Source organism: Rhodococcus sp. LB1 (assembly GCF_001583455.1).
Classification (GTDB): domain Bacteria; phylum Actinomycetota; class Actinomycetes; order Mycobacteriales; family Mycobacteriaceae; genus Rhodococcus_F; species Rhodococcus_F opacus.
In genome coordinates, this window is sequence record NZ_LTCZ01000045.1 from 1 (window position 1) to 43,131 (window position 43,131).

The 43,131-nt window shown below is 68.7% G+C and carries 42 protein-coding genes; 23 read left to right on the plus strand and 19 right to left on the minus strand.

What is annotated here, in order from left to right:
• Positions 1–1,001: glutamate-5-semialdehyde dehydrogenase (locus tag AZG88_RS08500; protein ID WP_061697448.1), on the minus strand; the 1,001-nt coding region annotated here is incomplete at its 3' end.
• A gap of 90 nt (positions 1,002–1,091) precedes the next feature.
• Here AZG88_RS08500 and AZG88_RS08505 point away from each other — a divergent pair.
• The 9 genes from AZG88_RS08505 (at position 1,092) to AZG88_RS08545 (ending at position 11,106) form a co-directional block, all read left to right on the plus strand.
• Positions 1,092–2,192 carry an NADH:flavin oxidoreductase/NADH oxidase gene (locus AZG88_RS08505; RefSeq protein WP_025432938.1) on the plus strand — a complete coding sequence of 367 codons (1,101 nt, stop codon included), beginning with the start codon at positions 1,092–1,094 and terminating at the stop codon, positions 2,190–2,192.
• Positions 2,193–2,435: 243 nt separating this feature from the next.
• Positions 2,436–3,905: an MFS transporter gene (locus tag AZG88_RS08510; protein WP_005261289.1), complete on the plus strand. Its 1,470-nt coding sequence runs from the start codon at positions 2,436–2,438 to the stop codon at positions 3,903–3,905.
• Between the two features lie 9 nt (positions 3,906–3,914).
• A complete protein-coding gene (locus AZG88_RS08515; protein WP_061697449.1) occupies positions 3,915–4,781 on the plus strand; it encodes a ribokinase in 867 nt (288 codons plus the stop codon).
• A gap of 58 nt (positions 4,782–4,839) precedes the next feature.
• Positions 4,840–6,939, plus strand: a complete 2,100-nt coding sequence (locus tag AZG88_RS08520) for a RecQ family ATP-dependent DNA helicase (protein ID WP_061697450.1) — start codon at positions 4,840–4,842, stop codon at positions 6,937–6,939.
• Positions 6,940–7,090: 151 nt separating this feature from the next.
• On the plus strand, positions 7,091–7,603 hold the full coding sequence (gene ectA / locus AZG88_RS08525; RefSeq protein ID WP_009474013.1) for a diaminobutyrate acetyltransferase: 513 nt from the start codon (positions 7,091–7,093) through the stop codon (positions 7,601–7,603).
• Positions 7,604–7,630: 27 nt separating this feature from the next.
• Complete coding sequence (gene ectB, locus AZG88_RS08530) at positions 7,631–8,893, plus strand: diaminobutyrate--2-oxoglutarate transaminase (protein ID WP_005248059.1); 1,263 nt, start codon at positions 7,631–7,633, stop codon at positions 8,891–8,893.
• A 19-nt stretch (positions 8,894–8,912) separates the two neighbouring features.
• Positions 8,913–9,311, plus strand: a complete 399-nt coding sequence (locus tag AZG88_RS08535; protein ID WP_005248060.1) for an ectoine synthase — start codon at positions 8,913–8,915, stop codon at positions 9,309–9,311.
• A gap of 10 nt (positions 9,312–9,321) precedes the next feature.
• Positions 9,322–10,257, plus strand: coding sequence for a D-isomer specific 2-hydroxyacid dehydrogenase family protein (locus AZG88_RS08540; RefSeq protein ID WP_061045307.1), 936 nt, complete (start codon positions 9,322–9,324; stop codon positions 10,255–10,257).
• Positions 10,258–10,278: 21 nt separating this feature from the next.
• Complete coding sequence (locus AZG88_RS08545) at positions 10,279–11,106, plus strand: NAD-dependent protein deacetylase (protein WP_025432942.1); 828 nt, start codon at positions 10,279–10,281, stop codon at positions 11,104–11,106.
• A gap of 3 nt (positions 11,107–11,109) precedes the next feature.
• Here the strand turns inward: AZG88_RS08545 and proB are convergent, their stop codons facing one another.
• From proB to AZG88_RS08600, 11 genes are all read right to left on the minus strand, one after another.
• A complete protein-coding gene (proB, locus tag AZG88_RS08550) occupies positions 11,110–12,210 on the minus strand; it encodes a glutamate 5-kinase (protein ID WP_005261297.1) in 1,101 nt (366 codons plus the stop codon).
• Positions 12,207–13,667 (minus strand): GTPase ObgE, encoded by a 1,461-nt coding sequence (gene obgE, locus AZG88_RS08555; protein ID WP_005248068.1) that lies wholly within the window; start codon positions 13,665–13,667, stop codon positions 12,207–12,209. Before obgE ends, proB begins: the two co-directional genes overlap by 4 nt.
• A 144-nt stretch (positions 13,668–13,811) precedes the next feature.
• Entirely contained in the window at positions 13,812–14,075 is a 264-nt protein-coding gene (gene rpmA, locus AZG88_RS08560; RefSeq protein ID WP_005248077.1) for a 50S ribosomal protein L27, read from the minus strand.
• Between the two features lie 42 nt (positions 14,076–14,117).
• Positions 14,118–14,429, minus strand: a complete 312-nt coding sequence (gene rplU, locus AZG88_RS08565) for a 50S ribosomal protein L21 (RefSeq protein WP_005248081.1) — start codon at positions 14,427–14,429, stop codon at positions 14,118–14,120.
• 206 nt (positions 14,430–14,635) lie between these two features.
• Positions 14,636–18,022, minus strand: coding sequence for a translation initiation factor IF-2 N-terminal domain-containing protein (locus AZG88_RS08570; RefSeq protein ID WP_061697451.1), 3,387 nt, complete (start codon positions 18,020–18,022; stop codon positions 14,636–14,638).
• 456 nt (positions 18,023–18,478) lie between these two features.
• Positions 18,479–18,898, minus strand: a complete 420-nt coding sequence (ndk, locus tag AZG88_RS08575) for a nucleoside-diphosphate kinase (protein ID WP_061045309.1) — start codon at positions 18,896–18,898, stop codon at positions 18,479–18,481.
• Positions 18,899–18,916: 18 nt separating this feature from the next.
• A complete protein-coding gene (locus AZG88_RS08580; protein ID WP_005248087.1) occupies positions 18,917–19,327 on the minus strand; it encodes a DUF4233 domain-containing protein in 411 nt (136 codons plus the stop codon).
• Positions 19,324–20,751: a bifunctional tetrahydrofolate synthase/dihydrofolate synthase gene (gene folC / locus AZG88_RS08585; RefSeq protein WP_005248089.1), complete on the minus strand. Its 1,428-nt coding sequence runs from the start codon at positions 20,749–20,751 to the stop codon at positions 19,324–19,326. The genes AZG88_RS08580 and folC overlap by 4 nt, the downstream gene beginning before the upstream one ends.
• On the minus strand, positions 20,748–23,456 hold the full coding sequence (locus AZG88_RS08590; RefSeq protein WP_061045311.1) for a valine--tRNA ligase: 2,709 nt from the start codon (positions 23,454–23,456) through the stop codon (positions 20,748–20,750). The genes folC and AZG88_RS08590 overlap by 4 nt, the downstream gene beginning before the upstream one ends.
• A gap of 55 nt (positions 23,457–23,511) precedes the next feature.
• Positions 23,512–23,664 (minus strand): hypothetical protein, encoded by a 153-nt coding sequence (locus tag AZG88_RS53425; RefSeq protein ID WP_009474026.1) that lies wholly within the window; start codon positions 23,662–23,664, stop codon positions 23,512–23,514.
• A 160-nt stretch (positions 23,665–23,824) separates the two neighbouring features.
• The gene (locus tag AZG88_RS08600) at positions 23,825–24,985 is read right to left on the minus strand and encodes a CdaR family transcriptional regulator (RefSeq protein ID WP_231913886.1); all 1,161 of its coding nucleotides are present in this window, start codon (positions 24,983–24,985) and stop codon (positions 23,825–23,827) included.
• Between the two features lie 141 nt (positions 24,986–25,126).
• On the opposite strand from AZG88_RS08600, the gene AZG88_RS08605 reads away from it, so the two are divergent.
• From AZG88_RS08605 to AZG88_RS08615, 4 genes are read left to right on the plus strand one after another with little or no spacing between them, the layout of a single operon-like run.
• Positions 25,127–26,551 carry a sodium:solute symporter family protein gene (locus AZG88_RS08605; RefSeq protein ID WP_061045313.1) on the plus strand — a complete coding sequence of 475 codons (1,425 nt, stop codon included), beginning with the start codon at positions 25,127–25,129 and terminating at the stop codon, positions 26,549–26,551.
• Positions 26,548–26,697: a hypothetical protein gene (locus AZG88_RS52520; protein ID WP_005248096.1), complete on the plus strand. Its 150-nt coding sequence runs from the start codon at positions 26,548–26,550 to the stop codon at positions 26,695–26,697. The genes AZG88_RS08605 and AZG88_RS52520 overlap by 4 nt, the downstream gene beginning before the upstream one ends.
• Positions 26,690–27,100 (plus strand): RidA family protein, encoded by a 411-nt coding sequence (locus AZG88_RS08610; RefSeq protein WP_061697452.1) that lies wholly within the window; start codon positions 26,690–26,692, stop codon positions 27,098–27,100. The genes AZG88_RS52520 and AZG88_RS08610 overlap by 8 nt, the downstream gene beginning before the upstream one ends.
• Positions 27,097–28,374 (plus strand): D-amino acid dehydrogenase, encoded by a 1,278-nt coding sequence (locus tag AZG88_RS08615; RefSeq protein WP_061045315.1) that lies wholly within the window; start codon positions 27,097–27,099, stop codon positions 28,372–28,374. The genes AZG88_RS08610 and AZG88_RS08615 overlap by 4 nt, the downstream gene beginning before the upstream one ends.
• A gap of 112 nt (positions 28,375–28,486) precedes the next feature.
• Here AZG88_RS08615 and AZG88_RS08620 read toward each other — a convergent pair whose 3' ends face one another.
• Both AZG88_RS08620 and mihF read right to left on the minus strand, forming a co-directional pair.
• Entirely contained in the window at positions 28,487–28,948 is a 462-nt protein-coding gene (locus AZG88_RS08620) for an SRPBCC family protein (protein WP_061045316.1), read from the minus strand.
• 153 nt (positions 28,949–29,101) lie between these two features.
• Complete coding sequence (mihF, locus tag AZG88_RS08625) at positions 29,102–29,413, minus strand: integration host factor, actinobacterial type (protein ID WP_005248100.1); 312 nt, start codon at positions 29,411–29,413, stop codon at positions 29,102–29,104.
• Between the two features lie 214 nt (positions 29,414–29,627).
• Between mihF and AZG88_RS51585 the strand changes: the two genes are divergently transcribed.
• The 3 genes from AZG88_RS51585 (at position 29,628) to AZG88_RS08635 (ending at position 30,704) form a co-directional block, all read left to right on the plus strand.
• The gene (locus AZG88_RS51585; RefSeq protein ID WP_156517449.1) at positions 29,628–29,765 is read left to right on the plus strand and encodes a hypothetical protein; all 138 of its coding nucleotides are present in this window, start codon (positions 29,628–29,630) and stop codon (positions 29,763–29,765) included.
• Between the two features lie 63 nt (positions 29,766–29,828).
• On the plus strand, positions 29,829–30,380 hold the full coding sequence (locus AZG88_RS08630; RefSeq protein WP_005248102.1) for an HNH endonuclease: 552 nt from the start codon (positions 29,829–29,831) through the stop codon (positions 30,378–30,380).
• A 63-nt stretch (positions 30,381–30,443) separates the two neighbouring features.
• Positions 30,444–30,704: a WhiB family transcriptional regulator gene (locus tag AZG88_RS08635; RefSeq protein ID WP_005248103.1), complete on the plus strand. Its 261-nt coding sequence runs from the start codon at positions 30,444–30,446 to the stop codon at positions 30,702–30,704.
• A 30-nt stretch (positions 30,705–30,734) separates the two neighbouring features.
• Here the strand turns inward: AZG88_RS08635 and AZG88_RS08640 are convergent, their stop codons facing one another.
• The 3 genes from AZG88_RS08640 to AZG88_RS08650 all read right to left on the minus strand — a co-directional run bounded on the left by AZG88_RS08640 (position 30,735) and on the right by AZG88_RS08650 (position 34,525).
• On the minus strand, positions 30,735–32,783 hold the full coding sequence (locus tag AZG88_RS08640) for a S9 family peptidase (RefSeq protein WP_005248104.1): 2,049 nt from the start codon (positions 32,781–32,783) through the stop codon (positions 30,735–30,737).
• 48 nt (positions 32,784–32,831) lie between these two features.
• Positions 32,832–33,839 carry an iron-siderophore ABC transporter substrate-binding protein gene (locus tag AZG88_RS08645; protein ID WP_005248105.1) on the minus strand — a complete coding sequence of 336 codons (1,008 nt, stop codon included), beginning with the start codon at positions 33,837–33,839 and terminating at the stop codon, positions 32,832–32,834.
• A gap of 62 nt (positions 33,840–33,901) precedes the next feature.
• Positions 33,902–34,525 carry a GNAT family N-acetyltransferase gene (locus tag AZG88_RS08650; RefSeq protein ID WP_005248106.1) on the minus strand — a complete coding sequence of 208 codons (624 nt, stop codon included), beginning with the start codon at positions 34,523–34,525 and terminating at the stop codon, positions 33,902–33,904.
• Positions 34,526–34,654: 129 nt separating this feature from the next.
• Between AZG88_RS08650 and fdhD the strand changes: the two genes are divergently transcribed.
• Entirely contained in the window at positions 34,655–35,482 is an 828-nt protein-coding gene (gene fdhD / locus AZG88_RS08655) for a formate dehydrogenase accessory sulfurtransferase FdhD (RefSeq protein ID WP_025432947.1), read from the plus strand.
• A 10-nt stretch (positions 35,483–35,492) separates the two neighbouring features.
• On the opposite strand, the gene AZG88_RS08660 is transcribed toward fdhD, so the two are convergent.
• Complete coding sequence (locus AZG88_RS08660; protein ID WP_005570063.1) at positions 35,493–36,134, minus strand: 3-oxoacid CoA-transferase subunit B; 642 nt, start codon at positions 36,132–36,134, stop codon at positions 35,493–35,495.
• Complete coding sequence (locus tag AZG88_RS08665; protein ID WP_005248111.1) at positions 36,131–36,880, minus strand: CoA transferase subunit A; 750 nt, start codon at positions 36,878–36,880, stop codon at positions 36,131–36,133. Before AZG88_RS08665 ends, AZG88_RS08660 begins: the two co-directional genes overlap by 4 nt.
• Before the next feature lie 152 nt (positions 36,881–37,032).
• Here AZG88_RS08665 and pcaH point away from each other — a divergent pair, with 152 nt between their 5' ends.
• From pcaH to AZG88_RS08695, 6 genes are read left to right on the plus strand one after another with little or no spacing between them, the layout of a single operon-like run.
• Positions 37,033–37,761, plus strand: a complete 729-nt coding sequence (gene pcaH / locus AZG88_RS08670) for a protocatechuate 3,4-dioxygenase subunit beta (RefSeq protein WP_061697453.1) — start codon at positions 37,033–37,035, stop codon at positions 37,759–37,761.
• Positions 37,761–38,402, plus strand: coding sequence for a protocatechuate 3,4-dioxygenase subunit alpha (gene pcaG / locus AZG88_RS08675; protein WP_005248114.1), 642 nt, complete (start codon positions 37,761–37,763; stop codon positions 38,400–38,402). Before pcaH ends, pcaG begins: the two co-directional genes overlap by 1 nt.
• Positions 38,403–38,430: 28 nt before the next feature.
• Positions 38,431–39,783 carry a 3-carboxy-cis,cis-muconate cycloisomerase gene (gene pcaB / locus AZG88_RS08680; protein ID WP_005248116.1) on the plus strand — a complete coding sequence of 451 codons (1,353 nt, stop codon included), beginning with the start codon at positions 38,431–38,433 and terminating at the stop codon, positions 39,781–39,783.
• Positions 39,780–40,982: a bifunctional 3-oxoadipate enol-lactonase/4-carboxymuconolactone decarboxylase PcaDC gene (pcaDC, locus tag AZG88_RS08685; RefSeq protein WP_061697454.1), complete on the plus strand. Its 1,203-nt coding sequence runs from the start codon at positions 39,780–39,782 to the stop codon at positions 40,980–40,982. The genes pcaB and pcaDC overlap by 4 nt, the downstream gene beginning before the upstream one ends.
• Complete coding sequence (locus AZG88_RS08690; RefSeq protein ID WP_061697455.1) at positions 40,979–41,776, plus strand: IclR family transcriptional regulator; 798 nt, start codon at positions 40,979–40,981, stop codon at positions 41,774–41,776. The genes pcaDC and AZG88_RS08690 overlap by 4 nt, the downstream gene beginning before the upstream one ends.
• Before the next feature lie 36 nt (positions 41,777–41,812).
• Positions 41,813–43,024 (plus strand): acetyl-CoA C-acetyltransferase, encoded by a 1,212-nt coding sequence (locus AZG88_RS08695; RefSeq protein WP_005248121.1) that lies wholly within the window; start codon positions 41,813–41,815, stop codon positions 43,022–43,024.
• The last annotated feature ends 107 nt before the right edge of the window (positions 43,025–43,131 follow it).

Sequence of the window (43,131 nt, forward strand, 5' to 3'; positions counted from 1 at the left end):
AGGTCGTCGACGACCTTGAGCGCCACATCCAGGGTGAGGTACTCCTCCGACCAGTCCGACTCGGTCGCGGGCACCAGTCCGGGCAGATCCCCGTGGACCGTCACGCTGTGCACCTGCAGGGCCTGCAGCAGCTTCGGCACCGCCGTCTCGGCGATCGCGGCGTCGATCAGCACCGTCTCCGCGGTGTTGCAGACACTCGGTCGTCGCGTCTTGGAATTGAGCAGGATCCGCTCGGCCATCTCCAGGTCGGCCGCCGAGTGGACGTAGACGTGGCAGTTGCCGACGCCCGTCTCGATGGTCGGGACTGTCGCGTCGCGCACCACGGCGCTGATCAGGCCGGCGCCGCCGCGGGGAATGACGACGTCCACGAGGCCGCGGGCCTGGATCAGGTGCGTCACGCTGGAGCGGTCGTCGCTCGGCAGCAACTGCACCGCGTCCGCCGGCAGCTGCTGCGCCGCCAGCGACGCCCGCAACGCCACGACCAGCGCCGCGTTCGACTTCGCCGCGGACGAGGAGCCGCGCAGCAGGGCCGCGTTGCCGGACTTCAGTGCCAGCCCGAACGCGTCGACGGTGACGTTGGGGCGGGCCTCGTACACCATGCCCACTACGCCGAGCGGGACCCGCAGCTGACGGAGTTCGAGACCGTTGGGGAGCGTCGAGCCGCGCACCACTTCACCGACCGGGTCGGGCAGACCGGCGACCTGGCGCAGTCCGGACGCGATCCCCTCGATCCGCTCCGGGGTCAGCCGCAGGCGGTCGAGCAGGGAGTCCTCGGTGCCCGACGCCCTGGCCGTCTCGATGTCGGCCGCGTTGGCGGCGAGGATGTCGGCGGAGGCGGCGAGCACGGCGTCGGCCGCCGCATGGAGCGCCGCATCCTTCTGCGCGGTGGTGAGCAGCGCGAGGACCCGCGACGCGGTGCGGGCGCGACGGGCCGCTGCGTGGACGGCTTCACGGGTATCCACCGTGGCACCGGCCGACGAGGTGGAAGTCACTGCAGTCATGAAGACAGCCTATATACAGGGGTGCGGGAATGATTTCGTCCCCCGCGCAGGTTGCGACTGGTCGAGACCATCAGAGGCAGGAGTGCTGTAGTGAGCGTGTTGTTCGAACCCATCACCTTCCGCGGAGTCACCGTCCCCAATCGGGTGTGGATGGCACCGATGTGCCAGTACTCGGCCGACGTGACGGGCCGCGACGTGGGAGTGCCGGGCGACTGGCACCGGACGCACCTCGTGACGCGCGCCATCGGCGGTGCCGGCCTGATCCTCACCGAGGCGACGGCCGTCAGCCCGGAGGGCCGCATCAGCCCCGCCGACCTCGGCATCTGGAACGACACCCAGACCGAGGCGTTCGCGGAGATCAACGCACAGCTCGAGTACTTCGGCGCGGTCCCGGGCATCCAACTCGGTCACGCCGGGCGCAAGGGCTCCGCGCACGTGCCGTGGCGCGGGGGCGGGAGCCTCGACGGCGACGATCGGCTGTCCTGGCAGACGGTGGCGCCGAGCGCGATCGGTTTCGGCGACCACACCCCGCCGGCCGCGGCGACGACCGCCGACATCCGGAAGGTGGTCGCCGATTTCGCCGCCGCCGCCGAGCGGGCGTCGCGAGCCGGGTTCAAGGTGGTGGAAATCCATGCGGCACACGGCTATCTGCTGCACCAGTTCCTCTCACCGGTCAGCAATCACCGCACCGACGAGTACGGCGGCAGCTTCGCGGGCCGCATTCGCCTCCTGCTCGAGGTCGTCGAGGCGGTACGCGGGGTGTGGCCGGCCGAGTTGCCCGTCTTCGTCCGGGTCTCGGCCACCGACTGGCTGTCCGAGGAGCCCGGCCTCGACGCGGACAGCTGGACGCCGGATCAGACCGTCTCCCTCGTGCAGGCCCTCGCCGACCTCGGCGTCGACCTCGTCGACGTCTCCAGCGGCGGCGTCACGTCCGCCCGGATCCCGATCGCGCCCGGCTACCAGGTTCCGTTCGCCCGCCGCATCCAGAACGAGACCACGGTCCCGGCCGCCGCCGTCGGGCTCATCACCGAGCCGGAGCAGGCCGAGCGGATCGTGGAGTCGGGAGAAGCCGTCGCCGTGTTCCTCGGGCGCGAACTGCTGCGCGACCCGTACTGGCCGCGAAAAGCCGCCCTGGTCTTGAATGCCCAGGTGACGCCGCAGATTCCGGCGCAGTACGCGCGGGCGTACTGAGGCTCGGGCCGACAAGCCCGCACATCCTTTGCTACGGTAATCGCTCTTACAGCTGGTAGTCCCGCACCCCGGACGGTGGGGCGGGACCGAGCCACGAGCCAGAGCCGATCGGCGGGGGCCGCATCGCGCCGAAGGGCCGTGGGTTGCCGAACCCGACCAGCAATCGCCGTGCGGGCGACGAAAAGATGCGTGCATCAGGTACGTGCCCCGCGCGGGTGATAACTGCGCTGGGGAGCGCACGACATGAATGCACCAGATCACTCGATCACGTCGGCCGAGGTGGCCGAATCACCTGATGTCACGGTCACCGACGAGGCCTCCGTCAAACGAGCCGTCAAGGCCACCATGCTCGGTAACGCCATGGAGTGGTTCGACTTCGGCGTGTACGCCTACCTCGCGACCACCATCGGCAAGGTGTTCTTTCCCGAGGCCAGCGGTACCGCACAGCTGCTGTCGACGTTCGCCATCTTCGCCGCGGCGTTCATCGTCCGTCCCCTCGGTGGACTGTTCTTCGGTCCGCTCGGTGACCGGATCGGCCGCAAGAAGGTGCTCGCCACCACGATCATCCTGATGGCGGGCAGCACGTTCGCCATCGGCCTGATCCCGAGTTACGGATCCATCGGGCTCGCGGCGCCGATTCTGCTGGTGCTGTTCCGGCTCGTGCAGGGATTCTCGACGGGCGGCGAGTACGGCGGCGCCAGTACGTTCGTCGCCGAATACGCGCCGGACAAGCGCCGCGGGTTCTTCTCGAGCTTCCTCGAATTCGGAACCCTCGCGGGGTATGTCGCAGCCGCGGGCCTGGTCACCATCATCAGCACCGTGGTCAGCGCCGACGCACTGGTGGACTGGGCGTGGCGAATTCCGTTCCTGCTCGCCGGTCCGCTCGGCCTGATCGGCCTCTATCTGCGGCTGCGGCTCGAGGAGACGCCTGCGTTCCAGCAGATGGAGCAGGCCGAAGAGCGTTCGCTCGCAGACGAATCCACGGGACGCAAACTGCGTGAGACCCTGGTGGAGAACTGGCGTCCGCTGGTGCTGTGCGTCATCCTGGTCGCCACGTACAACATCGCGCACTACGGCCTGCTCAGCTACATGCCGACGTACCTGTCGAACACGCTCGGCTACGACGAGTCGCACGGCCTCGTCCTCATGATCATCGTGATGCTCATCATGATGGTGTGCATCAGCTTCGTCGGAAAGCTGTCCGACCGGGTGGGTCGTAAACCGTTGCTGCTGGCCGGTTTCGTCGGATTCTTCGCGCTGTCGCTGCCCGCGTACCTGCTGATCGGCGTCGGGCACTACTTCACCGTCTTCGTCGGCCTCGCGATGCTCGGCGGGCTGCTGCTGTTGTTCGTCGGCGTCTTCCCGTCGGTCCTTCCCGCGCTGTTCCCCACTGGAATCCGCTACGGCGGGCTGGCGATCGGATACAACCTCGCGGTGTCGATCTTCGGTGGCACCACCCCCCTCGTCCTCACGGCGCTGCAGGACGCGACGGGCAGTGACCTCGTCGCGCCGATGTACATGATGGTCGCGGCCGTCATCGGCGGTGTCGCGGTTCTGCTCATCTCCGAGACCGCCCGGAAGCCGCTGGAGGGCTCGCCGCCCGCCGTGGCCACTGACGCCGAGGCCCGCCGCATCCTGAAGCGTCTCCGCCGCACCAAAGGCGACGCGTCCGCGACACCCGCACAGGAGACGGCGGCCGCCGACGCGGGTTAGTCTCGGGGTATGTCCGCTCCCAGGGTCGCCGTGGTCGGCAGCATCAACATGGACCTGCTGACGGCGGCCGAGCGGTTGCCCGCGCCGGGAGAAACGATCCTGGGCAGCGCCTTTGCCGCCACCCCCGGCGGCAAGGGCGCCAATCAGGCGATCGCCGCGGCGCGGGCCGGTGGCGCCGTGACCTTCATCGGCGCCGTCGGCTCCGATGTGTTCGCTCTCGACCTGCGGCAGGCCCTGGTGGACGCCGAGGTCGACACGCGGCACCTGCGCGAAGTGGACGGTCCGAGCGGGATCGCGGCGATCACCGTCGACGCCGCCGGTGAGAACAGCATCGTCGTGGTTCCGGGCGCCAACAGCACCGTGGTGGACCTGACACCCGCCGAACTCGCGGCCGTCGCGGACGCCGACGTCCTGCTGTGCCAACTCGAGATACCCCTGGGCACCGTGCTGGCCGCGGCGGCGCACGCCGCGGCACACGGCACCGTCGTGATGTTGAATCCGTCACCGGCGCAGCCACTTCCGTCCGAACTCGTGAAGCTGGTCGACGTGCTCCTCGTCAACCAGACCGAGGCCGCGCAACTCGGCGCCGAGGTCACCGGCGCCGTCTCCCACGTCGTGACCACACTGGGGTCGTCGGGCGCGGACTACGCAAGCAGCGACGGCACCGCGCTCCGCGCCGAGTCCCCCGAGGTCGAGGTGGTCGACACGACCGGGGCCGGCGACGCGTTCGCCGGCGCCCTTGCCGTCTCGTGGCGGCGCGGGCCCGCGGCCGCCGTCCCGTTCGCATGCACGGCGGGCGCGCTCGCCACCACCCGCCGAGGCGCCTCCACGTCGTCACCCACCCTCGCCGAGATCGACGCGGCACTGCCTGGCTGAGCGCGCTCCTGCCGTCGCCCGGATCCTCCGTGTCACCCGTGTCGTGCACCATGGGGGCATGACGACCGCCACCGAACCCGCACTCCGTGACGAGGCCGAACGGCTGCTCCGCGAGCTGGCAGGCGAGCACGCCACCCTCCGCGACGACCAGTGGACGGCGATCGAGGCGCTCGTGGTGGGCCGCAGACGGGCGCTGGTCGTCCAGCGGACGGGCTGGGGCAAGTCGGCGGTCTACTTCATCGCGGCGAAGCTCCTGCGGGCGCACGGGCACGGTCCCACGGTCATCGTGTCGCCGCTCCTGGCCCTCATGCGGAACCAGGTGGCCTCCGCCGAGCGGGCGGGCGTGCGCGCCGCCACCATCAATTCCGGCAACGTCACCGAGTGGGACGACATCCACGCCCGGGTCGCGGACAACGAACTCGACGTGTTGCTGGTCAGCCCCGAGCGTCTCAACAATCCCGACTTCCGCGACCAGGTCCTCCCCTCCCTCGCCGCCGACGCGGGCCTCGTCGTGGTCGACGAGGCGCACTGCGTGTCGGACTGGGGTCACGACTTCCGTCCTGACTATCGGCGTATCCGCACGCTGATCGCCGAGCTGGGCGAGGGCATCCCCGTCCTGGCCACCACGGCCACGGCGAACGACCGCGTCGTCTCCGACGTCTCCACGCAGCTCGGGGTGGGAGGCGCCGAAACCCTCGTCCTCCGCGGCGGCCTCGAACGCGAGTCGCTGCACCTGTCGGTCGTGCAGATTCCGGAGGCCACCGCCCGGGCCGCGTGGCTCGCCCAGAAACTCGACAGCCTGCCCGGCTCGGGCATCATCTACGCGCTCACCGTGTCGGCGGCCAGGGATCTGGCGAGCCTGCTGTCCGAGCAGGGCCACACGGTCGCCGCATACACCGGGCAAACCGACGCCGCCGAGCGCGAGACCCTCGAGCAGGACCTGCTCGGCAACCGGGTCAAGGCCCTCGTGGCGACGTCCGCGCTCGGAATGGGGTTCGACAAGCCCGACCTGGGGTTCGTCGTGCACCTCGGTGCGCCGTCGTCCCCCATCTCCTACTACCAGCAGGTCGGGCGTGCCGGACGGTCCACCGACCGCGCGGAGGTCATCCTGCTGCCCGGATCCGAGGACAAGCAGATCTGGAGCTATTTCGCCTCGGTGGCGTTCCCCCGGGAGCACGTGGTGCGGCGGGTGATCGAGGTCCTCGACACCGAGCGGCCGCAGTCCACGCAGGCCCTCGAGCCGCTGGTGGAGCTCGGCCGCACCCGGCTGGAGATGGTCCTGAAGGTCCTCGACGTCGACGGTGCCGTACGCCGGGTGCGCGGCGGCTGGGTGGGCACCGGGGAGCCTTGGACGTACGACGCCGACCGGTACGAACGCCTCGAACGCGCCCGCGAGTCCGAGCAGCAGGCGATGATCGACTACCAGCGGATCACCACGTGCCGGATGGCGTTCCTGCGCGAGCAGCTCGACGATCCGGGTCTGGCGGCGGGCGCCTCGGAGTGCGGGCGGTGCGACAACTGCACCGGAGTACGCCACGACGCGACCGTGGACGCCGCGGCGGTGCAACAGACCAGAACGCGCCTCGAGCGCCCAGGCGTGGACCTGGCACCCCGTAAACAGTGGCCCACGGGCCTCGCGAAGCTCGGCGTGACGCTGTCCGGGAAGATCACGGATGGCCCCGAACCGGGGCGCGTCCTGGGCCGGCTGTCCGACCTGGGCTGGGGTCAGCGACTGCGTGCCCTGCTCGACGAACCGGACGGGCCCGCCCCCGACGCCGTTCTGAAGGCCTGCATCCAGGTGCTGGCCTCCTGGGACTGGATCGAGCGTCCCACCGCCGTCATGGCCGTCGAATCCGCCACTCATCCCCTCCTGTCGGCGTCGATCGCGGGGCAACTCGCCGCCGTCGGACGCCTCACCGACCTGGGAGTTCTGCGGCTGCGCCCGGAACATCCGCCGGTGTCCGCGGCCAACTCGGCCTACCGGGTCGCCGGGCTCGTCGACGCCTGGGAGGTCCCCGACCTTCCCGACGGCGCCGGTCCGGTGCTGCTCGTCGACACCCTCTCGGACACCGGCTGGACCCTCACGATGGCCGCCAGGACACTGCGCGCGGCGGGTGCCGCGTCGGTCCTCCCCTTCGCGCTCGCGAGTCTCAAATAGGCGAAGTGTGTCGCTTGCGGTTCACCCAAAAGTTACATAATGTGATGAGCATCACTTTGCACGTCTCACCTGCAAGGCTCCGCCACCTGAACTGTCCAATTTCGCGAGGCACGTGAAATCGAAGGGGATGGTTGTTAGGTTCGAATTTCCAATGACGCCTGTTCAGAAGAGTGCCATCCCGACCACCGCGCCGGACGCGGTGTTGTTCAGAAGTCCAGAGATCACTGACGGAGTCCGGCTCTGGGAGATCGCCAGGAACACGGAAGTGCTCGATCTCAATTCGAGCTACGCATACCTGTTGTGGTGTAGAGATTTCAGCCGCTCGTCGGTCGTCGCAGTCGTCGACGAGCGCGTCGTGGGATTCGTATCAGGGTTCATCCGCCCCGAATCCCCAGCGACGCTGTTCGTCTGGCAAGTTGCCGTAGACGCAGACCAGCGCGGCAAGGGAATTGCAGGTCGCATGCTGAGCGCGCTGCTCGATCGACTTGCACCCGAAGGGATTACCCATCTCGAAACGACGATCAGCCCCGACAACGAGGCCTCGATCGCGCTGTTCACAGCATTGGCGCGTCGCCGAGATACGGCGATCAACAAGCAAGAACTGTTCTCCCCTAACGATTTTCCCGATGGACACGAAGCCGAAGATCTGTACACGATCGGCTAAGAGCATGCCCCGGAGGAATGCAGCAACATGACTAACTTCGATACGAACATTTTCGACAACCTCGAATCCGAGGTTCGCAGCTACAGCCGCGGCTGGCCCGCCGTCTTCGAGTCGGCGTCCGGATCGTGGATCCGCGACGAGAACGGCCGCGACTACCTCGACTTCTTCGCCGGTGCCGGTTCGCTGAACTACGGCCACAACAACCCGGTCCTGAAGTCGGCGCTCGTCGACTACATCGTCAGCGACGGCATCACGCACGGTCTCGACATGTCGACCGTGGCCAAACGCGACCTGCTCGAGACCTTCGAGGACAAAATCCTGAAACCCCGCGGTCTCGACTACAAGGTCCAGTTCCCCGGACCCACCGGAACGAACACGGTCGAGGCCGCACTGAAACTGGCGCGCAAGGTGACGGGTCGTTCGTCGATCATCAACTTCACCAACGCTTTCCACGGCATGACGCTCGGCGCCCTGTCGGTCACCGGTAACTCGATGAAGCGCGCCGGCGCCGGAATCCCGCTGGTGCACGCCACCCCGATGCCGTTCGACAACTACTTCGACGGCGTCACCGAGGACTTCCACTGGTTCCGCCGCGTGCTCGACGACTCGGGCAGTGGCCTGAACCGTCCGGCCGCCGTGATCGTCGAGACCGTGCAGGGTGAGGGCGGCGTCAACGTCGCCCGTGCCGAGTGGCTGCGCGCCCTCGCGGACCTGTGCGCCGAGCGCGAGATCCTGCTGATCGTCGACGACGTCCAGATGGGCTGCGGGCGCACCGGGCCGTTCTTCTCCTTCGAGATCGCCGGCATCACCCCGGACATCGTCTGCCTGTCGAAGTCGATCAGCGGCTACGGTCTCCCGATGGCGCTGACGCTGTTCAAGCGTGAGCTCGACGTGTGGGGCCCGGGCGAGCACAACGGCACGTTCCGCGGCAACAACCCGGCGTTCGTCACGTCGAAGGTGGCCCTGGACCACTACTGGTCCGACGACACCATTCACCAGTCGACGCTGACCAAGGGCGAGAAGATCCACCAGGCGTTCACCGATCTGGCGAACCAGTTCGAGGGCTCCATCTCCACCCGCGGTCGCGGCCTCGTCCAGGGTCTCGTGTTCGACGAGCCGGAGAACGCGGGCAAGGTCTGCAAGCTCGCCTTCGACGAGGGCCTGCTCGCGGAGACCTCCGGCCCCTCCGACGAGGTGGTCAAGCTCCTGCCGGCGCTCACCATCACCGACGAGGAACTGGACCACGGACTCGCGATTCTCGCCGACGCCACCGGCAAGGTTTGCAGCTAGAGAGAGGACTGACACTCACATGATCGTTCGCACCACCGCAGAAATCACCGACACCGAGCGCGACATCACCAGCGAGGACGGAAACTGGCGCAGCAAGCGCATCATCCTCGGCGGCGACAAAGTGGGCTTCTCGTTCCACGAGACCACGATCAAAGCGGGCTCGGTCAACGAGTTCCACTACGCCAACCACGTCGAGGCCGTCTGGCTCGTCGAGGGAACCGGCAAGTTGATCGACCTCGACAACGACAAGGTCTACGAACTCGGCCCCGGTTCGATGTACCTGCTCAACGGTCACGAGCGTCACCGTGTCGAGCCCGACACCGAAATGCGCATGCTGTGCGTGTTCAACCCACCCGTCACCGGGCGTGAGGTCCACGACGAAAACGGTGTCTACCCGTTGATCGAGGTTCCCGCGTAAGTTCGACCCCATGGCCGACGACGCTGCTGTTCCAGCTATAGCCATCGGACCCGCCCCGGACCCGCTCCTCGAGGATGCGGTGCGCCGGGGCGGTGCCCGTGTGGCCCCCCTCGAGTCCGCGGACGCCCTGGTCTGGACCACGGGTCCGATCGGGTTCCCGGACCCGCTTCCCGAGAACATCCGCTGGGTGCAGTTGAACTCCGCGGGTGTCGAGGAGTGGTTCGCCGCGAAGCTGATCAGACCCGACACGACCGTGCTGTGGACGTCGGCGGCGGGCGCGTTCGCCGCCACCGTCGCCGAGCACGCTCTGACGCTGCTGCTGGCCGGGGTGCGGGCACTACCGGAGCACCTCGAGGCGAAGACCTGGCGTCAGCAGGAGTTCTTCTCGAAGATCGGCACCCTGCGGGGCACCACGGTCGCCATCGTGGGTGCCGGCGGAATCGGCCGGGCACTGATCCCGATGCTCGCGGGCGTCGGGGCCGACGTCATCGCGGTGAATCGCTCCGGAAGCCCGGTGCCGGGCGCGATCGAGACGCTCCCCACCACCCGTCTCGGCGAGGTGTGGGCCCGCGCGGACCACTTCGTGATCGGGGCTCCCGCCACCGACGCCACGCACCATCTGGTCGGGGCGGCGGAGTTCGCGCAGATGAAGCCGACCGCGTGGGTGATCAACGTCGCGCGCGGCTCGCTCGTTCACACCAACGCACTGGTGAAAGCGCTGCGGGACAACACGATCGGCGGAGCGGGACTCGACGTCACCGATCCCGAGCCGCTTCCGGACGGCCACCCGCTGTGGGATCTGCCCAACGTGATCATCACCCCCCACGATTCCAACCCGCCTGCGGTCCGTCCCCCGGCGTTCGCCGAGCACGTGGCACTGAATGTCACCCGCTTCGTCGCGGGTGAGAATCTCACCGCTCTGATCGATCCTGTCGTCGGGTACTGAGCCGGCGCTACCCTGGAGTGCGTGTTCGCCCGACTGATCGACGTACTCGGTGGCCGGCGCCTGTGTGTGATCACCGGCGCCGGCATCTCCACCGACTCCGGAATTCCCGACTACCGCGGTCCGGACTCGCCACCGCGCAATCCCATGACGTACCAGCAGTTCACCGGGGACCCCGACTTCCGCCGCCACTACTGGGCGCGCAACCACCTCGGCTGGCGGCACATGGACGCCGCCCGGCCCAACACGGGCCACCGCGCGCTGGCGGGGCTCGAACGGGCCGGTGTCGCGAGTGCCGTCATCACCCAGAACGTCGACCTGCTGCACACCAAGGCCGGCAGTCGCCGGGTGATCGACCTGCACGGCACGTACGCCCAGGTCCGGTGCCTGGCGTGCGATGCCCTGATCTCGCGGGCCACGCTCGCCGACCGGCTCGAGCGTGCGAACCCCGGTTTCGCCGAAACCGTCGCTGCCGCACAGGGAGTGGAGATCGCACCGGACGCCGACGCGGTGATCACCAGCACCGAGCATTTCCGGATGGTCGACTGCGAGGCGTGTGGCGGACTTCTCAAACCCGACATCGTGTACTTCGGTGAGTCCGTTCCGAAACCGAGGGTCGCCGCCGCCTACGACGTGGTCGACGAGGCCGAGGCGCTCCTGGTGGCCGGCTCGTCGCTCACCGTCATGTCGGGACTGCGGTTCGTCCGGCACGCCGCCAAACGCGGAATCCCCATCGTCATCGTCAACAGGGGGACGACACGCGGCGACGAGTTCGCCACCCTCACCCTCCACGCCGGTTGCTCGGAAGCACTCACCGCACTGCTCGACGCGTCCTCCGCACTGCCCGCGTGACCGTCAGAGCGGCACCAGATCGTCCGCGTGGACGACGGGGCGCTGCATCTCCGCGGGCAGTTCCTGGGTCGACTTGCCCAGGATGTCGCTGATCTCGGCGGAGTCGTACGCCACCACACCCCTGGCCACGGGACGCTCGTCGGGGCCGAGGAGCGACACGACGTCGCCGCCGTAGAACCGCCCCGACACCGCGCTGATCCCCGCGGGCAGCAACGACCGCCGTTTGGTGACGACGGCACGTACAGCGCCCTCGTCGATGTGCAGGATCCCCTGCTCGTCCGCGGCGTGGCGTACCCAGAACTTGCGCGCCGACAACCGGGACGGCCGGGCCGCGAACGCCGTCCCCACCCCGGCGTCCCGCAGCGCTGCCCCGGCGTCCGAGGCGGCGGCGAGCAGCACGGGCACGCCGGCATCGGCCGCGAGGCGCGCTGCCGACAGCTTGGACGCCATCCCGCCGGTGCCGAGAGCCCCGCCCGAGCCCGCGACCACCCCGTCGAGATCCTCGGGGCTGTTCACCTCGGGAATCAGCGTCGCATTGCCCTTGCGGGGGTCGCCGTCGTACAGCCCGTCGACATCCGACAGTAGGACCAGCGCGTCGGCACCGACCAGGTGGGCGACGAGCGCCGCGAGCCGGTCGTTGTCGCCGAAGCGCAGCTCCGCCGTGGCGACGGTGTCGTTCTCGTTGACGATCGCGACCGCGTGCAGCGCGCGCAGGCGGTCGAGAGTGCGTTGCGCGTTACGGTGCTGCGCGCGGCGGGCGATGTCGTCCGCGGTGAGCAGCACCTGCCCGACGGTGCGCCCGTACCGGGCGAACGACGTGCCCCAGGCATGAGCCAGCGCCAGCTGGCCGACGCTCGCGGCGGCCTGCTTCGTCGCCAGGTCCCGTGGCCGCTTGGTCAGCCCCAACGGGGCCAGACCCGCGCCCACGGCCCCGGACGACACGACGACCACGTCGGAACCGGCACGCATCCGTGCCTCGATCGCATCGGCCAGCTCGTCGAGTCGACGGACGTCGAGCCCGCCGACCAGGCTGGTCAGCGCGGACGATCCGATCTTCACGACAATGCTGCCCGCCGACGCGATCGTGCGCCGGGTGGCGCTCACTGGTCTTCGGGGTCGAGGCCTTCGAGACCGCGACGGACCCTGGATGCGTGCTTGCGTTCGGTCGCGCCGATGCGTTCGACCTGATCCAGCCGCGGGTCGGTACCGCGACCGGTGCGGGTGAGATCGACGCCGGCCGGTGTCTGGGGCTCCCAGTCGAAGCTCACGTTGCCGATCGTGACGGACGCACCCGGCTCCGCACCCTGCTTGACCAGCTCGGTCTCCACACCGAGCCGCGCGAGGCGGTCGGCGAGGTAGCCCACGGCCTCGTCGTTGTCGAACTGCGTCTGCCGCACCCAGCGCTCCGGCCGCGTGCCGCGGACGATGAACCCACCGGGGATCTCCGGGTCGGCGACGACGCTGAAGCTGTTCTCGTTCGCGATCACCGGGCGGATCACCTGACGCTTCGGCTCCGCCTTCGGGTGCGCCTCACGGTAGTCCGCAACCAGCTTCGCCAGCGCGAACGTCAACGGGCGCAATCCCTCTCGGCTGACGGCCGAGATCGTGAAGACAGGCCACCCGCGGGCCTCGAGATCGGGGGTGACCATCTCGGCCAGCTCTGCCGCCTCCGGCACGTCCGCCTTGTTCAGTATCACGATGCGGGGCCGGTCCGCGAGGTCACCGAGCCCGGCGTCGCCGGACAGCGCGCCCTTGTACGCGGCGAGTTCCGCCTCGAGTGCGTCGATGTCGGAGATCGGGTCGCGGCCGGGGTCGAGCGTCGCGCAGTCGACGACGTGGGCCAGCACGGCGCACCGCTCGAGGTGGCGCAGGAAGTCCAGTCCGAGCCCGCGGCCGTCGCTTGCGCCGGGGATCAGCCCGGGCACGTCTGCCACCGTGAACGTGGTGTCGCCGCTCGACACCACACCGAGGTTCGGCACGAGCGTCGTGAACGGGTAGTCGGCGATCTTCGGCTTCGCCGCCGACAGCACGGACACGAGCGAGGACTTGCCCGCCGACGGGAACCCGACCAGCCCGACATCGGCGACGGACTTCAGTTCGAGGACCAGTTCCCGTTCGACGCCGTCCTCACCGAGGAGCGCGAAGCCCGGCGCCTTGCGCGCCTTCGACGAGAGGGCCGCATTGCCGAGTCCGCCTCGGCCACCCTGGGCGGCTTCGAAGCGGGTGCCGACACCGATGAGGTCGGCGAGGATACGGCCGTCCCCGTCGAGGACGACAGTGCCGTCGGGGACCTTCAGGATCAGGTCGTCGCCCTGGGCGCCGTCACGGTTGCTACCCATCCCCTGCTTGCCGTTGGTGGCCTTCGCGTGGGGGTGGAAATGGAAGTCGAGGAGGGTGTGGACGTTGCCGTCCACCTCGAGCACGACGTCACCGCCACGCCCGCCGTTGCCGCCGTCCGGGCCACCGAGTGGTTTGAACTTCTCCCGGTGTACGGAGGCGCAGCCATTGCCGCCTTTTCCGGCGCTGACGTGCAGCACGACGCGGTCAATGAATCGGGACATGACTGCCGGATCCTTCCTCAGTCAATTGTGTTGATCTCACTCGTGAAAAAAACAATAGGGGCGGACCGGGTATCACGACCCAGGTCCGCCCCTATTGGGAGCTTGAAACGTCCCTCACGGGACGATGCATACTCGCGGCAGGAACTAGGCCTCTGCCGCCGCCGGAACGATGTTCACGGTCTTGCGTCCACGCTTGGTGCCGAACTCGACGGCACCGGCAGAGAGCGCGAAGAGCGTGTCGTCGCCGCCACGACCGACGTTGACGCCGGGGTGGAAGTGAGTTCCGCGCTGACGCACCAGGATCTCGCCGGCGCTGACGGACTGGCCGCCGAAACGCTTCACGCCGAGTCGCTGAGCATTTGAATCGCGACCGTTACGGGAGCTGGATGCACCCTTCTTATGTGCCATGTTCTTGACCCTCCTCGGGTGAAATCAGCTCTGAAGCTCTAGCTACTTGATGCCGGTGACCTTGAGGACCGTCAGCTTCTGCCTGTGGCCCTGACGCTTGTGGTAGCCGGTCTTGTTCTTGAACTTGTGGATCCGGATCTTCGGGCCCTTGGTGTGCTCGACGACCTCACCCGTGACCGAGATCTTGGCCAGCTTGTCGGCGTCGGTCGTCAGATCGGATCCGTCGACGACGAGAACGGGAGCAAGCGAGACAGCAGTGCCGGGCTCACCCTCGATCTTCTCGACCTTGACGAGGTCACCAACAGCGACCTTGTACTGCTTTCCGCCGGTCTTGACGATCGCGTACGTTGCCATCGGAGGGCTACCCCTTGCTTCTTCGAACTTGCTCGCGCCACAGTGTGCGCGACTGGTCTGGTGTGACGGCTAGCTCGGTCGAGATCGCGCAGCCTTCACAGGTGAGGGCACAGCTGACCTTCATCGCCGAGTAGCGACTGGTCAAGGTTACAGGAAGGCAACCGTTCCGTACAAACCGGCGTCGATCGCCTTCCCGCACTCCCTCGTCAGTTGTCGGCGTCCACCGGTGGGCCGGCGGGACGTGCCGCCGCCCGGCGACGACGCGGCCTGCGCGGCGCTGCCTGCGAATCCGCGCCGTCGGGCGAGGACGCGGGCGGCCCGCTCACGGCCGAAGCCGACATGGCCGGTTCCGGCTCCGGTGCGTGCTCCGCGCCGGTCTCCGATGTCGGGATCACGAACACGGTCCCGGCGCTCGGGGTTTCGGACACCGGCGCTGCCGCTGCCCTCGACACCCGACGGCTCCTGCGCCGCTGCGGGGCCACCGGCTCCGGTTGGGGCTCGGGCTCGCGCTCCACGACGGGTTCCAGGGTCTCGGCGACCGGAGCCGCTTCGGCCGGCGCAGCTTCGACGACCGGCTCTTCGGCCACGGCTTCCGCGGCGACAGCTTCCTCGACGGCGGCTTCCTCCGCCTCGGGTGCCACGACGGCCTCCGCGGCGACCGCTGCCGGGGCCTCGGCCACGGCTTCTTCGATGCCGGGCAGGTCAGCCGCCGGCGTCTCCGTCTCCACGGCGACCGGCTGCTCGGGCTCGGGAACCGCCGCCGCGGGCTGCTCGGCGGATTCCGCCTCGTGCCCGCTGTGTGCGTGCGCGGCCTCCTCCTCGTGATGGTGGTGTGCCATCGCGAGAGCAACCGGGTGGGCCCGCTTGACGGTGGCGTCCACCGTCGGGGCTTCCTCGTGCACAGGCTGCGAGGTCTCCCCGCCGGACGACTTGTCGCGTCCCCGCTTCTTGCGCGAGCCACCGGAGTCGCCGCCGCGGGACGACCCCCCGCGCGCACCGTTGTCCTCGGAGGTCTTCACCTCGATCGGCTCGGCGTGGACGATGATGCCCCGGCCGTGGCAGTGCTCGCACGTCGTCGAGAACGCCTCGACCAGCCCGGTGCCCAGCTTCTTCCGCGTCATCTGAACCAGGCCGAGCGACGTGACCTCGGACACCTGGTGGCGGGTGCGATCCCGGCCCAGGGCCTCCGTCAGCCGTCGCAACACGAGGTCGCGGTTCGATTCGAGCACCATGTCGATGAAGTCGACGACGATCATGCCGCCGATGTCGCGCAGGCGCATCTGCCGGACGATCTCCTCGGCCGCCTCGAGGTTGTTCCGGGTGACGGTCTCCTCGAGGTTTCCGCCGGCACCGGTGAACTTGCCGGTGTTGACATCGACCACGGTCATGGCCTCGGTGCGGTCGATCACGAGCGTGCCGCCGGACGGCAACCAGACCTTGCGGTCGAGCGCCTTCGCCAGCTGCTCGTCGATGCGGTGCGCCACGAAGACGTCGACACCGTTGTCCGACGTGTGCTGCTCGAGCCTCGGCATGAGATCGGGGGCCACGGACTTGATGTACGACTCGACCGTCGACCAGGCCTTCTCGCCCTCGATCACGAGTTGGGAGAAGTCCTCGTTGAACAGGTCGCGAATGACCTTCACGAGAAGGTCGGGCTCCTCGTACAGGGCCTGCGGGTTACCGGACTTGCCGGATTCCGCCTTCGCGGCCTGCGCTTCGATCCCGGCCCACTGGTCCTGCAGACGCTTCACGTCGCGAGCAAGTTCCTCCTCGCTCACACCCTCCGACGCGGTTCGGATGATGACTCCGGCGTCCGAGGGCACGATGTCGCGCAGGATGTCCTTGAGGCGCTTGCGCTCCGTGTCGGGCAGTTTGCGGCTGATGCCGGTGGACGTGCCGCCCGGCACGTACACGAGGAAGCGGCCCGCGAGACTGATCTGCGTGGTCAGCCGCGCACCCTTGTGCCCGACCGGGTCCTTGCTGACCTGGACCAGCACCTGGTCGCCCGGCTTGAGAGCCTGCTCGATCTTGCGGGAGTTGCCACCGAGCCCGGCGGCCTCCCAGTTGACCTCACCCGCGTACAGCACGCCGTTGCGGCCGCGGCCGATGTCGATGAACGCGGCTTCCATGCTGGGCAGCACGTTCTGGACGCGTCCGAGGTACACGTTGCCGACCATCGAGGCCGACGCCGACGTGGTCACGAAGTGTTCGACGAGGACACCGTCCTCGAGAACGGCGACCTGGGTCGTCGCGTGCGGTTGCCCGGTGGCGATGCGGTCGCGCACCACCATCACGCGGTCGACTGCCTCGCGGCGGGCCAGGAACTCCGATTCCGTGAGGATCGGCGGACGCCGGCGGCCGGCATCGCGGCCGTCGCGGCGACGCTGACGCTTCGCCTCGAGCCGTGTCGAACCGGTGATGCCCTGGACCTCGTCCTTCGAGCGGCTCTTGTTGCGAGGTTCACGCTCGTGGACGACGGTGTTCGGCGGATCGTCCTCGGACGTGGCCTCTCCCGACCCCTCGCCACCGGACTTGCGACGGCGACGACGGCGACGGCGACGGCTCGACCCGTCGGAGTCACCCTCACCGGCCTCTTCGTCACCGGACTCCGCTTCGGCCTGCTCGGCCTCCGCGGGCTTCTCCTCGGAATCCTTCTTCGGCTTCTCTTCAGGCTCCCGCGCCGGTGTCTCGGCGACCTTCTCCTCGCGCTCCTCGTGCGCGGATTCCTCGGCCTCGGCACCCTCGGTGTCGGTGTCCTGCTCGTTCTGCTGTTCGCCCCGTCCGCGACCACGGCCGCGACGGCCGCGACGACGACGACGCGGCTGATCGCCGTCGACATCGGACTCGTCCGACTCGGTCTCGGCGGTTCCGGTGTCCGTGGCCTTCGCGGGCTCGGGCACCTCCTCGCGCGATTCGGCGACGGGCGGCTGCTCGGTGGTGGGTTCCGGGGTCCCGGCGTCCCGCCGACTGCGCCGGCGACGCGGCGGGGTCTCGACCGCCGCGAGGTCGGGCTGCAGGAAGAGCGGGACCTGAGAGACGGCGGGCGGGGTCTCCGCGGCGGGCTCGGCGGCGGGCGCCTCGACCTGGTAGGACGCGGTGGTGAACAGGTCACGTCCGAGGTCGCGCTCGGAAACCGCAGCCTCCTCCGCGACCGGCTCCTGGGCGGGAGTTTCCTCGGCCGGAGCTTCCGCGGTGGGAGCCGCCGGGGCCGCAACCTGCTCGGCCGCCGATTCCTCGACGACCGCGGCCGAGACCGGTTCCGGCGCGACCTCGACGGCCGGGCTCTCCGCGACCGGTTCGGCGGCCGGGGTCTCCGCGACCGGTTCGGCCGCGGCGGGTGCCTCGGTGGGAGCGTTCTGCGCGGCGGTGAAGGCCGCGTGCACACGCTCGGCGACGTCGCGTTGCAGGCTCGACTGCGCGCTGCGCAGTTCGGTTCCGAGGGCCGCAGCCTCGGCGAGAACCTGCTTGCTCGTCACGCCCAGCAACTTCGCGAGGGCGTGAACGCGAATCTTCTCCGGAAGAGCGGGAACCGCGCTCCCGGCGGTGGCCGTTTCGTTCGGCTCTGAATTTGTGGGCGGCGCTTGATCGGCCACGTAGTCTCCTCAGCCCCCGGGCGCGTCCACTCCCGTGTCTGGGAGTGTCACGCGGCCACGCGAGGGCGCATCATGTGTACTCGCGCCCCAGATGTGAGCGCGAGATTGTCTGGTCTCGCTCCACACAGCGCGTGCAGTGTCCGTTTTCACTGCACACCCATGTAGTGCCTTGCGGATGGCCGTCATCCGCGGCGCGAGCGCCTGATCATCCAGCGTGCCGAACGCCCAGGTATTTCCTGTTGACGTAGGGGCAGCGATGAAGGGCATCGAGCCGTGGTGTCATCCGGTCGAAGCCACGTGGTGCACAAATTGCGGTCCGACCACCCTCAGTATCCCACACGTGTGCCGCAGTCCGTGCCAGCGGCGCACGTATCGGTCTGGAACATGTTCCGCACGCGATGGCGCCGCCGGCCCGGAGGGCAGGTCGGTGGGTCGAGGGGTGGGTGGAGAGGTAGGTCAGTTGGCGACGAGGTGCGGGAACCAGAGGGCGATCTCGCGCTCGGCGGACTCGACCGAGTCGGAGCCGTGCACCAGGTTCTCCTGGGCTTCGAGCCCGAAATCACCGCGAATCGTGCCCGGAACGGCCTTCTCGACGGGGTCGGTGCCGCCGGCGAGCTGACGGAACGCCGCGATCGCCCGCGGACCTTCGAGCACTGCCGCGACGAGCGGGCCGCCCGTGATGAATTCCAGCAGGCCCGGGTAGAACGGGCGGCCTTCGTGCTCGGCGTAGTGGGCGGCTGCGATGTCGCCGGGAGCGGTGCGCAGGTCGAGCGCGGAGATCGTCAGACCTTTCCGCTCGATACGACCGAGGATTTCTCCTACATATCCGCGGGCAACGGCATCGGGCTTGATCAGTACAAGGGTGCGCTCAGTCACGGCGCACAGCCTAAATGGTCAGCCCCGCTGCCCCGGCAGCAGGCCCCGCTCCATTCGCTGGCGGACATTCCGGCGGAAGTAGAGAAGGTATCCCCACAGGATGGCGAAGACCACTCCGACCGAACCGATCGATACGTGGACGAAGAACCCGAGCAGGAGCCCCACCTGCAACAACAGGTTGTACTTCATCGCCCAGGGGCGGCCCTGCAGGCCCGCCCCGAGGATCATGAGCACCGCCAGCCCCACGAGGTACGTTCCGGACCACCAGGTCAGTCCGCCGCCGACCGTCGCGACGACCGGCAGGGCGAGAAGCACCACGATGGCTTCCAGGATCAGAGATCCCGCGACCACGCCGCGGAATCCCTTCCACGGGTCCTTGGTCGGCGGCCCGAACTCCGGTTCCGAAGCACTCGAGTCTGGCTCGCTCACGCTGGGTCCTTTCCGAAGAGGGTGCGGGCCGCACCGGCGGTCACCACGGATCCGGTGACCACGACGCCCGCCCCCGATACTGCTTCACCCGGCTCGGCGACCTCCTCGGCCAGTCCGATGGCCGTTTCCAGCGCGTCCGCGAGTGTGGGCGCCACGACGACGCGTTCGTCGCCGAACTTGGCGACCGCGAGATTGGCGAGATCGTCGACGTCCATGGCCCGCGCCGAACCGTTGTTCGTCACGACGAGCTCGTCGAACACCGGTTCCAGCGCCGACAGGATGCCGTCGACGTCCTTGTCCCCCATCACGCTGACGACGCCGACGAGCTTGCGGAAGTCGAACTCGGCGGTCAGCGCGGCGGCGAGCGCACGAGCCCCGTCCGGGTTGTGCGCGGCGTCGAGGAAGACGGTGGGGGCGCTGCGCACCCGTTCGAGCCGGCCCGGATTGACGACCGAGGCGAACGCCTCCCGGATGGCCTCCTGGTCGAGCTGCCGTTCCGGGCCCGCACCGAAGAACGCCTCCACGGCCGCGAGCGCGAGCGACGCGTTCCGCGCCTGGTGCTCCCCGTGCAAGGGCAGGAAGATGTCGGTGTAGACCCCGCCGAGGCCCTGGAGTTCGAGCTGCTGGCCGCCGACCGCGATCTGCCGGGCGAGCACCGTGAACTCCGAGCCCTCCCGCGCGACCGCGGCATCCACCTCGACGGCCCGGCGGAGCAGCACCTCCATCACTTCCGGCGTCTGCTCGGCGAGGATCGCGACGGCGTCGCGGGGCACGAGCGCGTCCTCGCGGCCCTTCTTGATGATGCCGGCCTTCTCCTCGGCGATCCCGGCCAGGTCGTCGCCGAGATACTCGGCGTGATCGAGGCTGATCGGGGTGATCACCGCGATCTCGCCGTCGATGACATTGGTTGCGTCCCAACGCCCGCCGAGACCCACCTCGACGACGGCGACGTCGACGGGTGCCTCCGCGAACGCGGCGTACGCCATCGCGGTGAGCACCTCGAATTTGCTCATCGCCGGGCCGCCTGCCGCCTGCGACTGCTCGTCGATCATCTGCACGTACGGTTCGATCTCCCGGTACGTGTCGACGTACCGGCGGGGCGACACCGGGCGCCCGTCGATGCTGATCCGCTCGGTGGCGAGCTGCAGGTGCGGGCTGGTGGTGCGGCCGGTGCGCCGGTGCAGCGCCGTGAGCAGCGCATCGATCATCCGCGTCACCGACGTCTTGCCGTTGGTGCCGGTGACGTGGATGGCGGGATAGCCGTGCTGCGGCGAACCGAGCACGTCCATCAGGGCCGCGATCCGGGTGAGGGACGGCTCGATCTTCGTCTCGGGCCACCGCTTGTCGAGTTCCGCCTCGACCAGTGTCAGCTCCGCGAGGTCGACAGGACTGACTTCCTCCGGCGTGAAGTCGGGCGAGGTCACGCGCCTTCCAGCTCCTTCAATCGCTTGGTGATGCGTTCGATTTCTTCCGTCGCGATCTGCTGACGCGTGCGGATCTTCTCCTTGACGGCGTCGGGGGCCTTGGCCAGGAACGCCTCGTTGGACAACTTGGCGGTGGTACCGGCGAGTTCCTTCTGCGCGGCCGCGAGGTCCTTCTCCAGCCGGGCCTTCTCGGCGCCCAGGTCGACGTTGCCCGACGTGTCGAGATCGACGGTGACGGTCGCCTTGCTCAGGCGCACCTCCACCGATGCGGACACCGCGAACCCGTCCTCCGGGTCCGTCAGGCGGGCCAGCGATGTGACCGCGGCGAGCTGTGTGTCCAGATCGGCCTCGGCGATGCCGCTGATCCGTGCGGGCACCCGCTGCGAGGGCTTGAGCCCCTGATCGCTACGGAATCGGCGCACCTCGGTCACCAGTCGCTGCATGTCCTCGACGCGCTGCGCCGCAACCGCATCCGCGGCGGCCTCGCTCGATTGCGGCCAGTCCGCCACGACGACGGATTCGTTCTCGGTGAGCGCCTTCCACAGGGTCTCCGTGACGAACGGGATCACCGGGTGGAGCAGGCGCAACAGGGCGTCGAGGACGTTGCCGAGCACGGCCCGCGTGTTCGCCGCGACCGTGTCGTTCTCGGCGAACTGCACCTTGGCCAGCTCGAGGTACCAGTCGCAGACCTCGTCCCACGCGAAGTGGAACAGTGCCTCGCACGCCTTGCTGAACTCGTACCGGTCGAATGCGGCGTCGACCTCCCCGCGCACCTGCTCGAGGCGGTCGAGGATCCACCGGTCGGCGTCGGTCAGCTCGCCGCGTCCGGGCAGTGGCGCCGGCGCGGCCCCGTTCATGAGGGCGAACTTGGTCGCGTTGAACAGTTTGGTCGCGAAGTTCCGCGAGGACTGCGCGTGATCCTCGCCGACGGACAGGTCGCTGCCGGGGTTGGCGCCGCGGGCCAGCGTGAAGCGGAGCGCATCGGCGCCGAAGCGGTCGACCCAGTCGAGCGGGTCGATGCCGTTGCCCCGCGACTTCGACATCTTCTTGCCGAACTGGTCGCGGACGAGGCCGTGCAGGAACACGTCCTCGAACGGCATCTGCGGTCCGGACTTGCCTTCGCTGAACACCCCGTCGCTTCGCTCGCCCCGCCCCGTGATGGCGTCGTCCTCCGACACATACGTGCCGAACATCATCATCCGCGCCACCCAGAAGAACAGGATGTCGTAACCGGTGACGAGAACACTTGTGGGATAGAACTTCTCGAGCTCGGGCGTCTTCTCGGGCCAGCCCATGGTCGAGAACGGCCACAACCCGGAGGAGAACCAGGTGTCGAGGACGTCGGGATCCTGCACCCAGCCCTCGGGCGCGGCCTCGTCCGGCCCGAAGCATGCGACCTCGCCGTCGGGGCCGTACCAGATCGGGATCCGGTGACCCCACCACAACTGACGCGAGATGCACCAGTCGTGCATGTCGTCGACCCAGGCGAACCACCGCGGTTCCTGACTGGCCGGGTGGATCACCGTGTCACCGTTGCGCACCGCGTCACCGGCGGCCTTCGCGAGGGACTCGACCTTCACCCACCACTGCAACGACAGGCGCGGCTCGATGGACTCACCGGTGCGCTCGGAATGTCCGACGCTGTGCAGGTAGGGCCGCTTCTCCGCGACCACGCGCCCCTGCTCGGCGAGCGCCTCACGCACCTTGACGCGTGCCTCGAATCGGTCGAGACCGTCGAATTGCGTTCCCGTGTCGGCGATCCTGCCGGTCTTGTCCATGATGGTCGGCATCGGCAGGTTGTGCCGCAGGCCCATCTCGAAGTCGTTGGGGTCGTGTGCGGGCGTGATCTTGACGGCGCCGGTGCCGAACTCGGGATCGACGTACTCGTCCGCGACGATCGGGATGTCGCGCCCGGTGAAGGGGTGCTCGAGCGTCGTCCCGATCAGGTGCTTGTAGCGTTCGTCGTCGGGGTGGACGGCCACGGCGGTGTCGCCGAGCATCGTCTCGACACGGGTGGTCGCGACCACGACGTGCGGCTCGTCGTCGTTCAGGGAGCCGTACCGCAGCGAGACCAGCTCGCCCTCGACGTCCTCGAACTTCACCTCGATGTCGGAGATCGCCGTCTGCAGCACGGGCGACCAGTTGACGAGACGCTCGGCCCGGTAGATCAGGCCGTCGTCGTACATGCGCTTGAAGATGGTCTGGACGGCGCGGGACAGCCCGTCGTCCATGGTGAACCGGTCGCGGCTCCAGTCGACGCTGTCACCGATGCGGCGCATCTGGCCGCCGATGGTGCCACCGGACTCGCGCTTCCAGTCCCACACCTTGTCGATGAACAGCTCGCGGCCGAAGTCTTCCTTCGTCTTGCCGTCGACGGCGAGCTGCTTCTCGACCACGGTCTGCGTCGCGATGCCCGCGTGGTCCATGCCGGGCAGCCACAGCACCTCGTAGCCCTGCATCCGCTTGCGGCGGCTCAGCGCGTCCATCAACGTGTGGTCGAGCGCGTGACCCATGTGCAGGCTGCCGGTCACGTTGGGCGGCGGCAGGACGATGGAATAGCCCGGCTTGTCGCTGTGCGGGTCCGCGCGGAAGTAACCGGCGTCTACCCAGCCCTGATACAGATCGTCCTCGACGGAACTGGGGTCCCAGCTCTTCGGGAGGGCATCGGCACGGTTCTGGGGATTTTCTGGAGCTGCACTGGTCACCCGTCGAGTCTAATGAACGCACGGACGACCGACGACGGGGCTACCGTCCGCCTCGCTACTGGTCGCTGAACAGCGCGCGGTGCACCTCGGTGGCGGTGCGATGCTCCGGGTCGACGGGGCGCAGCGCCTCGCCGGCATCCTCGCCGCCTGCCTGGGATCCTGCGGTGCTGTGCAGCTCGGAGAAGAGCTGCACGTGATGGTCGTTCAAGGGATTCCTCCGGTTCGTCTGCCGCATCCAGTGCGGCAACCACTCGAGAGTGTCGAGTATGCATCGAAAATGCCGCCGATCGGCGGCGACACGGCGACGGGCGCGCCGGCGGTGTTCACACACACGCCGGCTGAAGGCTCGGCCGGCCCGCCGGCGAGGCTCAGCCGGCCCGCTGCGCCACCACACAGGCGAGGTAGAGCGTCATGCCCAGGCCCGGCTCGTCCAGCGGACGACGGAGGACCCGGGCGATCTTGTCGAGTCGGTTGGCGAGGGTATTGCGGTGGACGTGCAGCCGCTTCGCCGCCCGGCTGGAGTTGAACCCGCACTCCCCCCAGGCGATCAGCGTCTCCTGCAGCTGCGGCCAATCGCTGTCGGTGGCCAACGCGCCGAGCACGGCCCGTGACAGTCTGTCACGGGTTTCCGCAGGTATCACCGAGACGGCCTGATGGAGGCGGAACCGGTCGATGTCGTAGACCCGACCGCGTGGGTCGAGAACCGCGCCGAGCCGCAGCGCGTCGTACGCGTCCTGGGACGAGAGATTGAGCTGCTCGACCCCGTGCGCGATCGAGCCGATCCCCACACGGGTGTCCCATCCCCGTTCCCGGACCAGGGACACATACTTCCGGCACCGGTCCGTCAAAGCCGCATCCGCAGCCGGTGTCGGTGCGGTCACCACGGTGGTGACCGCGATGACCTGCCGGGCGAGCGGTGCGACCAGATCGGTCGCGGAGTCGAAGGTGTCCTGCACGGCGCGCAGGACCTCGAGGGACACGGGCCGTCCCTCCACGGCGGCGTCGTCGGTGTGACTGTCGTAGCTGATCAGCACCATGACCCGGGGACGGCGCAGGTCGTACCCCAGACCGGTTGCGCGCCGGGAGATCTGAGCCTCGGTGAACGTGGAGCGATGCCAGTCACAGATGTCGCGGAGCAGTTCTTCCGCTGCCCGCTCGTAGGTCAGCCGGGTACCGATCCGCGAGGCCTCCTGCATCAGGATTTCGGTCTGCCGCTTGACCACCAGCCCGAACTGTTCGACCTGCTCGGGTGAGCCGGACAGCCCGATGGTGCCCACCACGTCACCGTCGATGACGAGCGGAATGGTGACGCCGGGCAGACTGCCGACGAGGTCGCGGACGTCCGCTGCCGAGTGCGCAATCATGCGCCGTGCACGGATCACCTCGATCGATGCCTCGTGGAACTGGCCGATGCGACGTTCGTCCCCGCTGCCGACCACCGTTCCGGCCGCATCCGTGATGAGCACGTTGAACCCGATGACGTCGGTGATCTCGTTCGCGATCTGTTGCGCCAGAGCCTCACTCAGCATCGACTGCCCTTCCGAACGCTTCTGGGAATTGTGCACATCGCACAATTCGGTATCGATTTCAGTGTAGATCAAGGGCAACTTGCCTAGTGACGACGGTCACATGACGTTCCTACGATGAGTTCATCCCAACTAGGAGTTCACATGGCAATCCTCGACTGGATACTTCTCGGTGCCTACTTCCTGCTACTCGTCCTGATCGGCGTCCAGACCATGCGACGCGTCAAGTCGCCGGACGATTTCGCAGTGGCGGGCAACCGGATCATCTGGCCGGTCTTCTTCGGCAGCCTGGCCGCAGCCTTCCTCGGCGGCGGAGCATCGCTCGGCGTCGCCGGCGCCGCCATGCGTGACGGATACGTGTACATGTTCGCCTTCTGCGCGTTCGGCGTTCAGACGGTGCTCGTCGGCTACTTCGTCGCGCCCAGACTCAAGAACTACATCGGCGCCCACACCCTCGGCGACATCATGGAGGCCCACTACGGCCGGCCGGCGAGACTCGTCACCGGCATACTGTCCGTCGTCCTGTGCGCCGGCATCCTCGGCGCCCAGGCCCTGGCCATCGGCACCGTCGTCAACGCCACCCTCGACGTGCCCACCGTGCCCGCGGTGATCATCGGCATGGGAGTGGTAGTGCTCTACTCCTCGTTCGGCGGGGCGTGGGCGGTGATCCAGACCGACCTGCTGCAGTTCGTCTTCCTCGGAGTACTCCTGCCGGTGGCGCTCCTCATCGGGCTCGACGCCGTCGGCGGACCGTCGGCTCTCCTGGACAGTGTTCCCGCCGAGCATCTTTCGTTCATGGGCGACTACTCCCCCGCACAGTTCCTCACTCTCTTCGCGGCACTACTGCTCGGTGAGACGCTCGTCCCGCCGTACGCGCAGCGGACGTTCTCCACCCCCGACTCGCGGCACGCCCGTAAGGGCTACGCACTGGCCGGGTTCTTCTCGTTCTTCTTCTTCTTCACCTCGGCGTCTCTCGGGTTGATCGCGCTCGTCCTGTACCCCGACATCGAAAGCGATCAGGCGCTTCCGACCGTGGTGATGAATCTGATGCCGGTCGGCGTTCTCGGATTGGTGGTGGCCGCGCTGATGGCGGTCGTGATGTCGACGGCCAGTTCCTACCTCAATTCCACCGCCGTCGTCCTGACCAAGGACATCTACCAGCCACTCAGCCCGGCCGAACTGCCACCGTCGAGGCGGCTCACCATCGAGCGGGCCACCAGCGTCGTCGTCGGTGCCGGAGCGACCATCTTCGCCCTCAGCGTTCCGTCCATCGTCGACGCCCTTCTCTACAGCTACACCCTGTGGGCTCCGACGGTCATCGTTCCGTTGTTCGGCGCCGTGCTGTTCGGCGTGCGGTCCGCTCCGGCGGCACTGTCGGCGATCACGGCAGGCGCGATCGTCACCGCGGTGTGGCAGTGGGGCCTCGACGCTCCGTTCGGACTGGACGGGCTGGTGCCCGGCGTCGTCGCCAACCTGCTCGTCTTCGTCACGGTCGCGATGGCCACCTCGTCCCGCTATCCGCGCCGGCAGCAGCCTGCCGTCCGCGTCACCGAAGGAGAATTCGCATGATTCCCACCCTCCTCTATTACGGGGTACCCACCGCCGTCGTCACCGTCACCCTGTGGGTCGGATTCCTCGGCTGGCGCTTCTACGTCGAGGAAGTGCTGCGCGGCGACCCCGGCGACACCACAGCCGGCGAGCCCGACCATGGGTGACATCGTGGACGTTCCCGGCGTGACCACCGGCACCAGCGTGTACCCGTCGGCGCGCAGGGTCGGCGACCTCGTGTTCGTCTCCGGGCAGGTCTCGTTCGACGACACCGGCAACGTCGTCGGCACCGACGTGGTGGAACAGACCCGTCACTCCCTCACACGACTCGACAGGGTCCTCGCCGCGGCCGGCGCCACCCTGCACGACATCGCCTCGGCCACGGTGTATCTCGCGAACGCCGACGACGCCCCGCGCTTCAACGAGGAATGGATGCGCTGGTTCGCCGCAGAGCACCGCCCGGCCAGGGCCACCGTGGTCGCAGACCTGCTGGACCCGCAGCTGCTCGTGGAGATACAGGCCATTGCCGTCACGGGCCGGGGTTCGACCGAAGGAAAGGAAGCGGAATGAAGGTGGCAGTACTCGGAGCAGGGGTCGTGGGAGTCGCGACCGCCCATGCGCTCGCCGAACGTGGACACGAGGTTCATGTGTACGACCGGCGCCGCGAGGTCGCGTCCGACACCAGCGCGAGCACCGCCGGACTGATCGCCCCCGGTCACTCCTACGCGTGGGCGTCGCCGTCGGCTCCCGCCATGCTGGTCCGATCGTTGCTCGGCGCGTCGACCTCGATCCGCGTCCGCCCCCGGGCGGACGCCGAACTCGCCCGGTGGGGTGTGCGATTCCTCCGCGAATGCACGGCCTCCCGGGCGCGGTCGAACACTCTCGCGAAGCTCCGCCTGGCCCGGTACAGCCAACAGCTGATGGACGAACTCACCGCCCGCGAGAACCTGGAGTACTGCCAGACACGGAACGGCGTGCTGTACCTGTACCGGGACGAAGCGGAACTCGAGCAAGCGCAGATGAACTCGCACATGCTCCGCGACCACGGACAGCTGCAGGACGTGCTGGGACCCGAGGAGATCGCGGCCGCGGAGCCCGCCCTCCGGCACGGGACGGCCACGTTCGCCGGGGCGATCCACGACCGCACCGACGGCACCGGCGACCCGCACCGATTCTCGGTGGGGCTCGCCGAGGAATGCGGTCGGCTGGGGGTCCGGTTCCACCTGGGCACGTCCGTCGTGGCCCTCGAGACCGACGGTGCGGCCATCACGTCGACCGTGACCGATCAGGGCCACATTCGCGCGGATGCCTTCGTTCTCGCCGCCGGGGCCGCGAGTGCTCTCGTCGCGAGGAGCGTCGGTCTGCGACTGCCCGTCTACCCGGCGAAGGGATACACGCTGACCGCGACCGTCAAGGACCCCGAACGCGCGCCGGTGGTGGGCGGCATCGACGAGAAGACACTCGTCGCCTGGTCGCGGTTCGGTGACGAGCTGAGAATGTCGGCCACCGCGGAATTCGTCGGGTACGACCGCAGTCACTCCCCCGCCGACTACGCGGGCATCGTGGACGCGGGGAACGAACTGTTCCCCGGCGCGGTGGACTGGGACACGGCCAGATACCGGACGGGCCTTCGCCCGATGACGCCCGACGGCCCGCCGATGATCGGCCTGGGACGCCACGACAACCTGTACTTCAACACCGGTCACGGTCACGTCGGCTGGACCATGGCGGTCGGCTCGGCCCGCATCCTCGCGGATCTCGTGGACGAACGGCGACCGGACATCGACCCGAGTCCGTACTCCCCGATTTCGTCGCGCCGGCATCCGAGCGGACGAGGCGCGTAACGAAGTGCACTGACCCGACGACTATCCGAGCGTGCCTCCGGAATCGGCGGCGCACCGACCTCGCTGACCGCAACCCCCGACTGCGGTCAGCGAGGTCGACACGACCGATGCTCTATTCGCCGCGTTCGGCGTCGCGCTTGGCGAACGCCAGTTGCATTTCCCAGCCCTCGATATTGCCTTCGTAGACGGCCGCGCGGCGCTCGGCATTCGGGTACAGGGCGGCGAATCCGGTTTCGACGACGCGGAGGAGCGTGCCGCCGTCCCGCTCCGACAGGAAGAACTCGACCAGGGTGGACGTGCCCTCCACGAGCGGCTGTGCGGGATCGTCTCCCCCACGGAACGAGACGTAGTGCGGTGCGTCGGACTTGACGGGAAGTATCGGGAAGCGCCCGTACGGGGGAAAGTCCACGACGAAGACGTCGCCTTCGCGTGTGGTGGTCGTCTTGCCGGGTTCGCCGTCGCCGATGAACCAGCCGGGTTCACTCACCAGCCGGAACACCCGCTCGATGGGGGCGTCGATCTGGATCGCGCGCTCGATCCTGTCCTGGGATGCGTCCGGAATGCTCATGATCATCCTCACCTCTCGCTGATGTGCTACCTCACGGTTGCACATCGGCGCCCGATTGCGCAACCTTCAGGTTGCACTAGCGGGGGTGGGGGCAGGAAAGACGCGTCCGGGCGCCCGCCCGTCGCCGGAAGGCGATGGGGCGGGCGCCCGGGGAACGTGTCAGCTGAAGTGCGCCAGCAGGGCGTCGCGCTGACGGTCGCCGAGGCCACGGAGGCGGCGCGTCGGAGCGATCTCCAGGTTGGCCATGATCTCCTGGGCCTTCACCTTGCCGATCTTCGGCAGGGCTTCCAGAATGGCGCTGACCTTGGTCTTTCCGATGATGTCGTCGACATCGGCCTTGGAAAGGACCTGCTTGAGGGTGATGTCACCGGACTTGAGCTTGTCCTTGAGCTCTGCGCGTGCCTTACGAGCGGCGGCGGCCTTCTCGAGAGCTGCTGCCCGCTGTTCGTCAGTGAGCTGGGGAAGTGCCACGATGTCTCCTTCATTCGGGGTACGTATCGAACACCGTAGCGAGAGAACCGCTACTTCACCGCATCCATCGGACGTGTCGCGCATCCTGTCCGATTCGACACGCCCCGGCTCACGGGTCCGATTGCGCGAAAAATGCCAGGACGCGGGCTGTGCCCTGTGTCATGCTCGACGTGTTCCGATCGGTTCACACGTCGAGTTCGGGAAGGACGTAGCGATGCGCGCACTGCCCGCAGCCCACGCAGCCCGGTTGCAGCCGTCACGCACGGGCGCCTCCTCCTTCCCCGCCGGCCGGCAAGGCGAACGCGGGATCATGCCCGCCCCGAAGACCCACCGCTCCACCCGACACGCCTGACCCGACCGCAGTCGCCCGGCGTGCCCCCACCGCCGCGAACCGACGACAGAACCGAGATCTCCCGTGAGGCACTTCTCCCGTAATCCGCCCCTCAGCACCCTCGACGCCCGCAGTTGGTCGCGCGCGGATGTGCTCGTCCTCAATGTCACGTACGAGGCCCTCTGCGAGATCCCCGCGGAGCGCGCCGTCGTGCTGATCAGCGTCGGTGCGGCCGAGACGGTCGCAGATCGAGAGCCTCCGTTCCCGATTCGCTCGCAACACGTCGAGATCAGCCTGCCGCAGACCATTCGACTGCTGCGCTACGTCTACGTCCCGCATTCCGTGCTGGTGACCGACAGCAGCCGCGCGACGTTCGCGGGCGTGTTCCGCCGCGACCGCAATCGTTGCGGCTACTGCGCCGAGCCGGTCGCGACGACCATCGACCACGTGCTGCCGAGGAGCCGCGGCGGCCCGAACACGTGGGCCAACCTCGTGGCCTGCTGCGTCCCCTGCAACCAGCGGAAGGCCGACCGCACACCGGAGGAGGCGGGAATGCCGCTCCTCTGGGAGCCGAAGGCGCCCCGGCACATCGAAAAGGCGCAGCGGCAGATCTGGAGGGATCTCGCGGCGGTCTAGCCGCGAGATCCCCGCACCCGCCGCCACCCGACCGACCTTCTCCCGGGAAGGGGAGATTTCCCGATGACCGACGTCCTGGACACGACCCTGTCCACCCTGCTGCCTGCCTCCGACGACCCCGCGGGCTGGGTCGACGCCGCGTGCCGCGCCGACCCCGAGCCGGACCGGTGGTTCCCGTTCCCGACGGAGGATTTCGCGTACGCGCGCGACGTCTGTCATCACTGCCCACTGCGGATGCGCTGTGAGCTGTTCGCCAGGGCCACCGGTCAGACCGGCGTGTGGGGTGGCAAGGAATTCGATCGGGGTCGCGAGAAGCGGACGTGAATCCGCCTCGGCGCTGCCCCGGTCCGCCGGCTACCGGCCCAGGATCTCGGGCAGCGCGACGTCCTCGCCCCGCACGTGCTCGGAGAGGAACGACAGCACCACCTGGTACCAGACCTTCGCGTTCTGCGGGGTGAGGATCCAGTGGTTCTCGTCCGGGAAGTAGAGGAAGCGGTGTTCGGTGCGACCGTCGTCGTCCGCGGGCAACCCCGACTCGGACAGCAGCTCGAACCACAGCCGCAACCCGTCGCCGATCGGTACGCGAAAGTCCTTGTCGCCGTGAATGACCAGCATCGGAGTGACGATGTCCGCGACGTACAGGTGGGGTGAATTCTCCACCGCCATCTCGGGCGTCATCTCCCGCTGCCAGTACCAGGCGGCGTCGGTGGTGGGGCCGAACTGGTCCAGCGCCCAGAGGCTGGCGTGGGTGACGATCGCCTTGAACCGGTCGGTGTGTCCGGCGATCCAGTTGGCCATGTAACCGCCGAACGATCCGCCCATCGCCGCGGTGCGCTTCTCGTCGATCTCCGGCAGCGCCACCGCGGCGTCGGTGAGTGCCATGAGATCGGTGAACGGGGCCTTGCCCCACTTACCCCAGCCCCGCTCGAGGAACTCCCGCCCGTAGCCGGTGGACAACGCCGGATCCGGGAGCAGCACGGCGTATCCCCGCGCGACCAGGAGCCACGGGTTCCACCGCCACGACCAGGTGTTCCACGAACCCAGGGGGCCGCCGTGCACCCACAGCGCGAGAGGCACCGGCGCGTGGGCGGAGGCGCCGGTCGGCACCGCGAGCCACGCGCGCAGTGCCGCGCCGTCGGCGGCGACCGTCTCGACCTCGGTCAGCGTGCCCGGCAGTTCGGGGAGGCCGGCGGGCGCCTTCAGCAGCGACACGGCACCGGTGGTGATGTCGATGCGCACCGGGTGCGGCGGCGCCGCGTACGACGCGCGCAGCGCGAACACCGTCGACCCGTCGGGGGCCACCTGCAGGTCGGTGTACGCGCAGTCGTCGGTCGTCACCCGAGTGGGGTCCGCGCCGTCACGGAGCAGGAAGATCGGTGCGCGCCCACGGTCGTCTGCGGTGACGAGGAGCCCCGAACCGTCGGACAGCCAGACCACGGACGTGGCCCACCGATCCCACCCCGGCGCCACCTCGGTGACGGTGCCGCTGTCGAAGCTGTAGCGGTGCAGCGTGAATCGAGGCGCGGAGTCGGGTGTCGCATGCGATTCCCGCGTGAATACGACGTGCCGTCCGTCCGGGGAGATCACCGGGTCCGACAGATCGGCGTCGGCGTCGTCGACGAGGACCGTGCGCGCCCCCGTCTCGGTGTCGACGCGCACCAGGATGTTCCGGATCGACGCGAGCGGACCGGGAACCGTCCACGACGTCACGACGAAGGCGCCGTCGTCGCTCAGCGCGTAGTTGGCCTCGCGCAGCGCCGGACCCGGCATCGGGGTGAGGTCGGTCAGCTCCGGCTCCTGCCCGTTCTCCGCGAGCGCGTCCAGTGGGGCGGACAGGAGGTGGGGCACGTCGGGACCGAGATCGTGGTCCCAATAGCGGATCGGGTAGCCCGTGTGCAGGATCGCCGAGACCTTCTTCTCCTTGCGCTCGGTGCGCACCCGCTCGTCGTCGGCGGACTCGCCGGATCGCCCCAGAACCCCGGTGGTCACGACGAAACGCGGCGCGCACCGCGCGGCGCGAACCCCTGTGATGCCGCCGCCTCGGCGCGCGACGACCACCGCCTCGCCGCCCCGCGCGGGCAGTCGCCACAGGTCGTCGGGAAGGTCGTCCTCGTCCTGCGTCGGACGGGAGGACGTGAAGAGGAGATCGCCGTCGCTGGTGAACGTCGGGTTGGACTCCCCGCTGCGGCCACGGGTGAGCCGGCGCGCCGCGAACTCGCCGGTGGGATCGATCTCCCACAGCGCGGTGACGTACTTCGTCGCCTTCTCGCCGAGCGTCGACTGCGCGACGACGAGCCTTCGCCCGTCCGCGGACAGCGCGAGGCTTCCGACGCGGCCGAGCGCGAGGTAGTCGTCGAGGTCGTCGAAAGGAGTTCCGGCGTGGAGTTCAGGAATCGCGGTCACGAGTCGTTGGTATCACGAACCGGGGTCACACCGTCGGACATCCGCGCCTCAGGCGAGCAGGGGCGCGACCCGCGGCGGGATCTCGTTCAACGCGTACGGCAGGCTCAATACGGTGCTCCACGCCATCGCCTCGGCGGCGGCGTCCTCGAGCGTGATCGTGCGTCCGGCCTTCACCACGTCGAGTTCCTGATAGATCGGCGTCTTGTCGAGTTCCGCGCGCAGCTTGTCGCCGTAGCCACCGCCCGCGTACCAGACGAGGAGGTCGACGTTTGCAAGCGACAACTGCTCCGTGCTGATCTCGGCGAAGTTGCCGGTGATCTGCTCCGTCACAGGAGGGTTCACGAAGCCGAGTTCGGTGAAGAAGCGAACCTTCGGGTCCTCCGGGCCGTACACACCGAACTGCCCCGGACCCTTGAGCGCGCCGACGAGGACGGTCTTTCCCGCGAACGCCGGGTTGGCGGCCCGGACGTCGTCGAACTGCGTCTCGACGGAGGACACCAGCTCGGCCGCCTTGTCCTTCTTGCCGAGCGCATCGCCGAGAATCCTCGTCTGGTCCTGCCACGGAACGCCGTAGTCGGCGAAGTCCGCGGGCTGCGCCACCGTCGGCGCGATGGCGCTCAGCTTGTCGTACTGCGCCTGGGTGAGGCCGGAGTAGGTGCCGACCACCAGGTCCGGGGCGACGGCCGCGACCTTCTCGAAGTCGATGTTGGTGGACGCCGTGCCCACGATCTCGGGCTGCGCGTCGCCGAGGAGGTCCTGCGCCCACGGCCACACGCCGTAGGGGTAGTCGCCGTACCAGTCGAACGTGCCGGCCAGCGTCCCGCCGAGCGCGAGGACCGTGTCCTGGTCGTTGTAGCCCACGCTGACGATGCGCTGCGGGTCGGTCGGCACCTGGGTCTCGCCGTACTTGTGGGCGACGACGGGGCCCGACGGCTCGCTGCCGCTGCCGTTGCCGTCCGAGCTGCTGCAGGCCGCGGCGAACGCGAGCAGCGCTCCCCCGGTGCCCACGAGGAATCCGCGTCGGCTCAGGCCGATCCTCTGTTGACCCACGTTCATGCGGCGACCCTCTCGTCTACCAGGTACTACGATCCACTTAGGTAAGGCTTGCCGAGCTTAGCCTAAGGGGTCGCCCGGACGGGTTCCCGCCACATCGCCCATACCGTCGGTCCGCCATCCGGGATCCGGATCTCGCCGGTGACGTCGAAGCCGAATCGCTGGTAGTAGGAGATGTTGTCTTCCTTGCTCGACTCCAGATACGCCGGGAGCCCGTCGGCGTCACAACGGTCCAGCCGCGACCGCAACAGCGCCTTCCCGTAGCCGCCGCCCCGTCCCGCGCTCGACGTTCCGATCGTCGCCAGATACCAGTGCACGGGATCGACCGGGTGTGCGTCTTCGACGGTTCCGCTCACCGCGGCCCCGACGCCCAGCCGGGAGCCGAACGCGCGGACCAGCCCCGGCAGGCTGAGGAGCGACGACAACGTGGACTGCTTCCAGCCACCGGGCGGATCCCACATGGCGGCCCCACGGACCACGCCGTCGCCGTCCTCTGCCAATTCGGCTCCGCCCCCGGCGAGATGGTGATGGCGGATCTCCACCGCGAACAGTCTCGGCAGGCCGCGCCGCCGGCGGTCGGGATCCGGCCACATCCACACCATCACGGGGTCGTCGAAGAACGCGTCGGCCAGGACGCGCGACAGTTCGGGGATGTCGGATCCGGTCGCAGCTCGCACGCTCACACCCATGTCCAGAGGGTACGGGCTCACCGCGGCGGCGCGCCGGAACGACTGGCCGTCGCGCCGGGTTCGGGGCCACTATGGACTCATGACCCGCCCCTCGTCCGCATGCAGTCCGCTCGAATCCGGCGCCAGGTGATGGGGCGCGTCACCGCGCGGCGCCCGGTCGTCCGCATCACCGAGCACGGAACGACACGCAGACCGGATTCGCTGGCCGTCGAAGAACCCCTCGAGATCCGGGTCGGCGGCCGTTCGCTGTCGGTGACGATGCGTACGCCGGGCGACGACATCGATCTGGTGCACGGGTTCCTGCTGACCGAGGGCGTCATCGAGAGCCGCGACGACGTGTCCGTCGTCCGCTACTGCGACGGCGTCGACGAGAGCGGAGCCAACACGTACAACGTGCTCGATGTGGTTCTGGCCGAGGGCGTCCCGGCGCCGGGTGGACCGGAACGCCGATTCGTCACCTCGTCGGCCTGCGGGGTGTGCGGCAAGGCGTCGCTGGACCAGGTCCGCACGCGGTCACGATTTCCGTTGTCCGGCAACGACTTGTCGGTGACGGCGGCCACGTTGTCGTCGATGCCGGCCACCCTGCGGTCGGGTCAGCGCATCTTCGAGTCGACGGGCGGACTGCACGCCGCGGGCCTGTTCACACCCGACGGCGCTCTCGTCGCGTTGCGGGAGGACGTCGGCAGGCACAACGCCGTCGACAAGGTGCTGGGGTGGGCGCTCACACAGGATCGGGTGCCGCTGTCGGGCAGCGTTCTGCTCGTCAGCGGGCGCGCGTCCTTCGAATTGGTGCAGAAGTCCGTGATGGCGGGGGTACCGATGCTCGGCGCGGTGTCGGCGCCGTCCTCGCTGGCCGTCGACCTGGCACTGGAATCCGGCACGACGCTCGTCGGCTTCCTCCGCGGGGAGTCGATGAACGTCTATGCCGGAGCCCAGCGCGTGAAGACCGGGGCCTGAGCGGGCCGTTCTAGACGGTGGCGTCGACGAGGAGCTTCGCGCCGGTGGCCGCCTGGACGTCCTCGACGCTGTGGCCGGGAGCGGTCTCGACGAGCCGCAGACCGTCGGGGGTGACGTCGATGACGGCGAGATCGGTGACGATCTTCTGCACGCAGCGCTTGCCGGTGTACGGCAGCGTGCACTCCTCGAGGATCTTGTGCTCACCCTTCTTGGTGACGTGATCCATCATCACGATGACCTTGCCCGCGCCGTGGACGAGATCCATCGCGCCGCCCATGCCCTTGACCATCGCGCCCGGGACCATCCAGTTGGACAGGTCGCCGTGGCTGCTGACCTGCATGGCGCCGAGAACGGCCACGTCGACGCTGCCGCCGCGGATCATCGAGAAGGAATCGGAGGAAGAGAAGAACGCGCCGCCGGGGACCACGGTGATGGTCTCCTTGCCCGCGTTGATCAGCTCGGGATCGACCTCGTCGTCGGTCGGGTACGGCCCGACCCCGAGGATGCCGTTCTCCGAGTGCAGGATGACGTCCTTGCCGGCCGGGATGTGACCGGGGATCAGGGTCGGCATGCCGATGCCGAGGTTGACGTACTGTCCGTCCTCGAGCTCGGCTGCGACCCGGGCCGCCATTTCGTCACGCGTCCAGCTCATGCCCGCACCGTCCTGTTCTCGATTCCCGTTTCCTGCTTACCGACCTCGACCACACGCTGGACGAAGATGCCGGGGGTGTGCACCTCGGCGGGGTCGATCTCGCCGGGCTCGACGAGGTACTCGACCTGCGCGATGGTGATGCGACCGGCGCCGGCGGCGTCCGGGTTGAAGTTGCGGGCCGTCTCCCGGTACACGAGGTTGCCGAGGCGGTCGCCCTTCCACGCGTGGACCAGCGCGAAGTCGGTTCGGATGGCGCGTTCGAGGACGAAGGCCTCCCCGTCGAACTCGCGGGTCTCCTTGGGCTTGCTCGCCACCGCGATGCCGCCCTGGCCGTCGTAGCGGATCGGCAGACCGCCGTCGGCGACCTGCGTCCCGACACCGGCGGGGGTGTAGAACGCGGGGATGCCCGCTCCCCCGGCGCGCATGCGCTCGGCCAGCGTGCCCTGCGGAGTGAGCTCGACCTCGAGCTCTCCGCTGAGGTACTGCCGCGCGAATTCCTTGTTGGCGCCGACGTACGAGCTGATCGTGCGCCGGATCCGGTGCTGCTCGAGGAGCAGACCCAGACCGAAACCGTCGGTGCCGCAGTTGTTGCTGACCGTCTCGAGGTCGGTCGCACCCTGTGCGAGGAGGGCGTCGATGAGGACCGAGGGGATACCGACGAGGCCGAAGCCGCCCACCGCGAGGGACGCTCCGTCGGGGACATCGGCAACGGCCTCGGCCGCCGTTGCGAAGACTTTGTTGACCATGTGACCCAGGCTACCGCAAAATGTTCGAGTAGTGAACACCCATCCACATTGCGAACAAATTGCGCCCCGCCTGTTGGCCCCATCACAGAACGCGACTACTATGTGCGAATAGCGGCCGACTGTTCACATCGAGAACGTGAGGATCTTTTTCCATGCTGCATCTGCCAGCCCACCACCACGCCGGGCACGAAGCGAATGCCCCGCTGCTGTTCCCCGAGTACAAGACGACTCGGCTGCGCAGCCCCAAGAACGACCTGATCCTGGTCCCGCAGCGACTCGGCGAGATCACCGGTCCGGTCTTCGGCGACGCCGACATCGCCAAGGGTGAGAACGACATGACCCACGCCAACGGCGGCGAGGCCCAGGGACAGCGCATCATCGTCCACGGCCGCGTCCTCGACAGTGCAGGCAAACCTATCCCCGACACCCTCATCGAGGTGTGGCAGGCCAACGCGGGAGGCCGCTACCGCCACAAGATGGACTCCTGGCCGGCCCCGCTCGACCCCCACTTCAACGGTGTCGCCCGCTGCCTGACCGACAAGCAGGGCCACTACGAGTTCACGACCATCAAGCCCGGCGCCTACCCGTGGGGCAACCACCACAACGCGTGGCGGCCCGCGCACATCCACTTCTCCCTGTTCGGTCAGGCGTTCACCCAGCGGCTGGTCACGCAGATGTACTTCCCGGACGATCCGTTCTTCTTCCAGGACCCGATCTACAACTCCGTGCCCGAAGCCGCCCGCGAGCGGATGATCAGCACGTTCGACTACGACCACACCCGCGACAACTGGGCCGTCGGATTCAAGTTCGACATCGTCCTGCGCGGTCAGGACGCCACCCCGTTCGAGGACACGCCGTTCAACAAGACCGAGGGCCACTGATGATCGACACCCAGAACCCCGACGCCCCCCGCTACCCGGTCTTCGCCAAGAGCCAGGACGAGGTGCCGTTCGGCGTCACCCCGTCCCAGACCGTCGGCCCGTATGTCCACATCGGCCTGTACCCCACCTGGGAGAACAGCGGTAACACCGTCCCCGAGGACGCGCCGGGCCGAATCACCGTGTCCTTCAATGTCATCGACGGCGCCGGTCAGCCCATCGGCGACGCGATGATCGAAACCTGGCAGGCGGATGCAGCCGGCCGGTTCGACAGCCCGACCGATCCCCGCGGTGCCGCCGAGGCGACCCCCGCCGGATTCCGCAGCCTGGCACGCGTGTTCGCCGACGAGAGCGGCACGATCGTGGTGCACACCGTGAAGCCGGGCGCACTACCCGCCGAGGACGGTGCCGTCGAGGCCCCGCACATCAACGTCGGACTGTTCGCCCGCGGCATGCTCGAGCGGCTGTACACGCGGCTCTACTTCCCCGAGGACACGGACGCGCACGCATCGGACCCCGTGCTCTCCGCCGTCCCGGAAGCAGATCGCCCCAAGCTGATCGCGGAGAAGACGGATCGCGGATACCACCTGACGATCCACGTACAGAACACAGAAGGACGGGAAACCCCGTTCTTCGCGCTGTAATCGGTCACAACCCAGAAAGGTGTCGCGCGTGAACTCTCCGGAACCTTCCCGGGGTGCCCTGTTCGATCCGACGTTCGGTGCCGGCGAGTTGTCGGCACTGCTCTCGGACCGGGCGTGGGTCACCGCGATGGTCGAGGTCGAGGCCGCACTGGCCCGGGCGGAGGCGAAATGCGACGTCATCCCCGCCGCGTCCGCCGACGCCGTCTCGTCGGTGTTCGCGCGCGTCGTCGCCGGGGGCTCCGTGAATGTGGGTGCCCTCGGCGAGGCGGCCGCGGCGGGGGGTAATCCGGTGATCCCGCTGGTGAAACTGCTCCGCGGCGAGGTCGCGGCCGCCGACCTCGGAGTGCCCGGAAGCCACGTGCACAAGGGCGCCACGAGTCAGGACATTCTCGACACCGCCCTGATGCTGCTCTGCCGCCGGTCGGGTGCGCACATCCTGGCGTCCCTCGACGAGGCGGTGCTCTGCGCCGAGGCGCTCGCACGGGCCCAGCGCGACACCCCGATCGCCGGCCGCACACTCGGCCAGCAGGCCCTCCCCACCACGTTCGGCGTGCTCGCCGCCGGGTGGATGACGGCGTTGCACAGGGCTTCTCGCGCGCTGTTCGACGCACTGGACGGCCTGCCCGTGCAACTGGGAGGTGCGGCCGGCACGTCCGCTGCGCTCTACCCGCACGGCCTCGACGTCGCCGACGTGCTCGCCGACGAGCTCGGGCTCGCACGTCAGGACGTGCCCTGGCACACCGATCGCACCCGCATCGCACTGCTCGCGTCGGCGCTCGGAACGGCCGCGGGCGCGGTGTCCAAGATCGCCACCGACATCGTGTTCCTGTCGTCCACCGAGGTCGGCGAGGTCAGCGAAGGGTCACCCGGCGGTTCGTCGGCCATGCCGCACAAGCGCAATCCGGTCGCCGCGATCGCGGCCCGCGCCGCGGCACGCCGCACCCCGGGACTCGTCGCGACGATCCTCGGCTCGATGGATCACGAGCAGCAGCGCGCCGCGGGTGCCTGGCACGCCGAGTGGGAAACGCTCACTGACCTGCTGCGCCTCACCGGCGGAGCCGTCGCGCGCATCGCCGACTCGCTCGGCGGACTGAACGTTCACCCCGATGCGATGGCCCGCAACCTCGACATCACCGGCGGCCTGCTCCTCGCGGAACGAGTCACCGGCGCCCTGTCCGCCCGCACCGACAACGCGCGCGACCTCGTCACCGCCGCGTGCGAGACCGGACACCCTCTCGACGAGGATCCGGGGCTCCTCGAATACCTGCAGGCGGACGAGATCCGCGCCCTGCTCGACCCCGCCGGATACCTCGGCCACGCCCACGACATCGTCGACCGCGCACTGGAGACAGTGGCCCGCGGCCGGGAAGGAACGCGATGACAGTCGCACTCGCACACGAAATCTCCGGACCCCGAAACGGCGCGGCGGACGCCCCCGTCGTGGTCCTGCTCGGATCGCTCGGTTCCAACCGGTCCATGTGGGACCCGCAGATCGCGGCTCTGTCCGACGAATGCCGGGTCGTCGCCGTCGATCAGCGCGGCCACGGCGAGTCGCCGGCCCCGGACGGCCCGTACTCCGTTCGCGACCTGTCCGAGGACGTCCTCGCCCTGCTCGACTCGCTCGGAGTCGACGCCGCCCACTTCGTCGGTCTGTCCATGGGCGGGGCGATCGCCCAATGGCTCGGCGCGCACACTCCGCGCCGGGTGCTGTCGCTGTCGCTGCTGTGCACCGCCGCGAAATTCGGTGAACCGCAGGCTTGGATCGAGCGCGCCGCGGCATCGCGCACCGACGGTCCGGAGTCGCTTGCGGATGCCGTTGTCGCCCGGTGGTTCAGCGAAGGGCTCGCCAAGCGCGATCCGGAATTCGTCCGGCACTACCGCGAAATGATCGCGTCGACGTCCTCCGAGGGATACGCCGCGTGCTGCGACGCCCTCGCGGACTGGGATTCCACCGCCGACCTGTCCCGCATCAGCGCACCGACGCTGGTGATCGCGGGCGAGGAGGATCCGTCCACCCCGCCGTCGGTCATGCAGATCCTCGCGGACGGCATCACCGGTGCCCGGTTCGAGGTGCTCTCCCCCGCCGCCCACGTCGCGAACCTCGAGCAGGCAGGCGCCGTCACGGCGCTGCTGCGCGAACACATCGCCGGCGGCGGGTACGCGCGCGGACGTCGCGCCGCGCACGCGCAGGGAATGTCGGTGCGCCGCTCGGTTCTCGGCGACGCGCACGTGGACCGCTCCGTGGCGGGAACCACCGACTTCACGGCACCGTTCCAGGACTTCATCACCCGCACCGCGTGGGGCGACATCTGGTCGCGCCCCGGGCTGGACCACGAGTTGCGGCGGCTGCTCACGATCGCAGTCCTCACCGCGGTCGGCAACGAGCACGAACTCGACATGCACATCCGCGCCGCCCTCCGCGCGGGTGTCGACGCCGACACCATCGGCGAGGTGCTGCTCCACACCTCCGTCTACGCCGGAGTGCCCAACAGCAATCTCGGGTTCGCACTCGGTAAACAGGCCCTCGCCGACCTGTCCTCCACCGACACCGGGGCCACGGAGGAGAATTCGCAGACATGACCGCTACCGAACCGTCGGAAAAGATCCTCCCGTCCCCCGACTACGTGCAGTCGCTGGCCCGGGGCCTCGCCGTGATCCGCTGCTTCGACAACCGGAATCAGCGGCGCACGCTCAGTGACGTCGCCCGCGCCACCGACCTGACCCGCGCCACCGCACGCCGATTTCTGCTCACCCTCGTCGAGCTCGGCTACGTGGCCACGGACGGTTCCGCGTTCTGGCTCACCCCGCGGGTGCTCGAACTCGGATACAGCTACCTGTCGAGCCTGTCGCTGCCGGAGGTCGCGCAGCCGCACCTCGAGAGGCTGAGCCACAAGGTCCACGAGTCGTCGTCGGTGTCGATCCTCGACGGTGCCGACATCGTCTACGTCGCCCGTGTGCCCGTCAGCCGGATCATGACGGTGGGCATCACCATCGGCACCCGCCTCCCCGCGTACGCCACCTCGATGGGCCGGGTCCTGCTGGCGGGACTGCCCGACGACGAACTCGACGCGTACCTCGAAAAGCTCGACATCGAGCGGCTCACCGAACGCACGATCACGGCCCGCGACGACCTGAAGGCTGCGATTCTCGCGGTCCGCGCGGACGGAATCTGCGTTCTCGACCAGGAACTCGAGGCAGGCCTGCGGTCGATGGCCGCCCCGATCCGCAACGCCTCCGGGCTGACCGTCGCCGCGGTGAACATCTCCACTCCCGCCGCGCGCTACAGCGTCGAGGATCTGCATTCCGATCTCATCCCGTCGTTGCGGGTCACCGCAACCGACATCGAACAGGACCTCGCCACCGTCAATCGCTGACGCAGTGCCCGAGGAATCTTCATGAAAGGTCTTTCCATGCGTGACGTCGTCATCTGCGAGCCCCTGCGAACGCCGGTCGGGCGCTTCGGCGGAGTGTTCAAGGACATCACCCCTCAGAGCCTCGCAGCCACCGTCATCACGGCGCTCGTCGAACGCACCGGCATCGAGGGCGGCCAGATCGACGACGTCATCCTGGGCCAGGCGTCCCCGGGCGGGGAAGCCCCGGCCATCGGCCGGATCGCGGCCCTCGACGCCGGACTCGGCATCGACGTCCCCGGCATGCAGGTGGATCGCCGCTGCGGATCCGGTCTGCAAGCCGTCATCACCGCCGTGCTGCAGGTGGCGTCCGGCGGCAACGACCTCGTCCTCGCCGGCGGCGCCGAATCCATGAGCCAGGCCGAGTTCTACACCAACCCGAACATCCGCTGGGGCGTCAAGGGCGAAGGGGTGCAACTCGCGGACCGGCTCGCCCGCGCCCGCGTCACCGCCGGCGGCGCGAACTTCCCCGTGCCCGGCGGCATGATCGAGACCGCCGAGAACCTGCGCGCCGAGTTCGACATCAGCCGGGAGGACCAGGACGCGCTCGCCGTGCAGTCGCACCAGCGTGCCGTCGCCGCACAGGAATCGGGACGCTTCGCCGAGGAGATCGTCGGAGTGACGGTGCCGCAACGCAAGTCGGACCCGCTCGTCGTCGACAAGGACGAACACCCGCGCGCCGACACCACGGTGGAGTCGCTGTCGAAGCTCCGCGCCATCCGCTCCAAGATCGACTCCGCCTCCACCGTCACCGCCGGCAACGCCAGTGGGCAGAACGACGGCGCCGCCGTGTGCATCGTGACGACCGCCGAGAAGGCGAAGGAACTCGGGCTGAAGCCTCTCGCCCGCATGGCGTCCTGGGCCGTGGCCGGCGTCCCGCCGCGCACCATGGGCATCGGCCCGGTGCCCGCCACGGAGAAGGCCCTCGGTCAGCTCGGACTGTCGATGTCCGACATGGGAGTCATCGAACTGAACGAGGCCTTCGCCGCACAGACCCTCGCCGTCCTCCGCAGCTGGGACCTCGACCCCACCGACGAACGCCTCAACCCCAACGGATCCGGCATCTCCCTCGGACACCCCGTCGGTGCCACCGGCGGACGCATTCTCGCCACCCTCCTGCGGGAGATGGACCGTCGCGAATCCCGATACGGGCTCGAGACCATGTGCATCGGCGGCGGTCAGGGACTGGCTGCGGTGTTCGAGCGGGTCTGATCCAGAAACGCGGGTCTGACGCAGAAACGCGGATTGTCGTCAGGCCAGCGCACCCACGACACCCTCAGCGGTCTCGAGCAACCTGCCCGAGGCCGCGAGGGTGACCG

Bases quoted from the DNA above. Each gene is read 5' to 3' on its own strand.
- ectA (WP_009474013.1), top strand. From the start codon at position 7,091: ATGACGCCTGTTCAGAAGAGTGCCATCCCGACCACCGCGCCGGACGCG.
- rpmA (WP_005248077.1), bottom strand. From the start codon at position 14,075: ATGGCACATAAGAAGGGTGCATCCAGCTCCCGTAACGGTCGCGATTCA.
- AZG88_RS08635 (WP_005248103.1), top strand. From the start codon at position 30,444: ATGACCGACGTCCTGGACACGACCCTGTCCACCCTGCTGCCTGCCTCC.
- AZG88_RS08540 (WP_061045307.1), top strand. From the start codon at position 9,322: ATGGCCGACGACGCTGCTGTTCCAGCTATAGCCATCGGACCCGCCCCG.
- AZG88_RS08520 (WP_061697450.1), top strand. From the start codon at position 4,840: ATGACGACCGCCACCGAACCCGCACTCCGTGACGAGGCCGAACGGCTG.
- fdhD (WP_025432947.1), top strand. From the start codon at position 34,655: ATGGGGCGCGTCACCGCGCGGCGCCCGGTCGTCCGCATCACCGAGCAC.
- AZG88_RS08660 (WP_005570063.1), bottom strand. From the start codon at position 36,134: ATGAGCTGGACGCGTGACGAAATGGCGGCCCGGGTCGCAGCCGAGCTC.
- AZG88_RS08510 (WP_005261289.1), top strand. From the start codon at position 2,436: ATGAATGCACCAGATCACTCGATCACGTCGGCCGAGGTGGCCGAATCA.
- AZG88_RS08610 (WP_061697452.1), top strand. From the start codon at position 26,690: ATGGGTGACATCGTGGACGTTCCCGGCGTGACCACCGGCACCAGCGTG.
- AZG88_RS51585 (WP_156517449.1), top strand. From the start codon at position 29,628: ATGCGCGCACTGCCCGCAGCCCACGCAGCCCGGTTGCAGCCGTCACGC.
- pcaG (WP_005248114.1), top strand. From the start codon at position 37,761: ATGATCGACACCCAGAACCCCGACGCCCCCCGCTACCCGGTCTTCGCC.
- AZG88_RS08515 (WP_061697449.1), top strand. From the start codon at position 3,915: ATGTCCGCTCCCAGGGTCGCCGTGGTCGGCAGCATCAACATGGACCTG.
- AZG88_RS52520 (WP_005248096.1), top strand. From the start codon at position 26,548: ATGATTCCCACCCTCCTCTATTACGGGGTACCCACCGCCGTCGTCACC.
- AZG88_RS08605 (WP_061045313.1), top strand. From the start codon at position 25,127: ATGGCAATCCTCGACTGGATACTTCTCGGTGCCTACTTCCTGCTACTC.
- obgE (WP_005248068.1), bottom strand. From the start codon at position 13,667: ATGTCCCGATTCATTGACCGCGTCGTGCTGCACGTCAGCGCCGGAAAA.
- pcaH (WP_061697453.1), top strand. From the start codon at position 37,033: ATGCTGCATCTGCCAGCCCACCACCACGCCGGGCACGAAGCGAATGCC.
- AZG88_RS08535 (WP_005248060.1), top strand. From the start codon at position 8,913: ATGATCGTTCGCACCACCGCAGAAATCACCGACACCGAGCGCGACATC.
- AZG88_RS08665 (WP_005248111.1), bottom strand. From the start codon at position 36,880: ATGGTCAACAAAGTCTTCGCAACGGCGGCCGAGGCCGTTGCCGATGTC.
- rplU (WP_005248081.1), bottom strand. From the start codon at position 14,429: ATGGCAACGTACGCGATCGTCAAGACCGGCGGAAAGCAGTACAAGGTC.
- AZG88_RS08620 (WP_061045316.1), bottom strand. From the start codon at position 28,948: ATGATCATGAGCATTCCGGACGCATCCCAGGACAGGATCGAGCGCGCG.
- AZG88_RS08690 (WP_061697455.1), top strand. From the start codon at position 40,979: ATGACCGCTACCGAACCGTCGGAAAAGATCCTCCCGTCCCCCGACTAC.
- ectB (WP_005248059.1), top strand. From the start codon at position 7,631: ATGACTAACTTCGATACGAACATTTTCGACAACCTCGAATCCGAGGTT.
- AZG88_RS08645 (WP_005248105.1), bottom strand. From the start codon at position 33,839: ATGAACGTGGGTCAACAGAGGATCGGCCTGAGCCGACGCGGATTCCTC.
- AZG88_RS08600 (WP_231913886.1), bottom strand. From the start codon at position 24,985: ATGCTGAGTGAGGCTCTGGCGCAACAGATCGCGAACGAGATCACCGAC.
- pcaDC (WP_061697454.1), top strand. From the start codon at position 39,780: ATGACAGTCGCACTCGCACACGAAATCTCCGGACCCCGAAACGGCGCG.
- AZG88_RS08695 (WP_005248121.1), top strand. From the start codon at position 41,813: ATGCGTGACGTCGTCATCTGCGAGCCCCTGCGAACGCCGGTCGGGCGC.
- AZG88_RS08615 (WP_061045315.1), top strand. From the start codon at position 27,097: ATGAAGGTGGCAGTACTCGGAGCAGGGGTCGTGGGAGTCGCGACCGCC.
- AZG88_RS08650 (WP_005248106.1), bottom strand. From the start codon at position 34,525: ATGGGTGTGAGCGTGCGAGCTGCGACCGGATCCGACATCCCCGAACTG.